The organism is Psychrobacter sp. 1044, from assembly GCF_904846525.1.
Classification (GTDB): Bacteria; Pseudomonadota; Gammaproteobacteria; order Pseudomonadales; family Moraxellaceae; genus Psychrobacter.
Genome location: NZ_CAJHAZ010000007.1, coordinates 1 through 57671, shown reverse-complemented (window position 1 = coordinate 57671; position 57671 = coordinate 1). Strand labels below are relative to the sequence as shown.

Here is a 57671-nt window from a genome sequence, read left to right as displayed (position 1 = left end):
GAATAATTAACCACCAATTTAGCAATAGTAGACCTGCTAAAAATATTAAGATGGCAGCGCCAAAGGTGCTATAACGCAGCAATAAGCCGACCAAATACGGAGAGTTGGTTTTAGGTTCAGGATTTAGATTGGTACGAGATTGGGGCATGGCTACACTCAACAGTAATACATAAATATTAAAAAGGTGACAATGATTTAAAGAGAGAATAGGGTAAAACCACCCTCTTATGACCATTATTGTTAGATACTGACAAAGCGCTCAGATTTATCGCCTACATCATACACATATGATATCACTGCATAGCAGTAATTGGGTAACAGAGTGCTACTGTTGATGTTGCTAGTGGCGTGATTTTAACAGACAACTTGTACCAAATTTTTCTGCTCATCGATCACTTTAAGCTGAATCTCAACGGGCAAAAATTGCTGAATGAGCCATGCTTGGGTTTCAGTGTGCTTACTAACGACACGCGCGGTAAACTCGCCACCGCCTGCTAACGCCACCGGTAAGAGTAATTGGTCTGTTAAGTACTCATCAACCAATGCATCGGTTTTAAAGAGATAACGTTTAACCAAACCTGCTAAGCGATTGCCCATCTTCTCCGCTGATGTGCGTTTTTCACCCAATAGCGTAAATATTTCGTGATGCAGACAATCGCCCCATTCATGAGTAACCTGTGCATAGCAAGTATTACCTTCACCGATACCGTTCAGCTTATTGGTTTTGGTGGTAATGAGCGTGTCATTCATTCCAGTTTCGAGCAGTTCTACTTTAGCGCTTGCAAGCTCACGTTTGCAGATATCGTATTCGAGATTTAGATTACTCGCGACTAGCTCTATACCGACCAACGCTCCGCGTTCAGTTAGCGTCAATGGTCGTGAGTCAGCACGGCGCATAAACGGTGTGATGACAGCACAAATCGAGCCGCCACCAATGGGCGCAAAGCCTGCTTGCACGCATTCGATACCCACGTGCATGCCTAATTTCGCTAATGCAGGGACGAACGCTTGCTGCAAAAAGTCCGTGGTTGGCGCGAGTGGATTGTGCGTGCTGCCTTTTATTGTTACGGTTGATACCGTTTGCGTGTTGGTATTGGCAAACAATAATGCTGGAAATAGTGTTTGTAGCACCAAACTGGTACTGCCAGCTGAGCCGATATCAAACGTATAATCGCCCGATTTCACTGTGCTTGGCGTAAAGGTGAACGCCATACTGCCCAAAACTGCACCTGTCACGGTGGCATTTGATATTTGCTGCGAGGCTTGTACACACATCAAGTGCTGACGCATCAATCCTGATTTGGCTCGCCCAGCGCGAATATTGGTAATCTCGATTGGTGTGCCTGTGAGCATGGATAGAGACAGTGCCGTGCGAATGATTTGCCCGCCACCTTCGCCTGTGCTGCCGTCGATTTTTAGCGGTTTGGTTTTTGTTTTAGTCATGAGTATTTATTATCTTTATTAGCAAATGAGTAAGGCTTCTGCGAGTTTCATTTTGGTTCTCTCTTATTTTTCATTTTCTAAGTATATTTTTTTTGTTCGAGAAATTTATTTTGAATTAAAATATCAGGGATATTGTTAAGAGCTTCCTTCTCGGCTTTGATTCTAACTGCAAAGACGAAGGAAAAAATAGCTGAACGCGTCAATTGCAAAACATGTTCTGCACTTTCAATAAATTCGGACTCAGAAATAAAAACTGGTTCTTCATAATATGTTGAGACTTCAGTGCTTTCAGGTTTTTCATTCTCATAAACAAATACGAAGCTATGTTCCAAAGCGTTTCGCCACTGTTTGTAGAAACTAAGCTCGCCTTCCAACTTATGGTTTAAATCATAAGCTATACTATATAAACCAATCAAACCTTCATTATCATAAGCTTCGAACTTTTGAAGTCTGTCTTCGTTTTCAAGTTCCCAGAAAGTATGAAAAGATGAATGTCTGACTTTACCTTTATTGTTTTTAGACTGTAAATCAAACAATAAGGCTACAGCATTACCTATCTTGTCTAAAATACCAAAGCAAACTCTAAAAGCAGTACGGAGCTTTTCGATGTTTGTTCCTAGTAGCTCGTTGTCATATAGCTCTGCATAGCAAGCATCATCCTCGATATCGTTGTCTCTTTTAGCAAATTTATATTCATATAACATTAATCTGGCAAGACCAAATTCAGATTTAAGCCTATTTAGTACCTTTTCCATTGGTAATATGAAATCCCCAGAAATTGCTCTAGTAGGCATTGGAATATGTAAGTTATCACTTGCACTTCCATAGCATTTACAATATAAACCGTGTTCACTAAGGCTGAGAAAATTATCTAAACACCATCTGCGAAATTCTGATAATGATTGGTATTCCTGCTTATCTAAATGGCTATCATCTTCTATAGCTATTCCCATATCCAAACAATCTTTTTCAATATCACTATCTATTTTCTTAGCTCTTACGAGATAGGATTTCGCCCAATCAGGAGGTATACATTTTGATTCGCTTGCTTTTCTGTAACCTAAAGCTATTTCTTTACCCTGCTGAACACTATGCATTTTAGTAATACTATTCAGTGAAATTAAACATTCGCTACGGTTTACCCAAGCTTGAGCGATATCCAAATTCATTGCAATAACTTGATCATATAAAGCTAAAGCCTCAGAAAATCTATATTGCTGTTTAAGATTATTTGCTAAATTCACTAAGTATTGCGGTTGAACATCTGTTCTTTCTACTCTACAAGTTAATATAGCCTTCAAAAATAGAGAGCTAACTTCTGAGAGCTGCTTTATTAGCTTTACATTATTATGGCCCTGCTTATCAGAGGGTCTCTGAATCAAATTGCTCTTCGCATTTCCCAAGTTATAGTAATAACTATTGCGAGTTAAACAGCTTTCAAAGCTATCAGATTCCATTATTTCTAAACCTACATAGCTAGCTTCATTTTTTGAAGCCATGTGGCCTATATCGACAAACAACATTCCTAGCTTATAAAGTAAGTAAGAATATTGAATATCATCTTTGTTCACCGTAGTACGTAAAGTTGTATGTATATCTAAACATAGCTCAAAACTTTTTGTAAAATTTCCTAGGTCAATCATTCTTGAAGCACTTTCTATCTGAAAATTTATTTTTTCAAAATCATTTTTATCGTGATATTCCATGGAATTATCTCCAGTTCCTTGAACTATATATATATATATATATGCTTGATCTAACCCTTAACACAAACCACCTGACGCAGTGTATGTACCACTTCTACCAAATCGCTTTGTGCTTGCATCACGTCATCAATATTTTTATAAGCCGCTGGAATTTCATCGATCACATCCGCGTCCTTTCGGCATTCTACGCCCTCGGTCTGCGCAATTTGATCGGCGACCGTAAATACCCTTTTTGCCTCAGTACGTGACATCACCCGACCTGCACCGTGCGAGCAAGAGCAAAACGATTCTTCGTTCCCTTTACCGCGTACGATGAATGATTTGGCACCCATCGACCCCGGAATGATTCCGTATTCACCAACGCGGGCACGTACCGCACCTTTGCGGGTTACAAATACTTCTTCGCCGTAATGTTGCTCTTTTTCTACATAGTTATGATGACAGTTCACTGCTTTTACGGCTGCATCAAACGGCTTGGGTATGATGTGGCGTAGTGCCTTGATGGCTTTTTCCATCATGATTTCACGGTTTTTAAAGGCAAAACGCTGCGCCCAACCAACCGCAAACCAATAATCATCAAAATGTTCTGTACCCTCGGCAAAGTAGGCTAAATCTTTATCTGGCAAATTGATAAACCACTTGCGCATGTCCTCACGTGCCAGCTCAATAAAGTAGCGACCGATGGCATTACCCACACCGCGTGAGCCTGAGTGCAGCATGATCCAAACTTGATTGGTCTCATCAAGGCACACCTCGACGAAATGGTTCCCCGTACCCAGAGTACCCAAATGATTAAGGTTATTGGTGTTTTTAAGTTTAGGATGCTTTTGGGTTATATAGTTAAAATCATCAACCAGTGTTCCCCAACCGTTCATTACGGTGTCGTCAGGGTTTGCCCATGCGCCGACATCACGGCGTGACCCGCGACCACGCGTTTTACTACGGCCATGTGGAATTGCTTTTTCAAGCTCCGTACGTAGACCAAGCAAACTGTCTGGCAAATCGTTCGCGGTTAGGGTGGTTTGTACTGCCATCATTCCGCAGCCAATATCGACGCCAACGGCAGCCGGAATAATCGCTTCTTTGGTTGGCAATACCGTACCGATAGTCGCGCCAATCCCAACGTGTACATCGGGCATCACCGCAAGCCATTTATATACAAACGGCATTTTTGATGCTTTGATCAATTGGTCGTGCGCTTTTGGATCAACAGGCACGCCCTTGGTCCAAAGTCTAATTGGCGTTCCACCGTCTTGAATAACGTTATGAGTAGTTGGTTGCATGTTGTATTCCTTAGCGTTGCAAAGTTTGTTTATTATGAAAGATGATTCTTACTTTATATAATGCTAAGGGCGTGCCAAGTTTTTAGAATATTTGATGTTTATTTATAAGTATCTGATATTATTAATTAATTTAAAAAATAAAAGTGGCTATCAATATGAGATATAATGAAAATAATTTCTAAAAATATGATATTTTATAAAAATATAGAAAGTTAACTATAAAAGGTCGTCGTATATGGATAAGAGATACCAAGTATTTGTGAGTTCTACATTTGCAGACTTACAAGATGAGAGAAGCAATGTTATTCAAACACTTATGGAAATGGACTGTATACCAGCTGGGATGGAGTTGTTTCCTGCTCTAGATGAAGAGCAGTTTGAATTCATAAAAAAGGTTATTGATGATAGTGATTACTACCTACTTATCGTAGGTGGTCGATACGGCAGTTTGTCTGAAAAAGGTATTAGCTATACAGAAATGGAGTATGACTACGCAATTAAACAAGGCATTAAGGTTGTTGCGTTAGTTCACGGTAGTCCTGAAAAATTAGCGGTTGAAAAAGTCGAAATGGATTCTGAAGCACGACAAAAACTACAAATTTTTAGAGAGAAGGTAACGACTAATCGTTTGGTAAAATTTTGGGATGATGCAAAAGAGTTATCTGGTTTAGTTGCGCTTAGTTTGCCCAAAACGATTAAAACTTATCCAGCTGTTGGATGGATAAGAGGAAATGAAGCAACTGATAATACTGATTTATTAAAGCAACTGAATAAACTTAGACAAGAAAAAGATGAGCTTGAAAAACAGGTTCAGGTTTTACAAGCAAATAATACTGAAATATTAGACTTAGCTCAAGGTGAGGATATTTTGACTATTAGTATTAGACATAACGTTAATAGAGGAGGTAAAAGAGAAAAAGTAAAGTTAGAGTACTATATTTCATGGAATGAAATACTAAAGTTTATTGTTCCTAAAGTTTTACAGCCTTATCCTGAAAGAGCTATTCATGCAAATTTCACAAGTTATATAGCTTCTAAATATCCGGATGATTTTGATATTGTTTCAATAGATATAATAGACTTTGAGAATATTAAAATTCAATTATTAGCTCTTGAATATATAAGATTATTAGGCGATCCGATGGATATATTCTGGGAGATTATGCCTAGTGCGCGAAAAAAAATAGTCAGGTCATTGGCTTTAAAAAGATATGAGAGTGACCTAACTAATGATGAATAAAACCGCCGTCATCGGCTTCCTCGGCACTACTTTAGACAATGGTTTTAATGATAAGCGTTGGCAAAGATGGCGTCCAACAGTGAGTCTAGGGTTGCATGATGAGCTGCTCGTTGATGAGCTGCATATCTTATATAGCAAGCGCGATAAGCGCCTGTTTAAAATAATTGTCGATGACGTGGCACAAGTTAGTCCGAACACTACCGTTATTGGTCATCATGTGGCTTTGACCAGTCCATGGGATTTTGCCGATGTTTATGCTGAGCTGTATGACTTTGCAGCAGGGTTTGATTTTCAGGACAGTACCGACTACTTGCTGCATCTGACCACAGGTACGCATGTGGCGCAGATTTGCTGGTTCTTGTTGGTAGAAGCAGGCTTTATACCAGCTGATTTGATTCAGACCTCGCCTTGCCCAAGACCTGACCAAGCCGATCCGCAAGGGCGCTATCAAGTGATCGATCTAGACGTCTCGCGCTACGATGGCTTGCGCGAGCGTTTTGAGGCAGAAAAGCAGCAACATTGGCAGACCTTGCAAGCCAACCTAGTCACCCAAAACGCCGCTTATCAAAAGCTCATCTCCGATATTGAAAAAGTCGCCACCCGATCAACCGCACCCATATTATTAATGGGCGCAACAGGGGCGGGCAAGTCGCAACTGGCAGGCCAAATCTACGCGCTCAAAAAAGCCAAAGCTAACAGTACACAAGGCAAAAACACGCTTGAACAATTCGTCGAGGTCAACTGCGCCACGCTACGTGGTGACACTGCCATGAGTGTGCTATTCGGTCATGTCAAAGGTGCATTTACGGGAGCTGCGACGAGCCGTGATGGCCTGCTAAAATCAGCCGATGGTGGATTATTATTCTTAGATGAAATCGGCGAATTAGGGCTTGATGAGCAAGCAATGCTATTGACCGCACTTGAGGAACAATGCTTTTACCCGCTCGGTAGTGATACGCCGATTAGCGTATCGTTTCAGCTAATGGCAGGCACCAATAAAGACTTGCGGCAAGCGGTCGCTAATGGCGAGTTTCGAGCGGATTTGTTTGCGCGTCTTAATACATGGACGTTCTTTTTGCCATCACTCAAAGACAGGTTAGAGGACTTACCTGCCAATATCGATTATGAGCTAGCGCGCTTGGGTAACGAGCAACAGCAGCACTATCGATTTACCCCAGAAGCAAGGCAGTTGTATGAATCTTTTGCGATGAGTGCGGATGCGACATGGCAAGGCAATTTTCGTGATTTGACTGCCAGTATGATTCGTCTGACTACACTTGCTGAGAGTAAAGTTATTCGCAATGATGATGTGCAAGCGGAGATTGAACGCTTAACGCATCTTTGGGCGTTACCTGATAGTTTGAATGGCTCTGATAGCTTAAATGGCGGTAATGGCAGGACTAAAAATAGCCCAAGCAATAATAGCCCCGATACTACTCTAGATAGTGAAACCATCGAGCAGGGTAGCCATAACGTTTTACGCCAATATCTTGATGAAGATATGCTGGCGACTATTGATCCGTTTGATGCAGTGCAACTGGCGTATGTGATTGAGGTGTGTATTAACCATAAAAATCAAGCGGCGGCTGGGCGCTATCTGTATGCCAACTCACGCGATAAGCTAAAAAGCCCGAACGATAGCGATAGATTGCGTAAGTATCTGCTGAAGTTTGGTTTGAAGTTTGATGAGCTAAAATAAAGCATCTTTCATAAGACAAAACCCATCGACTAAGCCAAGATGCTTGTACTATAGATTTATCATTTGTTCTCTTTTAAACCCCACCACCAATCCGCTCAGCCAACGCCTGCAATTTTGGCACAATCATCGCTGCATATTCTTCTGATTCCCAGTTGGCACTCGGCACACTGGCATTGAGCGAATAAGCATATTGCCCAGTCGCAACATCAAAGACTCCAACGGCCACTGCCAATATATCTGTAGAGAATTCACCATCTGATACCGTATAGCCATGCGCTTTATAATGCTCTGCTGCTTTAGATAGAGCAGACTGCGCATGCTTATAATCCTCTGTAGATAAATGCTCTTTTAAATTACTGTCAATGACAGCCTGTCTCGCTGGCGAGCTAGACGCATAAAAAGCGCGTCCAATAGCGGTGCGAGCGACGGGTACTGCTGAGCCAACTTGCAAATTGACCGATAGGCGAGCAGGGCTACGACAGCAAGCATGATAGCGCATTTCTCCTTCGACCTCGGTTGCCAAGTTTACTGATACCTGATTATTACTCGCAAACTGTCGCAGTAACGGCTCAGCTGCTGCGACCATATCGTGACGACTCCATGCAGTGGCGCTAAGTCGCACCGCACTACTGCCCAATTGATACTGTCCGTGTTCCGTAATGCGCAAAAATCCAAGTGTCATCAAGGTATGAATCAGACGCGTGATGGTCGCTTTTGGCAGTCCGGTCATTTGACATAACTGTTGATGACTCAGCTGCTCATGATGCTCAAATGCTGATAACAGAGTCAGTCCACGCCCCAATGCAGTGACGAATTGTCTGTCATTATCATCTTTACTCTTCTCAAGGATGCTATTCATTCGAGTCAGTAATGGTAGAGCTGCTGATATATTTTTTGTCATTTTATGCTCATTTTATTTGATAAAGGTTTACAGCGACCCGAAACTTTGGTTTAATGGATTTAAATTATGAAACTAAGTTTCGCACAGCGGAATTGGTAAGTCAATAACCTATTAAGTCAATTTACTCATTAATTACTACTCGTCGGTCAGGATGACTGATATCAAGGAGATCCACATGGCAACATCTACGCGTCCAAGTTTTGACTGGGAAGATCCTTTTTTATTGCGCGATCAGCTGACTGACGAAGAGCGTATGGTAACGGACAGCGCTCGCCAGTTTTTTCAAAAAGAGCTGATGCCTGGTATTGTTGAAGCCAATCGCAATGAGAATTTTGACCGTAATATCATGCGTCAAATGGGTGAAATGGGTTTGCTTGGCATGACCATTGAAGGTTATGGCTGCGCTGGATTATCACATGTTGCCTACGGTTTAGTTGCTAAGGAAATAGAAGCCGTTGACTCAGGCTACCGCTCAGCGATGAGTGTGCAATCAAGCTTGGTCATGCATCCTATTTGGGCGTACGGTACTGAGGAACAAAGAGAGAGATATTTGCCCAAGCTTGCAACTGGCGAATATGTTGGCTGTTTTGGTCTGACGGAGCCAGATTCAGGCTCAGATCCTGCGTCGATGTCGACACGAGCGCGTGCAGTTGACGGCGGTTATGAGCTGACGGGTAATAAGATGTGGATTACCAACAGTCCTATCGCTGATGTGTTTGTCGTTTGGGCAAAAGATGATGCTGGTGAGATTCGTGGTTTTATCTTAGATAAAGGTATAAAAGGGCTGTCCGCACCGAAAATTGAAGGCAAATTCTCATTACGTGCATCAGTCACGGGTGAGATTGTCATGGACAAAGTATTCGTCCCTGAAGCCAATGCTTTCCCAGATATCCGTGGTCTAAAAGGACCGTTTGGCTGCTTAAATAAAGCCCGTTACGGTATCGCATGGGGCGCGATGGGGGCAGCTGAATTCTGCTGGAAAGCAGCACGCCAGTACACGCTAGACCGTAAGCAATTTGGTCGTCCGTTAGCTGCGACGCAATTGGTACAGCTGAAACTTGCCAATATGCAAACAGAAATCGCTTTGGGTCTGCAAGCAGCGCTACGTGTTGGTCGTCTGATGGATGAAGACAATGCGGCGCCTGAGATGATCTCACTTATTAAGCGTAATAACTGTGGTAAAGCGCTAGATATCGCACGTGTTTCTCGTGATATGCATGGTGGTAATGGTATCTCTGATGAGTTCCACATTATTCGTCATGTTATGAACCTAGAGGCGGTGAACACCTATGAAGGGACGCACGATATTCATGCGCTCATCTTAGGACGTGCGCAGACTGGCATTCAAGCGTTTTATTAATTGTTGTTAATTAATAAGCATTAGCTAATAGATATTAGCTAGTTTCTACACCATAAACGTACGTTACTGTTTGGCTTTTTAATAAGCTGTTATAGACAGTAGCGTGCGTTTCTGATTTTTATACATCGTTGTTATGCATTGTTGTTATCCATCATTTATCCATCATTTATTTATCATTGTCTATTATTTAAAGCATTTAAAGCATTAAAAGATAAATGATGCATAGCAATTTTTTATCAAACAATAGGTTACATAATAAGGGAGTATTATGACTGACATGGCAAAAGGCGCATTACAAGGTATCAAAGTGCTCGACTTATCGAGAGTATTAGCCGGTCCTTCTTGCACTCAAATACTCGCCGATTTGGGTGCCGACGTTATCAAGGTTGAGCGTCCAGATATCGGTGATGAAACACGTCATTGGGCACCGCCAACATTCAGCGATGACACCTCCGCTTATTACGCCACCATTAACCGCAATAAAAAATCCCTCACCGTCGATATTAATACCCCTGCAGGGCAAACCATTATCAAGCAGCTTATCGCTAACAGCGATATTGTGGTTGAGAACTTTAAAGTTGGCGGTCTTAAGAAGTACGGCTTAGATTATGACAGTCTGAAACAAGACAATCCGCGCCTAATTTATGCCTCATTGACGGGTTTTGGTCAGACAGGACCAGATGCCAAGCGCCCCGGTTATGACTATATTATTCAAGGTCTATCAGGCTTGATGAGTATTACGGGTCCGAGCGATGGCGAACCGCATAAGGTTGGCGTGGCAGTTGTTGATTTGTTTGCAGGTTTACAGCTGACCATTGGTATTCAAGCAGCATTAATAGCTCGACAGCATACTGGAGTTGGGCAACATGTCGATGTGGCATTGCTTGATAGTGCGCTTGCCATGCTGGCTAATGTTGGTATGAATCATTTGGCATCAGGCAGGGTACCGCCAAGACTCGGTAACCAGCATCCTAATATCGTGCCTTATCAAGTGTTTGCTGGCGAGGGCGAGCAGCATTTTATTTTAGCTTGCGGCAATGACAGTCAGTTTGCCAAACTGTGCAATGTGCTTGCAGTTGATTGGCATATCGACAAGTGTTTTATGACCAATCCACAACGCGTTGCCAATCGTGAGCTACTGTGCGCTGAGCTGAGTAAGAAATTTGTCGAGCAACCACGTACTTATTGGTTGGAGGTGTTAGATCAAGCAGGTATCCCATGCGGAGCGATTCATAATGTCGCTGAAGCCTTGGCAATGCCGCAAGCGCTGGCACGTGAGATGGTGGTTGATTTTGCCACGCAAGGCAGTCCGGTAAGAGCACTTGGTAGTCCAATCAAACTATCTGCATCACCCGTCACTTATCGGTCACCGCCACCGAAGTTGAGCGAGCATACCGATAGTACGCTTGCTGATTTGGGCTATGACAGCGACATGATAGCCAAGCTTAAAGCCGATGGAATTGTTTAGTTAAGCATCAAAAAAAGCGCCATTGGAAAAAATGTTAAACAAAGGAATGTTGAGCATGAAAATATATAGCCATGAAAACCTAAGCCTGCACAGACCACTCCCTTATTTTTCTTATGGAAAGATGCATGAGCCGTTAGAGATACCAGAGCGTATGGTTGAGTTCTTAAAAGCACCAGCAGCGTTAGGGTTAGAGGTGACGACCGTTACCGATATTGGCATTGGGCCTATATTAGCGGTTCACGATTTTGGTTACGTTGAGTTTCTCAAACATGGCTATGATGACTGGATAGCAGTCGAGGAAGACTTGGGCGCGCAGGTACAGACGGGGATTTTTTTGCCGTATGACAATCCCGGTATCGGTATCATGGCAAAAGCAGCAAAGTATCAAGCGGATGATAGCGCGCCTATCAGCGAGCATTCTTGGACATCTATTTATTGGTCTGCGCAGACTGCACTCAATGCGGCTGAAGCATTGCTGAACGATGATTTGTCAGATACCGAGCGTGCCGAAAGTCATATACAGCTTTGCTTCTCACGGCCTCCTGGTCATCATGCTCGCAAAAGCGCCGCTGGCGGATTTTGCTATCTAAATAATGCAGCCATCATCGCTGAACATCTGCGGCAAAAATACGAAAAAATCGCCATCATAGACACCGACATGCACCACGGACAAGGTATTCAAGAGATATTTTATGATCGCAGCGATGTTCTTTATACCTCGGTTCACGGTGACCCCGTTAACTTCTATCCCGCCGTGACAGGGCATGCGTTTGAAAGAGGCGTGGGCGAGGGTGAAGGCTATAACATTAACTTCCCGATGCCACATGGCACCGATGAAGCTGGGTTTTTTGAGTATGTTGATAAATCTATCGAAGCGATGACGCTATTTGACCCTGATGTCATTGTGCATGTCTTAGGTTTTGATGTTTATGAGAACGACCCAGAAGCGAGATGTGCGGTGAGTACGAAAGGATTTAAGGTACTAGCACAAAAGATGAAAGCGCTAAATAAACCACTGATTGTTTTAGTCGAGGGCGGTTATTACTTGCAAAAGCTCAATGACAATTTGCAAGCATTTTTATCAGGGCTTATTTCAGAAGATTAACAGTTATCACCAAAATAACTGAAAGAGTTTGAAGTAAGCAAGAAACTAGCAGCGTTTTAACTTTATTTATTATCGATAAAACCCAAACGCTGCTCAATTTGCTGCGCCAATTCAATCAATACTGCGCTGACCTCAGCACGCTTGGACTCATATTCGCCTTGCAAAAAGCTAACCGCCATACCCGCAACGGCATTGCCTGACGCATTGCGAATATAAGTACCCAAACAATACATCCCTTCGCGAAGTTGCCCATCATCGAGTGAGATGCGACTGTTTTGAATGGCGGTCAACTCGGTGGACAAATCGCTAAAGTTATCAACACCGTGTTGGGTAATAGGTGCGGGGAAACCGGTAGCGTAGATAGATTTTATACTGTCCATAGAGAAGGTTGAAAGCATGGCTTTGCCCGTGGCAGAGAATACCGCTGGTACGCGAACGCCAGCGCGAAAGGTAAAGCCAAGCGGGGCAGGCGCTTCATGACAGGCTAAAAACACCACTTCACCTAAATCAAGCTTAGATAAGGTGACTGTATGCTGAAGAAGAATCGGATACTGGACAATAAGGTCTTTAAATAACTGGATGACGCCTTGCTGCTGCTCATACTTACCCGCCCAATACATCAAATAAGAGCCTAAATGAAAGCGGCTATCGCTGTCTTTATAGATGACATGCTTGGTCAAAAGACTTTGCAAAATATTGTGGGTTGAGCTACGTGGTAGATTGAGCTCTTTCGCAATATGAGCTGCCGTTAAAGGCTGTGAGCTATCAGTAATTAAATCTAAAATCTGAAAGGTTTTGTCCAAGGCAGGAACGGCAGTTGAGCTCATAAGGAACCTATAAAAGTCAGTAGAATTGAGACAATATAAAAATAACGCGATAAATTATCATTAAAATGAGAATAGGGGTTGCAAATGGCTGGCTATCATTCTTATAATGATGTCTCATATGTAGAATAGAAGTTCAGTATATTGAACACTTAGCAAGTTATCAATAATTATTTAAATCATAACCTTCTATTTATTGTTATTCACTTATCGCTATAAATCTGCGAATCCTATTTGCAAACCTCAATTGACAAGGAGCGTCACAATGTCACAACTGTCACAGTCTACGCTACAGCTATCGAACCCAGATCTACTTAAACAGCAGTGTTTCATCAAAGATGGCTGGCATGCCGCTAGTGATGACTCGACTATTGATGTGAGCAATCCTTTCAACGGCGATATCATCGGTACGGTACCAAGCCTAACGACCGACGATGTGAACGACACGGTTACCGCCTCTCATGAAGCCCAGATCCTTTGGGCAGCCAAAACCCCGAAAGAGCGTGCTGAGCTACTACAAAAGTGGGCAGACCTCATCGATGCCAATAAAGAAGACTTGGCTATCATTATGACCGCTGAGCAAGGCAAACCTCTAAACGAGTCGCGCGGTGAAGTGGGCTATGCCAATAGCTTTATCCGCTGGTTTGCCGAAGAAGGCAAGCGTGTTTATGGCGATGTTATCCCTGCCAATCAGTCACAACTGCGCCATGTGGTACTCAAGCAGCCCGTTGGTGTCTGTGCGGCGATCACGCCTTGGAATTTCCCAGCAGCGATGATTACCCGTAAAGCCGCACCAGCATTGGCAGCAGGCTGTACCATGATTATTAAACCTGCGACTGAAACGCCATTTTCTGCGTTAGCACTTGCTGCACTGGCTGAGCAAGCAGGTATTCCAGCAGGCGTTATCCAAGTAGTGACCGGCAAATCATCAACTATCGGCGATATCCTAACGGGCGATGCACGCATTCATAAGCTTTCATTCACAGGCTCTACCGAAGTCGGTCGTACCTTGATGGCTCAATGTGCGACAACCATCAAAAAACTGTCATTAGAGCTGGGCGGTAATGCGCCATTTATCGTCTTTGATGACGCTGATCTAGAAAAAGCGGCTGAAGGCTTAATTGCTTCTAAATATCGTAACGCTGGTCAAACTTGTGTTTGTGCCAACCGTGTCTATGTGCAAGACAGCATTAAAGATGAATTCTTAGATGTGTTTGTGAAAAAAGTCGCTGAACTAAATGTCGGTAACGGTATGGATGAAGGCGTGGATATTGGTCCTTTGATTAATCAAAAGGCGCTAGAAAAAGTGCAAGCGCTACTTAAAGATGCTTTAGACAAAGGCGCGACGCTTATCGCTGGCGGCAGCACCAATGACGCCTCAGAGCTTACTTACAATCCAACGGTCATTACCGATATCAGTGCTGAGATGGATATCGCGCACGAAGAAATCTTTGGCCCTATTGCCACTATCTTTACCTTTAAAGACGAAGCAGACGTTATTCGTCAAGCCAACGACACGATTTATGGCTTAGCGGCTTACTTCTATAGTGGCAGTTATGCGCGCTCATGGCGCGTTACCGAAGGTCTTGAGTACGGCATTATTGGTCATAATACTGGTCTGATTTCTACCGAGGTCGCCCCATTTGGCGGTGTCAAGCAGTCTGGCTTTGGCCGCGAAGGCTCAAAATACGGCATTGAAGAATATGTCGTGACCAAATACTGGTGCTCTGACGTCAGCTAACCGTTTAGCGACATACGCTCTCTTTTAAGGTTTTAATTGTCACACCGTATCGAACGGGATTCAGCACCATGAATCCCCTCTATAGCTAGCAATTAATAATTGTTAACTATTAGATAAACCATTCCTCAAAACCGCCATTCAATCATTGGCACTTATGTTAAAAATAAAGAAAAGGACATTCCCATGACGACTACCAATAAATCACTACTTGAGCGCCGTAAAGCTGTGTTACCAACAGGACTTGGCGTTGCCTATCCTATCTTTGCAGAAAAAGCCAAAAACTCAGAAGTTTGGGATGTTGAAGGCAATCGTTATATTGACTTCGTTGGTGGTATCTCAGTACTGAATACTGGTCACAGCCATCCAAAAATTACCCAGCGCGTGCATGAGCAACTTGACAAGTTTACCCATACTGCGGCACAAATGATCAACTACGAATGCTATGTGGATCTTGCTGAAAAACTTTGTGAAAAAGCACCTATCAGCGGTGAGAAAAAAGCCTTCTTTTTAACGACTGGTGCAGAAGCGGTCGAAAACTGTATTAAGATTGCTCGTGCGAAAACTGGTCGCCCAGGTATCATCTCTTTCGTTGGTGGTTGGCACGGTCGTACTTTAATGTGCATGAGTTTGACGGGTAAAGTGCTGCCGTACAAAAAGAACTTTGGTCCAATGCCAGGCCCTGTATTCCATGCGCTATTCCCAGCTGAAGAGTTGAATGTCACAGAAGCACAAGCGCTGCATAGCCTTGAGATGATTTTCCAAGCGGATATCGATCCTAGCGAAGTGGCGGCGATGATTATCGAGCCAGTACAAGGCGAGGGTGGTTTTCATCAAGTCACCCCATCATTTGCCAAATCTCTACGCGATATCTGCGACGAACATGGTATTGTCTTGATTTTTGATGAAGTGCAGTGTGGTTTTGCCCGTACGGGTACGTTGTTTGCCACCGAGCAGTTGGGCGTTGAGCCTGATTTAATGACCAGTGCCAAGAGCTTGGCGGGTGGTTATCCTATCTCTGCGGTTATCGGTCGCGCCGATATCATGGATGCACCGCAGGTAGGCGGTTTGGGCGGTACATACTCTGGTAATCCACTGGCTTGTGTGGCTGCACTCGCTGTCATGGAAGTCATCGAAGAAGAAAACCTACTTGAGCGCAGTATTGAGATTGGCGACAAAATCGAAGCTTTCTTAAAGGGCTTAAACTTAAGTAGTATCGGTCATATTCGCCATAAAGGCGCGATGCTCGCGTTTGAATTAATCGATAGTGATGGCAAGCCTGATGTGGAAGCGACGACTAACCTAAAAGCAAAATCATTTGAGCAAGGTTTATTATTAGCGTCTTGCGGTATGTATGGCAATGCCATTCGCGTGATGGTGCCATTGACGGTTGAAGATGAAGTGCTCCAAGAAGGTCTAGATATTATCAAAGGTATCCTAACTGCTTAATAAGTATTCAGTATTTATTTATAGTGAAATACATCACTTTTAATCAAGCCTCGATCTTGGTTAGAAGGTTATCTTTAATAGCACAGCAAGATTGCCCATATGGCACTCGCTTTGAGTACATTTTTTACAACGGCGCCTTGCAAGTCAAGACGCCGTTGCTGTTTGTACTATTTGAATAGTAAACAAGTAGTGCCGAACAGCTTCGATCAAAAGGTATATATGATAATTATGATGGGTACTATCCCACTAAACAAAAGATAGTGTGACCGTCAAGGGTTAACACGGATGACACACAGACAAGGAGCAGGTTATGTCTGAATTAAAAAAATCGTTAGGGACGCTAGATATTATCGCCTTAGCATTCGGTGCTATGGTTGGTTGGGGCTGGGTAGTCTTGGCTGGTGGTTGGATTTTATCTGCGGGGACGTGGGGCGCAATGCTGGCGTTCTTGATAGGCGGCTTGGCAGTGATACTTATTGGTGTGACTTATGCCGAGCTTGCCGCATCGATGCCGATTACGGGCGGCGAGCATACCTATACGCATAGAGCACTGGGGGTAAATGTCTCCTTTATCTGCTCATGGAGTATTCTATTTGGGTATTTTTCGGTGGTCGCGTTTGAGGCGGTTGCCTTGCCGACAGTCGTAGAGTATTTTATCCCCAATTACAATCAAGGATATCTCTGGACCATCGCTGGTTGGGATGTTTACGCCACTTGGGTGGGCGTTGGGATGCTGGGCTCAGTCATCGTCACTTGGCTAAACATCCGCGGTATGGAGGTCAGTGCGTGGTTCCAAAAGACGGCCGTATTGGGCATCTTATTTGTTGGTACGTTGCTGTTCATTGGCGCAGTCATGTTTAATCCTGAAGGCTCAAACTCAGTACAAGCGCCTGCATTTATCGGTGGTATTGGCGGTATGATGGCCGTTATTGTCATGGTGCCGTTTATGTTTGTCGGCTTTGACGTTATTCCGCAAGCGGCAGAAGAAATTGATCTGACTCGTCCTAATATTGGTAAATTTTTGATTTTATCGATTGTCGTTGCGGTAATGTGGTATGTGGGTATCGCTTGGAGTGTTGGCACGACCTTGCCACTCTTACAAGCCGAAAACTCAACGCTCGCCACTGCGGATGCGATGACCAATGCTTGGCATGGCAAGTGGGCAGGTATTTTATTAGTCATTGGCGGTGTGCTGGGTATTTTATCAAGCTGGAACGCCTTTTTGATTGGTGGTAGCCGACTACTCTATGCCATGTCAAAAGCACGTATGTTGCCCGCATTTTTGAGCAAGCTGCATCCAAAGTATAAGACGCCGTCGAATGCCATTTTATTGATCGGTGGTTTGGCGACACTAGCACCTTTGTTTGGTCGTAAAATGCTGGTGTGGATCGTAGATGCTGGTGGTTTTGGTATCGTTATTGCTTATACCTGTGTCGCTATCTCATTCTTAGTACTTCGCTACCGCGAGCCTGATATGGTACGCCCATTTAGAATACCAGCAGGTAAGCTCGTTGGCATAGTCACGATTGCGCTAAGTTTTGGAATACTCATGCTGTATATGCCAGGTATGCCATCCGCACTAACCCCTATCGAGTGGTGGATTTTCTTTGGTTGGACGGTCTTAGGCATTGCGTTATATGGCTATGCAAGGGTGAAGTATCCAGGTATTAGCGAGTCAATTATGGCAGAAGAACTACGTGAATTAAAAATCGTCAATCAATTATGGTTAAAAGACAATCCACCTAAGCAATAGTTTTTTCGATGGGTTATTTTTTAATAACATCAACTTTCAAAAAAAGCCTAACAGTCAATGTTAGGCTTTTTTTATTCTAAAAATGACTCTGTCGATTACGACTTATCACGAATCAATTTATAATTTAAAAACTCAGTGATACCAAGGGTGCCAAGCTCGCGACCAAAGCCTGAGCGTTTAACGCCGCCAAACGGGGTATTGGCTTCGCTACCAGAAGGCGCATTGATAGTGACCATACCGACTTCTAATTTGTCAGCAATCTCAGCGGCTAGCGCAGCATCTTGTGTTTGGATAGAAGCACCAAGTCCAAAGGGTACGTCGTTAGCGATTTTAATAGCATGCTCGATATCACAAGCCTTATAAACGACCGCCACAGGACCAAATAGCTCTTCACGGTAGACAGCCATGGACTCAGTTACATCTGTCAATACCGCAGGCTTAAACCACGCACCCGGCTTGTCTTTGATCATGCCACCTTCGACCAATACGGTCGCGCCTGCTTGAATGGCGCTATCGAGCTGTTCTTGCAAGTTAACTGCGGCTGCCTTTGAAGACATTGGACCAATGAAAGTACCTTCATCAAGTGGATCAGCGAGTGTCATGTTACTGACGGCATTAGTAAACCCTTCAACGAATTTATCATAAACAGATTCGACGACGATAAGGCGTTTGGCAGCATTACACGCTTGTCCTGTATTGCCAAAACGACCAGAAATAGCCCCTTTTATAGCTTGTTCGATATCCGCATCAGCTGCAACGATAAAGGCGTCTGAACCGCCAAGCTCTAGCACGACTTTTTTCAGCGCGCCGCCTGCTATTTTAGCAACTGCTTGCCCAGCTCGCTCAGAGCCTGTTAGCGAAACGCCTTGTACGCGGCTGTCTTCGATGATTGTTGCCGCTTGCTCATTGGTAGCAAACACATTGTTATAGACACCCTCAGGTAAGCCGGCATCTTTTAGGATATCAGCGATGGCTTCTGCAGTCTTAGGACATTGCGGCGCATGCTTTAGAATAACGGTATTACCTGCCATAAAGTTTGGCGCGACAAAACGTGCCACTTGATAGTGCGGGTAGTTCCACGGCATGATACCTAACAGAGCGCCCACAGGACGTTTTTCTACCGAAGCTGACCCTGAATCAACATCAATGGTACTAGGTGCTAGTAGCTGCTCAGCGTTGTCTGCATAATAGCGATAGATATCGGCAACTAGACCGATTTCACCTTTCGCTTGAGCAACGGGCTTGCCCATCTCATTGGCAACGACGCGGGCCAGCTCGTCTTGACGTTCAAGATAGATATCGGCAATTTTATGAAGTATGGTACTGCGCTCATCCAATGAAACCTGACGCCAGTCTTGATAAGCGGTATCGGCTTGTGCAATAGCGTTCTGGATGTCCTGCTCAGTTGCCGTAGGGTAGGTGGCTTCTACTTCGCCAGTGGCTGGGTTATTAACTTGATAATCGCTCATAGCTATGTCCTTTTTTAAAATATTATTGGGTTCAAAATCCATTTGGGTCTATATTTTTATGCGCGTGCTTTTAATTGATGATGTTAGTTAATGCTTTTAATTGATGATTTTGGCTGCTGCTGAGTAATACAGTGAATATTACCACCGCCAAAGACAATCTCCTTTGTACGTACTCCCACTACTTGATGCTGAGGAAATACTTTTTCAAGCTGCTCGATGGCTAATGAATCATTTTCATCATCATATTGCGGTACGATGATAGCCTCATTACAAATTAAAAAATTGGCATACGAAGCGATACAAACATCACCAGTCTGACGCGCCTTGGCATCATCAGACTGCTCAATATCATAGTTCTCAGGTAAAGTAATAGGTTGCTTGGTACAGCAAAGCTTATGGACTTTTAGGCGGCGACCTTTGGCATCGGTCATATTTGAGAGCTGCTCATAGGCTTTTTGTGTTGCTTTATAAAATGGATGCTCAGAATCATCAGTGTATAAACAAACCACTTCACCAGGGCGCGCAAAGCAGGCAATATCATCAATATGACCAGTGGTTTCGTCAGGATCGATACCGTCATCAATCCACAGTACTTTTTGCACATTGAGATAGGCTTTTAACTTGTCTTCAATTTGATCTTCGGTTAGGTGTGGGTTACGTCCAGGACTGAGCAAACACATACGTGTGGTCAGAACGGTGCCTTCACCATCGACATGAAATGCACCGCCTTCCATCACAAAGTCATCCGTTCGATAGCGTTTGATATCTAGATGGTCACATAAGCGTTCAGCCAGCTTATCATCGTCATCCCATGGCGAGTATAGTCCGTCATAGTCGCCGCCCCATGCATTGAATGTCCAATCACAAGCGCGTAGCTCGCCTTTATCATTGATTAAAAATGTCGGGACAGTATCACGCGCCCAAGCATCGTTGCTGGGCACGGATATGACGTCGATGTCAGCAGGTAGACTATCGCGGCATGATTGATAATTATCAGGATTGACCAGTACGCCAACCTCACAAAATCTGTTGATTGCCAATGCAACATCAGCATAAGATTTCTGAGCAGGAGCGGCTTGCTGTCGCCAGTTATCAGCACGGTAAGGCCATACCATCCATATTTTTTGTATCGGCTCAAATTCTGCTGGCATGTAAAAGCCGTCTTGTTGTGGTGTTGAGCCAGTGATTGATTGGTTCGGTAATAATGACATATAGAGCACCTTATTTGACGATAGCGCGAGTGAGCTTGCTTGTTAACAAACTTTATCCATGAGTCAGCAACGTGCCATACATCGATGGACGACGATCACGGAAAATGCCCCATTGCTGACGTTCGATAGCCAGTTGTTCTAAGTCAAAAGTCGTACTAAGTATCTGTTCTTTATCTTTAGATGCTTCTTGGATGATCTCACCGCGGCCATCAGTAATAAACGAGCTACCATAGAACGCCATGACGCTATCGTTTCCGTTTTGAGTAATTGTCTCAGTGCCAATACGATTGGCTGCTACGACTGGCATGAGATTAGCAGCAGCATGACCTTGCATACAGCGCAGCCAATGACCTTTTGAGTCGATGTCCAATATTGGCTCATCACCAATCGCAGTCGGATAAAACAGTATTTCTGCACCCATCAATGCCATGCTACGAGCGCATTCAGGGAACCATTGATCCCAGCAAATACCGACACCGATTTTGGCATACTTGGTTTGCCAAACCTTGAATCCAGTATCGCCAGGGGTAAAGTAGAATTTTTCGGCATAAGGAATGCCATCTGGTATATGCGTTTTACGATAAGTGCCGAGTATCTCGCCATCGGCATCAATCACGGTCACGCTATTAAAAAAGGTATTGCCTGATTTTTCATAAAAGCTAATCGGTAATACCACTTCTAAGTCTTTAGCCAACCGTTTGAAGTGATTGATGGCCGCATTATCCTCAACTGCGGTCGCAAGGGCAAAGTAATCAAAGTCATGAACTTGGCAGAAGTAAGGCGTCTCAAACAACTCTTGTAGCAAAATGATATTGGCACCCGCTTTGGCGGCTTTGGTGACCAAGTCAGTCGCAGTGGCAATATTTTGTTGTATATCCCAACCACATGCCATTTGAGTCGTAGCAACGGTAACATTTCGCATGATCTAAATCCTTGTCGTATTTATTAGTGACTACCACATAAAAGGGCTGTTTTTATTGATTAACGAACAATCTCTCATTGCCCGTTAGTCAATGATTACAATAATAGCGTTAAGATTGGCTTAAGCCATCATATAACCCAATCCTAAGAAGGTGACGACGGATAAACCCGCGCCGAGCATGGCATAGGGGAACTGGGTAAAAGCATGCTGCATGGGGGAGCAGCCAGCACCTTGCGCGGCAAGTAGCGATGAATCACTAAAGAAGCAAGCATGGCTACCAAATGATGATGCTGATAACAATGCGCCAATCATAAGGGGAGTGCTAACGCCTAGTGCAATAGAGATTGGAAAGACAATCGGCATAGCAAGGACATACAGCCCCCAGCTTGATGATGTGGCAAAAGTTAAGAAAGCCATGACGGCAAAGATGACGGCAGGGAAAATAATAATGGTCATATAAGGCGTGATAGCCTCAATCACATATGAGGTCATACCAAGCTCATCATTGATGGCTTTTAAGAAAAAACCGCCGATGACGGTTGAGAGCGGATAAAGCATGACTTTAAAGCCTTTAAAGATGGCTTCAACTTGCGTCTCAAAACTTAAAATGCCTTGCATCCAATAGACAACGACGGTCACAAAACAGGTCAATAATGCACCGCGTAATAGATCGATTTCGAAGTAGACCGTCGAGACAATTAACAAAATCATTGGGAAAGCGAAGTTTGCGATATTGGCTTTGAACGATAGTTTACGCTTGGCTTGGACGTTTGAGACCAGTTGCTCTTCGACAAAGGCTTCAGGAACAGGATTACCCGCTTTGGCGCGTGCCTCGGCTTTTTTCATCGGACCCCAGTCACCTAAAATGCCATACGCGACCAAGAATACAATCAAAAGTGCAAACCAAGCATATGCCATATAAGGAATCGCGCTGATATAAAGCCCAATACCTTCACCATCGCCAGCCACGCCGTTTTCTTCTAAAAGACCGGCAAAGTAGACCGCCCAAGTAGAAATAGGCACGATAATACACATCGGTGCGGCGGTTGAATCGACAATATAAGCAAGCTTCTCACGAGAAACGTTATAGACGTCAGTGAGTTTTTTGACGGAGGTTGATACGGCTAGACAGTTCAAATAGTCATCAATGAAAACCACCACGCCCAAAGCAAAGGTGGCCAACAATGACTGACGGCGCGACTTAATGATTTTTTGTAGCCATTCACTAAAGCCATCTAGACACCCACTAATCTCAAGCAGTTGAATGAGACCACCCATCAGACCGCAGACCAGAACAATCCAAATAATGGTCTCATTACCCAGCACCATCGACATGTTGTCTGCAAAAGGGGAGACCAAATCAAAAGGGTTGAGCATCACAAGGCCAGCGACACAGCCTGCGATCATGGATTCAAATGGTCGCCTAGAGACAATGGCAGTGACTAATACTAGTAATGTTGGTAGTAAAGATAAGGCGCCCCAAGATTGGTCTGGGGCACGGCTGGTAGATAGCCAAGCAAAAGCCAGATAGATGACGACGGCTACTATGACGGTGAGAAATACTCGCTTATTATGATACTGTCCTTCGACAGCATCATTGAGCTTCATGTTCATATTTACGCTCCCTGTAAAACCTCATTGTTTTTTTAAACAAGCTCTATTCTATGGTTGACGCGCGACAGACAGTAGCGAATCAACTGTCTATCGCGCCCTATCACAACAATCCGTTGCTATGATAGGTCACTGTAACGACCGCATTTAAAATAAAAACACCTTATTCAATGTTTATTATTCAAAGTTTTTATGCGTTTACATGCCAGTGGTATCTTTTAGCGCATACCACCATGAGCCCATGACAGAGTAAGGGACTCGCAGCGCTCGACCACCTGGGAACGGAATCCAAGGAATCTGTGCAAAAGCATCGAACTCTTTGGTTTTACCATTGATGGCATCGGCTAATATTTGTCCAAATAGATGCGATCCTGTCACGCCATGACCACTATAACCATGGGCGAAATATACTCGCTCATGTAGCTTGCCCATTTGTGGTACGCGAGAAAAAGACAACGCAAAGTTCCCACTCCACGCATAGTCAATTTTGACATCACGTAACTCTGGAAAAATCTTATTCATATTTGGTCTAATTTTAGCTGTGATGTCGGCGGGGTCTTGACCACCGTAGACTGTACCACCGCCGAATAACATGCGCTTGTCTGCTGAGAGGCGATAGTAATCCAAAATGTAGCGGACATCTTCGACACAAACATCGGTTGGCAGTAACTGGTCTGCTAAATCACCCAGCGGCTCGGTGGCGATAATTTGCGTCGATACCGGCATAACACGGTCAGTCAGTTTAGGGATCACTTTATTGAGATAGGCATTGCCGCATAGCACCGCTTGCTTACAAGTTACGGTGCCAAACTCGGTAATGACTTTGATAGCATCGTCAGCATACTCAATATCAACCACTAAGGTGTTTTCGTAAATAGTGCCGCCGCCTTGCTCAATGGCCGCTGCCTCACCTAGAGCAAGATTCAATGGATGGAAGTGTCCACCGGAGTGATCGATGACTCCGCCCACATAGGCATCTGATTTTATATGCTCTTGGATACCGCGCTTATCGAGCATTTCTCGATCATGCATACCATGGCTCTCCCATAGTGCATGCGTTTCTTGCAAGTCTTTTAGCTGTCCATTATTTAATGCCGCAAAGATATTTTTTTCTTTGAGATCACAGCTGATATCGTAGTCTCTAACAAAACGACGAATAATTTTGCCACCGCGGGTCACGAGCTGACCGACGAAGTCTGCATTTTCTTGACCATAAGACTTTTTGATTTTTTGTAGGCTCGCATTTAGACCATTGACAATTTGACCGCCATTACGCCCTGATGCGCCCCAACCAATTTGCGCGCCTTCCAGTACCACGACTTCATGGTCGGTTTCAATGAGATGCAGGGCCGTGGATAAACCGCTATAGCCGCCGCCAACCACACATATTTCCACTTGGATGTCATTCTTTAGTGTTGGTCTATCCGGCTTAGGATTACGACTGGCTGCATAATAGCTATCAGGATATTGTCCTTTGTCTGAATAATGCGGAATATTACGCGTATTATTCGACGATAAGTTTTGGTTCGTTGCTGCATTGCTATTTGAGTTATTTGACATATCAAACATCCTGTAAATAGGTGAGGTATTCAAGGTTGGTCACTTGCTGAGCAAAGCGTTTGGCTTCTTGCTTTTTGACCGCGATCAACAGCTCAATCATCTCGCTTGGGAACAGCGAATCAATCACATCACTGCTTTCAAATTTGCGGATGGCGGACAGCCAGTCTAATGGCAAGGTCTTAAGTTCGGCTTCGTCGTAAGTAATGCTATTAATGGGTTCTGGCGCTTCCAGCTTGTTCTCGATGCCATACAGCATACCTGCCAGTACCGCACTACAGACCAGATAAGGATTGGCGTCAGCGCCAGAGACACGGTGCTCGATACGGCGCGCTTTTGAGTCACCACCAGGGATACGTACTGCCGCCGTGCGGTTTTCATAACCCCATGACACATTGTTTGGCGCTAGCGTACCGGGTGTAAAGCGGCGATAAGAATTCACATGTGGGGCAAATAACAATGTGCAATCTGACATGGTCTTTAACAATCCAGCGACTGCATGGCGCAAGATATCTGAGCCTTCATCTGACCCATCATCAAAGACATTATTGCCGTTTTTATCTAATAAGCTGCAATGCACATGAAAACCATTACCCGACTGCAGACCAAAAGGCTTTGCCATGAATGTCGCGGTGAGTTTACGGCGAGCAGCGACGGCTTTGACGACCTGTTTGAACAAAATCGCATCGTCAGCGGCTTTTAGTGGATCGTCTACGTGTAATAAATTAATCTCAAACTGGCCACAGCCATTCTCTGCCAACGCGGCATCTGCTGGGATATCGAGCTTTTTGCACTGTGCATAAACTTCGTCTAAAAATTCATCGAATTGTAATAGATCATTGATACTCAAAATTGAGGTTTTATTCAGTCTTAGCCCGCTTTTGGGGCGGATAGGTGGTCTTGGGGTTTCGCCTTCAGTATAGTCAACCAAATAAAATTCCAGCTCAGTGGCCATCACTGGAGTCAAACCAAGCGCTTTGAATTTTTTGCTGATGTAATCCAAAACGTGTCTGGCATCACCGTAATAAGGCTCGTTATTTTCTGTATAAAGCCAAACGGGCAATAGCGATGAAGGCGCACTGGTATTGAGAAGTGGATAGGCGGCACGACCCGTAGGACGGGCAATGGCATCTATATCGCCATTACATTGAGAAGACTCGATGACATCAGCACCCCAAATATCAACGCCTAAGATAGATAAAGGCAATCGTATCGCACCGTTTTCTGCTTTTTCCATTTGATTGAAAGGGATGCGCTTACCACGAAGTAAGCCATTAATATCACCTGCCGCAACATAAACGTATTCTGTGTTGTTTGCAGATTCGACCATTCCATTGGTTGTCGTCATGTCTATTCTTCCTATGAATTTTTAGAATTACTGGGATTATTGTCAATACGGATACTGCTGGCGCATCGTCTTTTAGTGATATTTCTGACCAATACTTGGTAAAACAGCGATTGATTACCTCTTATTTAAACAGTCTTTATGTGTCTCTTTATGTTTCTCAAAACAGATTTTATTAATAATATGAATTCTTTAGATTTCGCTGTTCTTAGCCCTTAACATCGAGATATAAACGTCAACCCTTGTTTAATGTCTCGCTGATGACTTCCAATATATGTGTGAAAAATATAGTTGTCAATTTTTATTTAAAATTATCTTAAATTAATACATTTTTCCAATTTTATTATTAATATCGGCAATATTGAAATTTATAGTTTACATTTTATGGGGTGCTGTGTTAAATTTTAGCTAAATAAAGGATTGAGCAATATAGACGATGAGGTCTATTTGTTATAACTAGGGAAGACGGTATGAAAAATTCTAGACCTATTATTGCTATTGTTTCTTGTCATAAGATGGTTGATGGGCAGCCAGCACAAGCGGTGTATCAAAAATATATCGATGCCGTGAATTTTTATGGTGGCAATCCCATACTGCTGCCAAACACTGCTGCCGATAGCGAAAACTTTGAGGCGCTACTGAATATCGCAGATGGGATTTTGTTAACGGGCAGTTATAGTAACGTGGCACCAACGCGTTATGGCACGACGCATATCGAAGCGAAACAAGACTTGGGTCGTGATGAGCTGAGCTTTAAATTGTTGGATTATGCAGACAAGACTGGCACTCCGCTATTGGCGGTTTGCCGAGGTTTGCAAGAGATGAATGTGCATTTTGGTGGCACGCTACATCCTGATTGGCGGGAAGTAGAGGGGTTTTATGAGCCACATTTAGAGGACAATACTCAGCCACTTGAAGTGCAGTATCAGCCAGTTCATGACGTGATTATCCAACCTGCGGGTCGACTGGCGGCGTTTGGTGAAAAATGGCACGTTAACTCGCTACATAAACAAGCAATCAATAAAGTAGGCGCGCGTTTATTGGTTGAGGCTCTAGCGCCTGATGGTTTGGTCGAAGCTATCAGCTTGTTGCAACATCCATTTATGATTGGTGTACAATGGCATCCTGAGTTAAATTATGCACAAGACGACTTGTCCAAATTTCTATTCACGGAATTCATTCACTATGCCAGCAAAACCCAAACTGAATAGCACTACTGAAGGCAATGTAGACAATGCCAGCACTGACATTGATATTAATAGCAGCATTGACGCTGATGTCGCCAGCGATAAGGCGGCTGATATCGATAAAGATGACGACACCAGTGGTGATGATGAAGATGAGCTGACAGACTCTGAGACAGCGATGTCAACCGAAAATGACGAGTCGCCAGAAGAGGATATCGGTAAAAAGATCAATCAGCTGCGCCTCGCAAAGGGCTACTCGCAACGTAAGCTTGCGAAATTGTCGGGATTAACCAATACTTCTATCAGCTCCATTGAGCGCAATAAAGTCAGTCCAGCAGTGAATACGCTAAAGGCAATTTTGGCGGTATTGGGTTCTGATTTAACCACGTTTTTTAGTGATGAATGGAAGGAACCAAAGGCGAGAGTCGTGGTAACGCCAAAGGATTTGTTGGAGTTGAGCGAACCGAGTAGCAGAGTGTCGCTAAGACAGGTATATAACTGTAGTACCACCAAGAATTTGGGTTTTTTGATTGAGGTGTATCAACCGAACAGCTCAACGGAAGAAAAAATCGCCCACGAAGGTGAAGAGATTGGCACCGTTATTGAAGGCAAGATTCTTATCCGTATCGATGAGACGACGTATCTATTAAACCAAGGGGATAGCTACGTGATTGATACCATTCGCCCGCATACTTTTATCAACCCTACTGATGGCGTGACTCGCATTGTTAGTGCGCACACCCCGACGACTTATTAGGTGAGCATTTTAATAGCCATTTAAGTTGATGTTTAAATAGCCATAGTGATTTCCCGCGCGGCTTCTAAAAATAGAAGCCGCGTTTTTTTGTATGAAATAATTCATTGTGAAAACATGCCCCAGCAAGCTGTTAGATATTAGCCTAAGTAATAAAGTGGTAGGCTTACGGGTCTTTATGATTTTGAAGCGTTTCTGAGTCAGTAAGCGGATTTGATGGGTTCATCGCTTTAGGTTTTTCTTTGATAAGCTTTACTTTGGTTTGTTTATCGGCTGGTGCAAGCGCGACATAAGCAGACTCAGGCTTCTTACTAGTGGGTTTAGAGGATTTTTTTAGCGTCTTGTTAATTCTTTTAACAGCAGCGGCATCGCTTGCAGCTTGTTCCTCTGCGAGCGAGTCGTCGTATAAACCTTGATAGACAGCAAGGGTTTCTTCAATCATCTCACGCATGGTGAATTTATTGGTCATTTCAGGCCGTGTGATGCTTTCTAATTGATTTCTCACGGCTTTACATAGCGCATTGGCATTGTATTTTTTGACCAGCCCTTGAGGATATAGCGGTTGTAAAATCTCACTAAATGCGGCCTGATCCCAACCAATAACGGGCGTACCTAAATGAATCGCTTGTAAGGCGTTGATGCCGATTGATTCAGGCTCATTAGCAAGCGCCATGACGATATTGGCGGCTGAGAGCCATTCACGCATGTCATTACGTTTGCTACCTACATAAGTAATTCGATCAGCCAACCCTAATGTATTGGTGCGTTGGCGGAAATCTTCGTGCGCGACATCACCATCTCTATAATCATCATCCATGATAATGACGTGGATGTTAGGGAACTGCTCTTGCAAGTTGCCCAAAATATCAATCAGCCATTCCTGACCATATTCGTTGCCAATAATGGTTGGAAATACCAGCCATTTTTTATGCTCAAGCTCAGGATATTCAGCAAAAGTATGCCGTAACCAATAAACAGATGGATTATGACGATAAGGATAGCGGCGCGTATCGATACCACGGTAGATGCGTTTGATGACTTTAGGGTCTGCATCTTCTCGGCGCAGGCCTTTTTTTAGATAATTGGTCACACTATCGGAGACGGTAATGATGGTATCGACATCGAGTAAGGCTTGAGAGTACTTATTGATCGGATAAAAACCATACATGGTTGACACTAGCTTTGGTATCCGCTTGACGCGGGCGCGGCGCAATGCCAAATGCAGTATCCATGCAGGTGTGCGTGAGTGCACATGGATCACGTCAGGATCGTACTCTTCAATCAAACGCCGCAGCGCCGTGACTTGTAGTAACGATAGCCAAGACTTTTTATTCATATATAGCTGATGATAGTTATTGCCATCACGCTTGAGGCGTTTGACCAGATCATTATCTTCGTCGGCGCTAGAGACGATGATGGAGGTATGGCCATTTTTGACCAATGCGCGCCCAAGATGAAAAATACCGCGCTCGGATTCATCATGCTTTAAAGACGATAATAAGCGCATAACTTTCATAATGGCATTGGTGACCAGTTGATAATAACAAGTGGCTATTGTCAGTTAAAAGCCGCCAAAACTCAACCATCAAGATAAAAAGATAAGGTTATATGGTCGAGTTTCTAAGGGAGATACGCATAAAGGCTTGAATCGAAGGATAAAAGTCATTAGCGACGTTTCTGTAAATGCTCAGCATTGGGCAGTACTTGCTTTTCGCTTAAGTATTTCCAATAGCGCTGCGGCAAGTATTGCTTATGCAAACGGGGGTTTTTACGCTCTTTGATGTTGACGTTGGTAAAGTAACCTTGCCAAAATTTTTGATAGCGCTGCTCATCCTCGCTATGAATACTGGCAGGATTGCGCAGCACGGCATTATCTAGATTAGTGATGGTTTGTAGGGCAGCGGGGCATTTAGGCGTACTTTTGCTTTTATCATAATAAATGCCATAGCCACGGGATAAATCATAAATCGCCCAGTGTTGGTCTTGGTAGCGCTGCCGAAAATGCTCGCCAATCAGAGGCAATACATTAAAATCAGGCTCCACTCGCGCAAAATAGATATCGTCAGTGGTATGCTCAAAACGTACAAAGGCTTCCATACGATGTTTCTCACGACCGACCGATTTGACAGTTTGCACCAGCTCTAAGACATTGAGGTTACCCAAGTCTTCCATAATATGGCGGCTAGGATAATCGATGGCATATTTGACCACTTGAAATAGAGTCGTACCGATATTGTCTTTTTCGGATAAAAATCCCCAGAGAATATTGCGCATACCCGAGCGACCTAAGAGCTTATTCAGCTTTATCAGTACGCGTTCGGCATTGTCTTCATCGGTAGTAACGCTAGTCGCTTGTGCGATTAATGAAGGTACATAGCAGTCTTGAGCGATTAACTGTAGAGAATCATCGTTTTGCAATTTATTGGCATAGACATAAAATACCGCACTCAGCCAACCCTCAAAACTTGGTTCGTAAAGCACGATGCTGGGTGTTAAGTGACCGACAGTATAGTCGTGGCTTTGCAGCAGTTGTGACATCTACACTCCTATTTATAATAGTAATCACTGAAACAATGCTAATTACAACAGTGCTATTTAAAACAAAGCCATTTGCCCATTACGCTGGTCTTTATACTTGGTCTGCGTCTGTGCCAATACATATTGTCGGAAGTTATCACGCGTTAAATGCGCTAAATGTTCGTTTTTTCCGGTAGTTGCGATAAAGTATTTGGCGCGATTGACCGCCGCGCCCATTTTTTTGAGATGATAAAGCGTCAACTGATTAAACTTGCGCGCCTTTACTATCTTTTTAGCCGTCTTAGTACCAATGCCCGGGATACGCACAATCATCTTATAAGTGGCGGTTTGAATATTAACCGGAAAATGCTCACGGTGGCGGATTGCCCAAGCAAGCTTTGGGTCGCAGTCCAAATCCAAAAATGGCGAGTCTGGTTCAACGATTTCATGGGCACCAAAACCATAAAAACGCATCAGCCAGTCCGCTTGATAAAGGCGATTTTCACGTATCATTGGCACGGGCGTTCCAATAGCTGGTAAGCGGCTGTCGGACAACATCGGTACATAGCCAGAGTAGTAAACGCGCTTAAGATCGTACTGTTTATAAAAATGACTCGATAACTGAATTACTTGCAAGTCAGTCTCGTTACTCGCGCCAACAATCATTTGACTGGTTTGACCTGCTGGCACAAATTTCGGTGCTTTTTTATGGATTTTACGGCTCTCTTTGATCGTAATAATTTCAGTTTTAACCGTTTCCATCGGTGCTTTTAATTCATCATGTGATTTTTCTGGGGCGAGCAGTGCTAGACCTGATTTGGTCGGAATCTCAATATTAACGCTGAGACGATCGGCGTATAATCCCGCTTCTAACAGCAACTCTTTTGATGCACCCGGAATGGTCTTTAAATGGATATAGCCATTAAAGCGTTCACGTGTCCGCAATATCTTAGCGACCTCAACCAGTCGCTCCATCGTATAATCGCCACTTTTAAAAATACCTGAGCTAAGAAACAGCCCTTCGATATAGTTACGGCGATAAAACTGCATGGTTAAATCAACCACTTCCTCGACGCTAAAAGCAGCGCGCGGCGTGTCATTGCTTTTGCGTGAGGTGCAATAAGCGCAATCGTATATACAGTGATTGGTTAAGAGGATTTTTAACAAGCTGACGCAGCGACCATCTTCGGTATAGCTGTGGCAAATACCAGTAGCGGAGGCATCGCCAAGACTACCACCTTGGTTTTTGCGCGTACCAGCGGAGGAGGAGCAAGAAACATCATACTTAGCAGCGTCCGCTAAAATATTGAGCTTGCCTTGTAGTCGTTCGTAATTGATGGTTGCCATAAGCGGTACTGACCAATACATTAATGAATAACTATTTTAACAAATTTAGCCTTAAGTCATTGTATTTATGAGTGAAATAGTAATTTTATACGACAACTGTTGTCGTGCTATTTATGAGATTTTTAATTAAAGGAGCAGGGATTAGGTAATGTTTGAACCACTTCCTCTGAGAAGTGGTTTTTGATAATCAGACGTCCTTTTTTATCGAACTCAGCATCGTACTTGGGATAAATCGCAGATTCACTATTGCCATGAGTTGAAGGTAAAGCTACCTCTTTATCGGAGAAAAAATGACGGGCAACCCAGAGTTTTTGGTCATTGTTATACTCAACACTACACTGACTTTTTGTATCAAAGTCAAAGTATAGGTCAAAATTTTGTTTTTTATCCCCACGACCAAATAGTATATTAGTGCCGCACGGACTACCACAGCCGATATAGACATGATAAGTATCTTTATCGATTCTTTTGAGCGAAGTATGGTTCCAGCCGTAGCCACCCATGTCATCCATAAGCACGGTTTCTATTACTTCGCCATTATTTAAGGTTTCGCTTTTAAGGATATAACCATCATCGCAATATTCATGACCGTCTTTACTCATATATACAGTACAAATTTTCGACATATAAAAGCTAGCATCAAATTTTGGTTCGGCAGCTTCAGCCCAAGATATAGAACTCAAAATACAGCTATAAATGATAAAAATCAATGAATAGAGAGCAGTAAATTTATACATGCGAATAATGACCAGATATTTGTTTTAAGTTAATAGCACTATAGCAAAAGGTTGGTTGTTAAGAAATAAAGTACAGGCATAAAAAAGGTCTTGCTGACTAGGAAATTAGCCGGCAAGACCTTTTATTAATTTTAAGATTAATTAAATAACAATACTTTTCAAATCTAAACTTTCAAATTTAATTTTTACTGAACCTTCGCACGTATAACAACCGTTTGCGGTGCGTTAGCAGGAAGATCTACCAAGTTCCATTTGAGTCCAGAGTAATTTTCTGTGATGACTACAGTGTTGCCAACTTGTTGGATAGTCTGATAACTGTCGCCACCTGTTGTCGCAAGCGTGGGTAGTGGGCTATTCAATGATACCAATTGCACGCCATTTGGTAGTGACACCATGGCATTGATGTCAGTGACGGGTTGTGCCGTGGTATTGGTATAAGTGGTGTGGTATTCGATGATGTCGCCAGGTGCGATATGGTTCGCAGGGACAGCCACTTCGCGACCATCTTTGTTTTTTAATATTTTCATCACTTTGGTTTGTGCATTCACCACATCAGGCGTACTAAAGGTCGGGGTCAGTTGCAGAGCATCTAAAGACGTAGATACTATTTGCGTCGTTGCAGGTTGGTTCGTCACTATGGTTGTCGTTGGCGTATTGATGACTGGCAATTGGGTAGCCGTCGTCACAGGCAATACTTGTGTCACGCTAGTCGTCGGCACGGCTATGACATCAACGTTGCTTGTTTGATTGGTCATCTGGTTAGTCACAGGTACGCTCGTAACCGTGGTGCTGCCTTGGGTGACGACCGTACTGCTCGCACCATTACTGGCTACTTGGCGAACCGTATAGCGAGGAACGTTAGTTACTTGAGTCACCGCATAAGGCATGCCGTCTTGCATAGTGATGCCGTGTGGTGTCGCTGTAATGGTCGCGGTTTTACCGTCAGAATACTGCTCAACGACGGTAGTGCTACTACCAGCAGACGAAGTGATGGCGATCTCAGGCGCAGCATGTGCGGTAGATACCGTCAATAAAGCGCCTGCTAAGATTGTTGGAATAGCAGTGCTTATCACACTTTTTTTGACGAGGCTGTGCTGGGTAAACACCTTCTTATTTATAGTCAGTAACGCTGGCATATCGATGTGTATGGTCATAATAGATTCCTTTAAAATAACAGTAAATAAAGCCGCTAATGTAGTAGCAGAAAGCAAAGCGTAAAAAATAACGCTTAGAAAACAACACCTAGAAAACAACACCTAGAAAACAACACCTAGAAAAGAAAAACCCCCGTCAAATGAGCATGTAAACCATGTCAAATAACGAGGGTAAAGATACTAATGATAGCCAACGTTCGCTATCTCTCCATCATTATTTTAGTCAGTTGCTAAGCACTTATGTCTAATGCTTAGAATAAGACAGTTGTAATAGGCACAAGGCTCAGCATCTATACTCGAGCAATTATGCGCTAAAACAAACAGACTAAAAAAGCAGCGTTGTGTAAGTTCTGCTCTATTCATAATGAGGTTGTGTACTGCTTTCTACGCTCATTTGCTAGGCGAATTGCCAGCTGATTCACGTTAAAATACTGCTGTCATCAAAAGCTTTTTATTTATCAAAGAATTGCTATCAAAGGCTTTCTATTCAGATATTTCTCAAATCGGGAAAATTAATCGTAAATCACTTTCATGATTTCGTATTCGACCACGCCTTTTGGCGTTTCAATACGCGCTTCATCGCCTTCAGACTTACCAATCAAACCACGTGCGATCGGTGAATTGACTGAGATTTTACCCGCTTTAAAGTCTGCTTCGTCATCACCAACGATTTTGTATTGTTTTTCTTCTCCGGTGTCCATGTTTTCGATAACGACGCTCACGCCGAATATCACACGACCATCTTTTGGTAATGTTGCAGGATCAATCACTTGCGCGCCGCCAAGTTTGGCTTCGATATCACGGATACGCGCTTCACAAAAACCTTGCTGTTCGCGAGCTGCATGATATTCAGCATTTTCTTTTAAATCGCCATGTTCACGAGCTTCAGCGATAGAAGCAGTGATGCGTGGACGGTCGATACTTTTTAACTGTTTTAATTCGGCTTCTAGAGCCGCATGTCCTTGCGGAGTCATGGGATAACGTTGCATGTTTTTTCCTTAAACCAATAACACCACACCATCTCCTACTCTTAGTGAATAGTGAGATGGTGTCAGTGTTATTGCAATGAATATGTGAAGATATAAAAAGAATGAGGTTTAGACTGCGTAACAACTAAACACGCGCTTATCTGTGAGCATGGATACACTGACAAACAAGGCACTTTAACCTTACGTAATAAAAAGCATAGTCGCAGTTTAGCCACTATGCTTTTTAGGTCTATCTTTTTAAAACTTTATTTTTTTGAAGTACTGCTTTTTTAAGCCGTACGTTTTTTAAAGCACTACTGTTATATAAAAATCGATAACAAGTTTTGCATCCGCTGTTAAACGAGCGTTGCCGTTATGCTTAATCTACTGAAATTATGCTGCTAAGTCAATAGAGCTAAGCAATAGTCTTTGCTTGTTCGTGCAAATCTTGTAGCTTATAGACCTCAAACGGTAGGTCAATGGCATAAGATTTACAAACCGCGTCTGCCGCCCCTAAAGTCGTCACATAAAACACTTTACCTTGCAGGGCGCTACGGCGGATAGAGAATGAATCCTCTTGTGCTTGTTTGCCTTCAGTGGTATTGATAATAAGGTCGATTTTACCATTTTTCAAGGCATCGACGATGTGCGGGCGACCTTCGGTAACTTTATTGATTTGCTTGCACTCAATACCGGCGTCGCTCAATATTTTTTGCGTACCAGTGGTTGATACAATGTTAAAACCAAAGTCAACAAGCTGGCGAGCGATAGGGGCGATTTGTGCTTTGTCACTATCACGTACTGAGATAAAGACAGTTTTGGTTTCGCCTTCGGTCGGTAGACCTGGCAGACGCTCATTACTACCGATAATGGCTTTATAAAATGCTTCGCCAAAGGTTTTACCGACGCCCATCACTTCACCGGTTGATTTCATCTCAGGGCTCAAGATTGGATCAACGCCAGGGAACTTCGCAAACGGGAATACCGCTTCTTTGACCGCAAAAAATGCCGGAACGATTTCAGTGGTAAAGCCTTGGTCTTTTAATGAGGTGCCAGCCATACAGCGCGCCGCGATTTGCGCTAAAGAAGTACCAATACATTTAGAGACAAACGGCACGGTACGGGCAGCGCGAGGGTTCACTTCTAAGATATAAATCGTTTCACCTTTTACGGCAAACTGTACGTTCATTAAACCTACAACACCAAGCTCTTTTGCCATGGCGACCGTTTGCGCGCGCATCACATCGCACAGCTCATCAGACAATGAGTAAGGTGGCAATGAACACGCGGAGTCACCAGAGTGCACGCCAGCTTGTTCGATATGCTGCATGATACCGCCAATCACGACGTCAGTACCATCGCTAACGCAGTCGACATCGACTTCGATCGCATCGTCTAAGAAGCGATCTAGTAGGACGGGCGCTTCGTTCGATGCTTGAACCGCCGTACGCAAATAGTGTCTTAACTCGTCTTCGTTATAGACAATTTCCATCGCGCGACCACCAAGTACATATGATGGGCGTACTACCAACGGATAGCCAACGTCTTTTGCCTTGACCAAACCATCTTCTAAGCTCGTCGCTAAAGCATTGGTTGGTTGGATAAGGTTCAATTGCTGAATCATATGCTGGAAGCGTTCGCGGTCTTCTGCGCGGTCAATCGCATCTGGGCTAGTACCAATGATTTTTACGCCAGCAGCTTCAAGAGCGCGAGCAAGTTTCAATGGTGTTTGACCACCAAACTGTACAATCACACCATCAGGATTTTCGATACGGACGATTTCTAACACGTCCTCTAACGTGATTGGCTCAAAATATAAACGGTCAGAGGTGTCATAATCGGTCGAAACCGTTTCAGGGTTACAGTTGACCATGATGGTCTCGTAGCCGTCTTCGCGCATCGCAAGTGCTGCATGAACGCAGCAATAGTCAAACTCGATACCTTGACCGATACGGTTAGGACCGCCACCGATAACCATGATTTTCTTGTTATTCGTTGGATTGGCTTCACATTCGCTATCGTACGTTGAGTACATATAAGCGGTACTGGTAGCAAATTCTGCTGCGCAGGTATCGACGCGCTTATACACGGGATAAACGTTTAAGTCCCAACGCTTTTTACGTAGCTGCTTTTGTGAGACACCAAGGAGTTTTGCTAAACGCAAATCTGATAAACCTTTACGTTTAAAGCTGCGTAAGTTCTTCTCAGTTAAACCACCAAAACCTAACGCTTTGACTTGAGCTTCAGTTTTCACGATATCTTCGATTTGTACCAAGAACCATGGATCGATTTTGGTTAAGTTGAATACTTCATCGACGCTCATACCGATACGGAAAGCATCGGCAATATAATAAATGCGTTCAGGCGTTGGAATGGTTAAGCGATTGGTGATTTCGCTACGTGCCTTTTCAATGCTAACTTTCGATAAGTCAATTTGCTCATCAAAACCATCATTGCCAGTTTCCATACCACGTAATGCTTTTTGCATCGACTCTTGAAAGTTACGACCAATCGCCATGACTTCACCAACCGATTTCATTTGGGTTGATAAAACACTATCTGCTTGTGGGAATTTTTCAAAGTTAAAACGTGGGATTTTTGTGACCACATAATCAAGCGCAGGCTCAAAGCTGGCTGGCGTTTTGCCACCTGTAATGTCATTTTGCAATTCATCTAGCGTGTAACCAATGGCTAATTTCGCCGCGATTTTAGCAATCGGGAAACCAGTGGCTTTTGACGCCAATGCTGATGAGCGTGACACACGTGGATTCATCTCGATGACGACCATACGACCAGTATCAGGGTTAATACCGAACTGAACGTTTGAGCCGCCTGTTTCAACGCCGATTTCACGCAGTACTGCTAATGAAGCATTACGCATGATTTGGTATTCTTTGTCGGTCAAAGTCTGTGCTGGCGCAACGGTGATTGAGTCGCCGGTGTGCACGCCCATTGGGTCAAAGTTTTCAATCGCGCAGATGATGATGCAGTTGTCGTTTTTGTCACGAACCACTTCCATCTCATACTCTTTCCAACCGATTAATGATTCATCGATAAGGAGCTGATGGTTTGGTGATAAATCAAAGCCACGCTCACAAATCTCGATAAATTCATCACGGTTATACGCGATACCGCCGCCTGAGCCGCCCATGGTAAATGATGGACGAATGATACAGGGATAGCCCATTTTTTCTTGGGTTGCAAAAGCTTCTTCCATCGTCTCAGCGGTTTCAGCGCGTGGACATTCAAGACCGATACGCTTCATTGCTTTATCGAACAAGTTGCGATCTTCCGCCATCTCGATAGAGTCTTTGGTCGCGCCAATCAATTCGCAGTTATACTTGGTCAAGACGCCATGCTTGTCTAATTCTAAGGCACAGTTTAGCGCCGTCTGACCACCCATGGTTGGCAAGATCGCATCAGGGCGTTCTTTAGCAATGATTTGCTCAACGGTCTGCCAAGTAATTGGCTCAATATAAGTCGCGTCCGCCATGGTAGGGTCAGTCATGATGGTCGCAGGGTTTGAGTTGACCAAGATGACGCGATAGCCTTCTTCTTTTAGTGCTTTACAGGCCTGTGCACCCGAATAATCAAACTCACATGCTTGACCGATGACGATAGGACCTGCGCCTATGATAAGAATGCTTTTTATGTCGATACGTTTTGGCATAGTTAGGGCTACCTTCGTTAGTATGATATTTTAATTGATTTATATTCGGCTAAACTCGTATTTGAACAGTGCTATATTTTAATAAAACAACACTTTAATAAAACGATATTTTGCGTGGCGCAGCTTAAACCATCATGCGTGATCTAAGCTGTATAACGAATACTTACTGTTTGCTAATGACTGATACCTAAAAGCTGATTAACTGCTTAAGCTTTAGCCGCTGCCATCATCTCAGCAAACTTATCAAACAGTGGCGCGCAGTCATGCGGACCTGGGCTGGCTTCTGGGTGACCTTGGAAGCTAAAGACCGGCTTATTAGTTAGCTCGATACCTTGGTTGGTACCGTCAAATAGTGAGCGATGGGTCGATTTAACATTAGCAGGCAGCGTGTCTTCATCAACCGCAAAGCCATGATTTTGACTGGTAATCATAACTGTGCCAGTCGCTAAATCTTGAACTGGATGGTTGGCACCGTGATGACCGGTTTTCATTTTAATGGTGTTTGCACCGCTAGCTAGACCAATCAACTGATGACCTAAACAGATACCAAAGGTTGGCACATCAGTTTTTTCAATGATATGACGTACGGCATCGATAGCATAGTCGCAGGCTGCAGGGTCGCCAGGACCGTTTGATAAAAAGATACCATCTGGGTTCATCGCCAGCACATCTGCGATAGGCGTTTGTGCAGGAACGACGGTTACATGACAGCCGCGGTCAACCAGCATACGCAAGATATTGGTTTTGCTACCGAAGTCATAAGCGACGACATTGTATTTTGCTTCGATATGCGTACCTAGTTGCTTGAAAAACCCGCCTGTACCGCTATCATGACTGCCAATGGCATCACGGTTAAGTAGGGTATCTGATAAATCCCACGTACCTGCTGTCCATTCGAACGTCTCTTTAGTACAGCATTCTTTTGCCAAGTCCATGCCTTCGATACCAGCAAACTCTTGTGCCAATTTGATGGCTTGTTGCTCGTCAGCAGCGCTGATTGTCTCGCCGTCTGAGGCGGTCATAATACAGCCATTTTGTGCGCCTTTATCACGTAGTAGACGAGTCAATTGACGGGTATCAATCTCAGCGATTGCAACGGTATCGTTACGTGATAAATAATCGCTTAATGATTCTGAGTTACGGAAGTTTGAGGTAACCATCGTTGCATCACGGATGATAAGACCGTCTGCCCATACCTGATGACCATTGCCAGACTCAGTGTCCTCGCTATTGGTACCAGTATTGCCGATGTGCGGATAGGTGAGGGTCACTAGCTGGCGCGCATAACTTGGGTCGGTTAGGATTTCTTGATACCCTGTCATGGCTGTATTAAACACCACCTCACCGACACGATGACCAAGACTGCCGATACTCACACCGCGAAAAATCGTACCGTCTGCTAATGCCAAAATTGCTTGTATTTCTGCCGATGAATTCAAGGTTTGCCTCCGCTGTTATTAGTGAGTGCCATAATTTTTTATGATGAAATTTTGGATTGAACGCGGCTTTTTGTATCGCAAAAATTGCTATTAATGGATACTGAAAAACACCTAAACCCAAAATTTTCCCACAAAAAAGCGAGAAGACATTATTGATGGAAACTACAAAACCCACTAGATAGTGAATAGGTAACTTGCATCATGTCCGCTCGCTTAGGCACAGATTTTGCGCATTATATACAATATGCCCGCAGATAGCCAGCCGATTTTTAGATTGAAAAGTATGCCTTTAATTATTAGCCGTTAATAGCGCTGGATTTTCCCTTTTGGCTTTGCCACAATGGACAGCAAATCGAAATATCTGGTTTTCATGATTCGCTTTCATGACTAATTTTCATGACTAATTTTCATGATTGACCTATTTCATTACTATATATAACAAGGAGCCGTTATGATTTATCAATATTTAGACAAGGTGCCCGAATTCGCGGTACCTTTTAATGGTTGGGTCGCAGACTCAGCACGAGTGATAGGTGATGTCTATTTGGGTCATCAAGCTAACGTGTGGTTTGGGGCAGTGATTCGCGGGGATAATGAGCGCATTCATGTCGGCGATTATAGTAATGTGCAAGAAAACAGCGTCATTCATACTGATGCAGGTATTGAGGTCAAAATCGGCAACTATGTCACCATTGGTCATTTAGCGATGCTGCACGGCTGCGAAGTCGGTGATAACAGTTTGATTGGTATTGGCGCAGTGGTATTAAATAATGCCAAAATTGGTAAAAATTGCATTATTGGTGCTAAGGCATTGGTCACTGAAGGCAAAGAGATTCCAGACAACTCACTCGTCATGGGTGCGCCTGCAAAGGTGGTCAAAACCTTAACGGACGAGCAAGCAGCGATGTTGAAATTATCAGCGATGCATTATGCGGAGCGTTGTCAAAAATTTAAAACGGGCTTAACAGAAGTAGCCATGCCTGATTAAGCAGAAATTTATAAAGCATCCGCGAACTGTCTGGTATTGATCTATTGTTTTTATATACATCATGCAAACGTTTTTTACATAGGGAAGCTTTATACCATCAGCATCATGACCAGCCAAATAATGGCAAAAATGATGATGCCAATAATCAGTCCGCGAAAAATATCGTGGCGTATAGAATAGTCATTAAGGTAAGCGTTATGATTGGCTGTTTCGTTGATGTTGAGCGCATTGACGCTTTCAGCGCCAGCATTTTTACCAACGATAAAACCCATGATTGCGCCTATGACCAACATAAATGGGGTGAATAACCAAAAAACGTCGCCATTACCTATACCAGCTATTGAGCGAATAACCACGATAGCAAGATCGATCAGTAAACCGCCAACTCCGTACATCACACCATTTAAGAGCGCATACAGTATACGGTCGAAAGGTGATTGATAGCTTTTACCCAGCTGACGTTGTCTGATTTCTTTGATTGAACGGGCAGGGCGACGCGTTTTACTTGGCAAAACAGTTTTGATATCAGGCGCTTCCATGCGATTCTCTATTTTTATGATGAAGTAAGCAAAACAGATACTAGGGCGTATCACCATTTTTAGCACCATTTAGGCGCTTTCGTTCAGAGCGAGGACACGCCCTAACCACAAGTTATATAAATAAAGTTACCATAATTTTGTTTGGTAAACAGTAGTATTCACGAAAAATTTTTTCATATCATTATTTATCTATAAAGCGGAAGTTATTAAAAACCAGTTGTATTTCTGTCTTTCAACAAACAATAATAAGGTCTCATTATGCAGGCAACACAAGCACAACTTTCTCCAAAAGAGCTGGCACTTTTTGATTTAGACCATACTTTGCTCGACGTCGATAGCGACTATTTATGGGGCGAGTATATCGTCAAGCACGACCTCGTCGATGAAGCGCAATACCGCACGGCCAATCAAAAGTTTTACCAAGACTATATCGAAGGTACGCTTGATGCGACGGAATATAATGAATTTGTGGCGCAGTTTTTGAGGAGCTTGCCGATGGATAGATTGCATGAGCTACGAGAAGACTATATTAAAAGTGAAATTGAGCCGCACATACGCCCAAAAGCGATGGAAGTGCTCTGTCAGCATGTTGAAAAAGGTCATGAGGTGGTGATTATTTCTGCGACCAATGATTTTGTGGTTTCGGCTATCGCCAAGCGTTTTGGGATCGAAGGTGCCAATGTGCTATCAACGCCGCTTGAGATAAAAAATGAGCGCTATACGGGCAAACTTACCGACAAACCAAACTTTAAAGAGGGTAAGATTTACCATTTAAATAAATGGCTAGAGAAGCAGCAATCAGCGGGTGTTGAGTTTGATAAAACTTATGCTTATTCAGATTCCAAAAATGACATTCCACTGCTTGAGTGGGCGGATGTGGCTATTTGTGTGTCACCTGATGACGCGCTGCATGCGCATGCGTTAGCCCATCGCTGGGCGGTTGAGGATTGGTCGATTTAGGCTGTTTAACGTTATTTAATATAAAGCCAGTCATAATTAGCCAACTATTTATCGTCAATCTCATTTAAAATAGCGCCATATCAGTGAGATATTTATTTAAAAAGACAGGAAACCTTATGGAAATCAATCCGTATCAAGAACGAATCAAAGATTTATCAGAGCGTGGGCAGGACTTGCGGAGGTATCTTTGACTTCGATGGTAAGCAAGAACGCTTAGAAGAAGTCAATTTAGAGTTAGAAAACCCCGAGCTATGGAATGATCCAGAGCGTGCGACTAAAATTAATAAAGAAAAAAGCCAGCTTGATGGCGTCATCGATGTTGTGGTGTCGCTTGAGAGCACATTGGAAGATGCGTCTGCCATGCTTGAGCTGGCGGTAGAAGCAGAGGATGAATCCTTGCTGGCGGATGTGCAAGCAGAGCTCGACAATGCGGAGAAACGCGTTGCTGATTTAGAGTTCCGTCGCATGTTTAGCGGTGAGATGGATCCTAATAACTGCTACTTAGATATCCAGTCGGGTAGTGGTGGCACTGAGGCGCAGGATTGGGCAGAGATGCTGTTGCGTATGTATACACGCTGGGCGGAATCGCATGGCTTCAAAGTTGAAGTTATTGAAGTGTCTTCTGGTAGCGTGGCTGGTATTAAATCAGCAACGATTGAGATTAAAGGGGATTATGCTTTTGGTTGGTTACGTACCGAAATCGGCGTGCATCGCTTAGTCCGTAAATCGCCATTTGATAGCAATAACGGTCGTCATACCTCGTTTGCTGCCGTTTTTGTGTCGCCTGAAATTGATGATAATATCGAGATTGATATCAATCCAGCAGATTTGCGTATTGATACTTATCGTTCATCTGGCGCAGGTGGTCAGCATGTGAACACCACCGATTCTGCGGTACGTATCACCCACGAGCCAAGTGGCGTGGTGGTCACTTGTCAGAACGAACGTAGCCAACATGGGAACAAAGCGACGGCGATGAAGTTGCTGCGTGCCAAGCTTTATGAGCTTGAGATGCAAAAACGGATGGAATCTCAGCAAGCGGTCGAGGATGGCAAGTCAGACGTCGGTTGGGGCAGTCAAATTCGCTCTTATGTACTCGATGATTCACGTATCAAAGACTTGCGTACTGGCGTTGAAACCTTTAATACTGGTGCGGTACTCGATGGCGACCTCGATCAATTTATCGAAGCGAGCCTAAAAGCGGGACTGTAAAATAAAATAGTAACTAATATTTAATTAAGGAAAATTATGCCAAGCGTTAACAGTTATTTTGATAATAAAGTCACTTCTATTGCCTTTCAAACGGCGACCAAGCCTGCAACAGTTGGCGTGATGGAAATTGGCGAGTACGAATTTGGCACCAGCGAATTTGAAACCATGAGCGTGGTCAGTGGTGCATTGACGGTCAAATTGCCAGAAAGTGATGAGTGGCAAACCTTTAATGCAGGTGAGCAATTTACTGTTGAAGCCAATCAGAAGTTTCAAGTAAAAGTGGCAGTAGAAACGGCTTATTTATGTGTTTATGGTAAATAAGCATTTTTAGAGTAGTAGTCAACAGATTAACGCCAAGCGTTTAACGCTTGGCGTTTTTTTATGGTTGCATTTTGAGATAAATTTGAGTCATAAAGCATTGGACAACCATTATAAGTTCTTACGATATTGCACCATATCTGTTTGAGTGGCGATTGCGTCATAGAGTTTGCGCGCCGTGGTGTTGCCCTCTTGTGTCGTCCAATACACACGGTTGCAGTTTTTACTACGAGCGAACTCATATACCTTTTCAATTAGTGCGCGTCCCACGCCTTGCCCGCGCACAGACTCACTAACATAAAGATCCTCTAAGTAACAGCATTCAGTGATATTCCAAGTATTGGGGTGTAGCACCACATGGGTGATACCTACTAACTTGTCGTCCTGCCAAGCACCAAAACCATAAATCGGCACGTTACTATCGAGCAAACTGTGCCACGTGTTTTGGATGGTACTTGATGGCAAACTGGTCTCATAAAATTTTAGATAGTTTTGCCACAAAGGTAACCAAAATTCGTAATCGTCTTTAGATAATGCTGCTATCTTTATAGAAGTATTTTTCATTGTGCTTTATTCAAATTAAATTGTGATTGTTGTCAAATTATGGCTCAAAAGCTCATTATTTAGAACCCTTTTAAGCATGTTTTTTTACACATCGATTACACTTTGCTCGTGGCAAATAAACAGCAAAAACCATCGCAATTCATTATGCTAAAACGACTATTTTATCAATCGAGTATCTATTATGGCGACGCTAAATGACCAAACAACCACGCAAGACATACGCCATGATTATGAAAAACTCGCTCGCCTTGCTAATCTGCGCTATGTCAGTGATGATGAGCTTGGGTTTACGCGTATGCGTTGGGGGCGCGGGTTTACTTATAAAGATGCCACAGGCAAAACGGTCAAAGACAAAGCCTTGCGACAGCGTTTTAATGCGCTAGTGATACCACCGATGTGGTCAGAGGTTTGGATATGCCAAGATGATAAAGGGCACTTGCAATCGACGGGGCGCGATGACAAAGCACGAAAACAATACTTATATCACCCTGAGTGGGATCGCGTACGTGATCAAGCCAAGTTCGATGCCATGATAGGCTTCGCTAGAGCATTGCCGAATCTACGTGCACAAGTTGAAAAAGACTTGAAAGCTAAATCATTATCCCGTGAAAATGTCTTATCAGCAGTGGTCAAACTATTAGAAACAACCTTGATTCGTATCGGTAACAGCCGCTATGCCAAGCTCAATAAAAGCTATGGTTTGAGTACTCTACGCAGTAAGCACGTGAGCGAAACTGATAACGGACTGGCGTTTGATTTCGTCGGTAAGAGTGCCAAAGAGCATCATATAGAGTTGCAAGATGAGCGCTTGATTGACATTGTACAAGCCTGTTCTGAGCTACCTGGTTATCAGATTTTTAAATATTTAGATGACGATGGTCACAAGCAAGTCGTCGACAGTAGCGATATCAATGACTATCTACGCATGCATACTAGCGGTCATAGTCATAGTCATAGTCGTGACAGTGAGATGCATAGCGGTAACTTATATAGCGCAAAGGACTTTCGTACTTGGATGGCCAGTGTCCTTGCCGCCAGTTACCTGCATGATGAGCTACAGAGCGCTCAGGGCAAAGCAATATTAGCCAGTGAACCTGATAGTAAAGAGCGTCAGCAACTGGTGACTGATATGGTAAAAAGTGTCGCTGATGAGCTGGGCAATACGTCTGCTGTCTGCCGATCTTCTTATATTAATCCCATTATTATAGAGCACTTTTTGGCGGGGCAGTTCTTTGAACCTTATAAACAAGCGCGCCGTGGTCGTACTAAACAGCATCAAAGTTATGAAGAAAAGGCGCTGCTGGGATTTTTAAGTGGCTGCTGAGTGCTTTGAAATGAAGTTCCATCAAGAGTTTGTGATTGAATTATAAAAATGATACGTTATGTATTGAAATAAATATTAAAATGCGTTACTAATAGAGTCTATGCACATTGATATGTGCGAACAAGCAGAAAAAACAGTTGCTAGGATATGCCTGTTTTTCTGCTGACAATTCTCTTATTTCGTCCGTTACCTGCTATTGCTAAAGGATTAGCTTATGAACACCTCTTCTTCAGACCCATCAGTTGTAAATACCACTTCAAATCATACTGCACACCTGCCAATGAGCTACAGCGATTACTATCATAATTTTGATATGAACGCGCTATTGACAGAAATATTTGGCGAGCATTTAGACGATCGCTTGAATGCTTATATGGCGTGTTGCGGTCGTCATGTGCGTGATGGTCGCGGTGATAATATTGCACTGGTGCATGAAGATACGTCGGGCAATGTAACGCGCATGAGCTTTGCTGAGCTTGATAAGGCAAGCGCACAAGTCGCCAATTTATTGTTGTCTTATGGCGTACAAGTTGGTGACCAAGTAGCGACCATGTTACCTCGCACTCCTGAGCTGCTCACCATTGTACTCGCGACTTGGCGGATCGGCGCGGTTTATCAGCCGTTATTTACCGCCTTTGGCTATGATTCGATTAAGTATCGGATGGACAAAGCCAATACCAAAGTGGTTTTTACCAATCAAGAAAATCGTGGCAAGTTTGACGACTTAGCGAAGCAAACCAAAATGGTGCTGGTTGGCAGCAAAGTAGATGCGCAAAGCTGGGGTGATGATAGCTACGCTGAAAAGGTCGCAACGCAGTCGCAAACGGTAGACGCGGTTTCATTAGATACCGATGCACCCTTTCTGCAAATGTTTACCTCGGGTACGGTTGGCAAATCAAAAGGCGTTAGTGTGCCGCTAAGTGCGCTCTCAGCGTTTTATCTCTACATGCGCTATGCGATTGACTTGCGAGCGGATGATAATTACTGGAACATGGCTGATCCAGGCTGGGCATACGGTCTTTATTATGCGATTACAGGACCTTTGTTATTAGGGGTAACAACGTATTTTAATGAAGCTGGCTTTGATGCACAAAATACTCGTGATTTTATGGTACGTCATAAGATTAGTAATTTGGCGTCCTCACCGACAGCGTTTCGGATGATGAAATCGAGTGGCGTGTTTGAAAAATCTTACCATGACAATAATAATGACAATGAGGCTAAACTATCACTGCGCTGTGCCAATTCAGCAGGCGAGACCTTAAATACCGAAGTGGTCAATTGGGTTGAAACCTATTTAAACTGTAAAGTCTGCGATCAGTATGGGCAAACCGAGACTGGAATGACTTGCTGTGAGCACCATGCATTAGCACATGAATGTCCGGTTGGCTCGATGGGCATGGCGCTACCGGGGCACACATTGGTAGTGTTAGATGATGATATGAATATATTAGCTGATGGCGAACAAGGACAGCTTGCCGTAGTGGTCAGTCAATCGCCCGCATTTTATTTCCGTGGTTATAGCTGGAACGAAAAAGACGCTTTTGCTGATGATTACTATTTAACAGGCGACGTGGTTGAGCGCCACAGTGATGGCAGCTATTGGTTTTCAGGGCGTGATGACGACATTATCATTACCGCAGGTTACCGAGTTGGACCAACCGATGTTGAAAATACCGTGCTGGAGCATGAGGCAGTCGCAGAGTCAGCGGCAGTTGGAGTGCCAGACGAAGTGCGTGGTCATACCATTAAGTCGTATGTGGTACTAAAAGACGGTATCGAAGGCACAGACGAGATTGCCAAGGAGATTCAAGACTTGGTACGCAAGCGTCTATCAACGCATGCTTATCCACGTGAGGTTGAGTTTGTGAAAGAGTTGCCAAAAACCCCAAGTGGTAAAATTCAGCGCTTTTTGCTGCGCAGTTTGTCTGCGGCCTAATGAAGCAATGCACTCATATTGTCAGGTTAAGATAAAAATCGATGACTGATAAAAATAACAGTAAAAACATTAATAAAAGGAATAATTATGCACATTGAACAACAGAGCTTTTTGGTCACAGGCGGTGCATCAGGTTTGGGAGAGGCCGTGGTTCGCGCTATTGTCAAGCAAGGCGGTAACGTCGTCATCGCAGATCTGAATGAATCAGCTGGTCAAGCGTTGGTAGATGAGCTAGGTGACAATGCGCGTTTTACACGCTGTGATGTGACCAGTAGTGATGAGGTGAAAGCGGCTGTGGATACGGCTGAAAAACAATTTGGCGGTTTGCAAGGGTCTATCAACTGTGCGGGCATCGCTGTGGTGCAAAAGCTGCTGGATCGTGATAATAACCCAGCAGATCTCGATAATTTTAGTCGCGGCGTCAATATTAATCTTGTCGGTTCTTTTAATGTCGCGCGTTTGGTCGCAGCCAGTATTGCAAAGCGTGTAGCAAATGCCAATAACGCAGACAGCTCCGTAGAGAAAAACGCTGATAATGGCGTCATTATTAATACGGCTTCTATCGCAGCTTTTGATGGGCAAGTAGGACAAGCAAGCTATTCATCGTCAAAAGCAGGTGTCGTCGGTCTGACTTTACCGCTAGCACGTGAGCTGGCACGTCATGGTATTCGCGTGATGACTATCGCGCCGGGCGTCTTTGCCACACCGATGATGGAGACTATCCCTGAAAAAGCGCGCGAACAACTAGAGGCTAGCGTACCTTATCCTAAGCGTCTGGGTAATCCCAATGAGTTTGCCAAGTTGGTCATGCATATCATTGATAATGCCTATCTCAATGGAGAAGTCATTCGCTTAGATGGCGCGATTCGTATGGTGTAATGGCATTAACGAAGTTTTTATGTTCAAAAGACCCTAGTGTTATCCATGAAATTTTCACAAAAACTGGCATGGTGCTTTGGTAAGTTAATAGCGTGGTATGTTGCCATTTCACTCTCTAACGCTAAACGGAGTTATTAAAGCCTATGTCATTTTTTTCTCTACATTTTAGCAAAAAGCCGCGTCGATTGTTTGTCGTGATAGGACTGGGACTGACCACTATTATGAGCACCAGTGCGATAGGGTATGTCAAAACAGCCTCCTCGGATGCAAAAAGTACAGGCAATAATGGTCAGCCTATTTCTAGTACGGTGGTTATCGATAAAGTTTTTGTCGATAAATCCGACCGTATTTTGCAGCTATTGAGTGGTGATAAAGTCATTAAGTCCTATCGTATTGCGCTAGGGGATAGTCCGGTTGGTCATAAACAGCAGCAAGGCGATGAGCGTACACCCGTGGGGGCGTACATCTTAGATTATAAGAATGAGAACTCTATTGCCCATCGCTCCATCCATATAAGCTACCCCAATGCTGCGGACAAAGCTCGGGCACGATCACGCGGCGTCCATCCTGGTGGCGATATTATGATTCATGGGCAGATGAACGGCTTCGGTCATCTAGCGTGGATTAACCAACAACGTGATTGGACCGATGGTTGCATTGCGGTCACTGATAATGAGATGGATGAGATTATGGCGGCAGTTAAGGTTGGTACATCGATAGAAATTGTAGAGTGAGCGTTATGTTAATGCTTACTATCGTGTAGTACATTTCTAGCAGTTACAGCGTATTAAAATCTCTGCTATAGCTGTCTCTTGCTTGCCTTTCATTGTTGAGCAAGCCTCTCTTTTAGTTGTTTTTTTATTTATTCTCTTGAAATATTCTCTTAGTGTGCCTATTGATAGTTTGTGATAATATCATTGCTATGGGTAAGGTTTTTACCTATATAAAATCTTACTATTTTTCAGTATTTACTAATAAGTCATAGATATTGATTGACAACTTGCATAAGTAGGTTGAAATCTTGTATGTTATACCCTATATATATAACAACTAACGGTGATTGAGACACGATAAAACTAACGATAAGCGCTATGTTTTAAATGCGGCGCGTTCGGTATTTTATGTTGCATCCACTGACTGATAATACTAATTATAAAAGGACACAATTATGAGGTTCGAAAAATTTACCCAGAAACTACAATCAGCCATTCAAGAAGCACAGAGCCTAGCATTGGGGCGTGACCATACAGGTATTGACCCTGTGCATCTGCTTGCAGTATTGCTACAGGATGAGTCTAATTTATCTATCTGCCAACAAGCAGGCGCGTCTATCCCTGCGCTAAAGAATGGTGTGGCAAAGGCGCTCGACAATCAAGCAACGATTAGTGAGCCAACAGGTGATGTGAATTTAAACCCAAATTCGGTTAAAATTTTGAACTTGGCAGACCGTCAAGCGCAAAAAGAAGGCGATGATTTTATTGCCACTGAATGGGTGATGTTGGCGCTCGCTGAGCAAGGTGAAACCAAAAAGATATTTGAGAGTGCGGGCGTAACAGCGAGTAAATTAAAAACAGTCATTGAGCAATTGCGAGGTGATGATACCGTGAATAATCAAAATGCTGAAGATCAGCGTGATGCGCTGAATAAATATACGATTAACTTAACTGAGCAGGCGGAACTTGGTAAGCTTGACCCTGTGATTGGTCGCGATGAAGAGATTCGCCGTACCATTCAAGTACTGTCGCGTCGTACCAAAAATAACCCCGTACTGATTGGTGAGCCAGGTGTTGGTAAAACGGCTATCATTGAAGGTTTGGCACAAAAAATCATCAATGGTGACGTACCAGAAGGACTACGCCGCAAAGAAGTGTTGTCGTTAGATTTGGGCTCATTGATTGCGGGTGCAAAATTCCGTGGTGAGTTTGAAGAGCGACTCAAAGCGGTACTCAGCGACTTATCAAAGCAAGAAGGCAATGTCATCTTATTTATCGATGAGTTACATACTTTAGTAGGTGCTGGTAAAGCTGACGGTGCGATGGATGCCGGTAATATGCTAAAACCTGCGCTTGCGCGTGGTGAGCTACACTGTGTCGGTGCGACAACTCTCGATGAGTATCGCCAGTACATCGAAAAAGATGCGGCTCTTGAGCGTCGTTTTCAAAAGGTACTGGTCGATGAGCCAACGGTCGAAGACACCATTGCGATTTTGCGTGGTCTAAAAGAGCGTTATGAGCTGCATCACGGTGTTGATATCCAAGACAGCGCGATTATTGCTGCTGCGCGGATGAGCCATCGTTATATTACCGATCGCAAACTGCCAGATAAAGCGATTGACTTGATTGATGAAGCGGCCAGTCGTTTACGTATGGAGATGGACAGCAAGCCTGAAGCCTTAGGTAAGCTTGATAGTCGCTTGATTCAGTTGAAAATGCAGCGCGAAGTGCTCAAAAATGAAGAAGACGCTGGTGCGCAAGCCGAGCGTAAAGTGCTTGATGCACAAATTGAAGAGCTAGAAAAAGAGTACGCTGACCTTAATGAGATTTGGCAAGCAGAAAAAGCCTTGGTCAAAGGCAGTCAGCAGCTAAAAGACGAGCTGGATAAAGCGCGTATCGCTTATGACAAAGCCAGTCGTGAAGGTGATTACGAGACCATGAGTAAGCTGCAGTATGAAACGATTCCGCAGCTAGAGCGTCGCATTACTGAGTCTGACTTGGCAGAACAAAAAGAGCAGACAGGCGAAGGTAGTGGTGTAAAACTACTACGTAATAAAGTCACGGATAATGAAATTGCCGAAGTCGTAGCGGCAGCAACAGGTATTCCTGTGAGTAAAATGATGCAAGGCGAGCGTGACAAGATGATAGCGATGGAAGAAAAGCTCCATGAACGCGTCATCGGTCAAGATGAAGCAGTCGAAGCGGTAGCCAATGCGGTACGCCGTAGCCGTGCTGGTTTGTCTGATCCGAATCGCCCTTCAGGTTCGTTCTTGTTCTTAGGACCAACGGGTGTCGGGAAGACTGAATTGACCAAGTCACTGGCGAACTTCTTATTCGATAGTGAGGATGCGATTGTTCGTATCGACATGAGTGAGTATATGGAGAAGCACAGTGTCAGTCGTTTGGTGGGTGCGCCTCCAGGTTATGTGGGCTACGAAGAAGGTGGTGCATTAACCGAAGCGGTACGCCGTAAGCCTTATAGTGTGATTTTGTTTGATGAAGTTGAAAAAGCGCACCCTGATGTGTTCAATATCTTACTACAAGTATTGGACGATGGTCGCTTAACGGACTCACAGGGTCGCGTGGTGGACTTCAAAAACACGGTCATCATTATGACCAGTAACTTGGGTTCGCACAAAATCCAAGAGATGGTCGGTGAAAGTTACGAAGACATCAAAGCTGAGGTGATGGAATCAGTTGGGCAGCATTTCCGCCCAGAGTTTGTCAACCGTATCGACGAGATTGTGGTATTCCATCCGCTCGGTATGTCGCAGATGTCAGGTATTGCTGCGATTCAGTTGGATCGCTTGCGCCAGCGTTTGCATGAGCGTGAGATGGATATTGAGTTATCAGCTGATGCGATGAACAAACTGGTTGCGATTGGTTATGATCCTGTCTATGGCGCACGCCCACTAAAACGTGCGATCCAACAGGAAATTGAAAACCCATTGTCATTGAAGCTATTGGCTGGTGATTTTGGCGTAGGAGATATCATCAAAGTCGATGTCGGCGCAGATGATAAGTTGGTGTTTGAGAAACGTAGCATGAATTAATATCTAACCCTAACTGACCGTGGTTTAAAACCAACCTCTTACTTGCCTATTTTTTCTACAGGCGGGTAAGGGGTTTTTTTGTGCGCTATTATTATTTACGGTTTGAGTGCTTTGACTATGTTATAAATAAACTAAGCACTAAAAACTAAGCAATAGGAATAAGATATCAACAGTTACGGAGACGACAAAATGACGATCATCAGTATGCAGCACCTAAGCACGCCATTAATGTTACCGATAATGATCAGCGCACTGCTGTTTAGTGCTCCTGCTTGCTCCAATCAAACTGCCGTCAATACTCATGAAGACCTAACAGACTATAAAGAAGGGCAAGCCTCTGCTAATGAATCGCTAGCAAGTACCGAAAAACCTGCCTTTATCACCAAAAAAATAGCCACGTTTGATGAGCCTTGGGCAATGACAGCATTACCTACCGTTAATAATGAGCCCCCTAAATTACTTGTCACCCAAAAGACAGGCGAGTTATTCATTGTTGATACGGCAACAGGGGCTAAAACAACCATCATTGGTATACCTAAAGTGGCTTATGGTGGGCAAGGTGGTCTTGGCGATATCGTTCTTGCACCAAATTTTGCTACTTCTAATCATGTCTATATGAGCTACGTTGAAGCAGGGAATGACACTGATAGTAATAAGTTTGGTGCCAAAGTTATCAAAGCGACATTGATAGGATTGGATACAGCCACGCCACGTTTGCAGGATATTACGCCCATTTGGGAGCAAACACCGAAAGTAAAAGGGCAGGGGCATTATAGTCATCGCTTGCTTTTCTCGCCTGACGGAAAATATTTATATATCAGTTCAGGCGAGCGCCAAGAAAAAACACCAGCACAGGATATGAGCGTCAATTTGGGCAAAATTATTAGGTTAAATCTTGATGGCTCAGTGCCAGCAGACAATCCTTTTGTAGATAATAGCAATGACATTGCCGCACAGTTTTGGAGTATAGGACATCGTAATGTATTGGGTATGGCATTCGATGAAAAAGGTAGGCTTTGGGCGCATGAGATGGGACCACGGGGCGGTGATGAATTTAATCTCATTGAAAAAGGTCATAACTACGGCTGGCCAATCGTATCAAATGGGCGTAACTATACAGGTACGGATATTCCTGACCATGAGACGCGTCCTGAGTTTGCGCCGCCCAAAATTAGTTGGACGCCAGTGATATCGCCGTCCTCGATGAGTATTTATAACGCTGGACAATATAATGATTTCCCAGCGTGGCAAGGTAATGCGCTCATTAGTGGCTTATCATCTAAAGCACTGATAGTCGTCGATTTTGATGAAAATAGCCGCGCGACTGAGCGCTATCGTTATGATATGGGCGAGCGTATTCGTAGTGTGTTAAATGTAGATGGACAAGTTTGGGTGTTAGAAGATGGCGATAATAGTGGCTTATTACAATTGATTCCGCAGTAGTGATTAGTAGCCATTGCTCTTCAACTTTCCAAGCGTTTGCACTATTGTAGGTTAGGCTGCTAAATGGTTTTGGTCTATTTCTGTCAATAAGGAAAACGTAAATAGCTAATTAGATTTGATAGTTGAGAGGTATCTTGTTAAGGTATTCTTCCTAAAAAACTAAGGCTAACAAACAAATGGATCATGTAAAAGTTGGCAGGTTAGGCCCTTTTCCACGGGTAAGTAAACCTGTGTTTATTACTTCAGCGCTACTTATTATTGGATTTATTATCTTTGGTGCTTTCTTTACTGAAACCGCTGGTGTGTTATTTAGCTTTTTGCAGAATTTTATTACAGATAAGTTCGGCTGGATGTTTGTTATATTAATGAACGTTGCGCTGGTATTCTGTATTTATCTAGCAGCGAGCCGTTATGGTGACATCCGTTTAGGTCAACAAACAGAAAAACCGCAGTACAGTTTGTTTTCTTGGATAGGGATGTTGTTCTCTGCTGGTATCGGTATTGGACTGGTATATTGGGGGACGGCTGAGCCCTTGTATCACTTTATGGCACCACCACTCGGTGAGGCGGAAACAATAGAAGCCGCCAAGCAAGCCATGAGTATCTCATTTTTACATTGGGGACTACATGCTTGGGCGATTTATACCATTGTGGCATTGGCGCTGGCTTACTTCCACTTTCGCCGTGGACTGCCATTGTCGATTCGCTCGACGCTATACCCGTTATTAGGCGAGAAAATATATGGTCGCTGGGGTCATACGGTGGATATTCTAGCCGTGTTCGGCACGATGTTTGGTGTGGTAACTTCCTTAGGTCTAGGGGTTATGCAGATCAATTCAGGTCTTGAAAATTTATTCGGTATACCAAATTCTTTAACCGTACAGTTTATTATTATTGCCTTTGTGACCGCATTGGCATGTGGCTCATTGATGCTTGGTCTTGATAAAGGTATCAAGCGCCTAAGTGACATTAATATGGGTTTTACAGGTGTGCTCTTGGCCTTTATGGTCATCTTAGGACCAACCTTATTTATTTTTGATAGTTTTATAGAAAATATTGGTAATTATGTCGTTGCCATGATTCCGTTATCAACATGGGGCGAGGCTTATAGTAATACGGATTGGCAGAGTGGTTGGACGATATTCTATTGGGCGTGGTGGGTAAGTTGGGCACCGTTTGTCGGCGTATTTATCGCTCGCATCAGTCGCGGTCGTACCATTCGTGAGTTCGTATTGGGTGTCTTATTGATTCCAATGCTGATTTTGTTTTTCTGGTTCACCACTTTCGGTGGTGTCGCTATCCATATGGAGCTTTTAGCGGCGCTTGATCCTGCTATGGCCAGTCCAGGATTGGTAGAAGCGGTGCAAGCAGATACGGGTAGCGCTATTTTCAAGCTGGTTGAGTATTATCCATTCGCGAAACCAATTACCTTGCTCATCGTTATTATGATTGTTTTATGGTTCGTAACTTCATCGGATTCAGCAAGTTTCGTCATTGATATGTTGACGGCGGGCGGCGATACCAACCCACCTAAGATTCAACGTTTATTTTGGGCGACTATGGAAGGTTTGATTGCCGCTATATTGTTAGCAGCAGGCGGATTAGGCGCATTGCAAGCCGCCGCTATTGTGGCTGGACTGCCATTTGCTTTAGTGATATTTGTCATGATGTATGCGTTACTTCGTGGCTTAAGCCGAGATCGTTTGATACTGTATCGCGCTCAGCAGCACTTTATCACCGAAGAATCCGCAGATCATAACTCAGCCAATGAGTTTGCTGATGAGCACTTGTTAAAAGGACCGCCTAAAATCGTGAAAGGTGATTAGCAGATTATATATATCAGCTTTAATACTGTTTTTATGAAATGAATCAGGCAGTTAGCTTCTTCTTTTTTTACGTAAAAATACAATATAATAATTGTGATTTGAAATCCTAAGATGCATCGTTATCTTAGGATTTTTTTATTTGTTGACCAATAGCAAGGTTATAAAGTGTCTGATTCGATTTGATAGTTGTGCAGTATCTTGTTAAGGTGAGCCCCTTCAAAAATTGAGATGACTAAATGGATCATGTAAAAGTTGGCCGCTTAGGCCCTTTTCCGCGGGTAAGTAAACCTGTGTTTTTAACTTCAGCGTTATTAATTCTTGTGTTCATTATTTTTGGTGCTCTTTTTAATGAGCAAGCAGAATTGTTATTTGGTCATGCCAAAGCATTCGTGTCTTTGCGTTTTGGCTGGTTCTTTATTGTGGTGGTCAACTTAACGTTGGTGATGAGTATTTACATGATATTTAGTCGTTATGGCGATATCAGGCTTGGTCATCAAAATGAGAAACCAGAATACAATCTAGTATCTTGGATCGGCATGCTATTTTCAGCAGGTATCGGTATTGGCCTGCTCTATTGGGGTACGGCTGAACCTTTGTATCATTTTATGGCGCCGCCGCTAGGAGAAGCTGAAACAGTAGCTGCCGCCAAGCAAGCGATGAATATCTCGTTCTTGCACTATGGTTTGCATGTGTGGGCGCTCTATGGCATGGTCGCGTTGTCATTGGCTTATTTCCATTACCGAGTGGGCTTACCGCTGGCTATTCGTTCGACACTATATCCTATATTGGGCAAAAAGATCTATGGTGGCTGGGGTCATACGGTAGATACATTAGCGGTATTCGGTACGATGTTTGGAGTAGTGACCACTTTAGGTCTTGGGGTATTGCAAATTAACTCAGGTCTTGAGACGTTATTTGGCATACCCAATAATATTACAGTGCAAATTATTTTGATTGCCTTAATCACTATGTTGGCAGGTCTGTCTCTATTTATGGGGCTAGATAAAGGGATTAAGCGCTTAAGTGATACCAATATATTATTTACTGTGATATTGCTCAGTTTTGTGATTATTTTAGGCCCGACCCAGTTTATCTTTAATAGCTTTATAGAAAATATTGGCAATTATTTACATCAAATTGTGCCATTAGGTCTTTGGACAGAATCGTATGATGGTCAAGAAAACTGGCAGGCATCATGGACGATTTTCTATTGGGCATGGTGGATAAGCTGGTCGCCTTTCGTTGGTGTGTTTGTGGCTCGTATCTCTCGTGGTCGAACCATTCGTGAGTTTATCTTAGGGGTGTTATTAATTCCTATTACTATTTTGTTCTTATGGTTCACCGCTTTCGGTGGTTCAGCCGTTAATATGGAATTAATGGCAGCCGCTGATCCCAACCTCATCAGTCCTGGCTTGATTGAGGCTGTCCAAGCAGATACTGGCAGTGCCATCTTTAAGCTGATGGAATCTTATCCATTTACGTCAGCTTTGAACTTGCTTATCGTAGTGATGATTGTGCTTTGGTTTGTCACGTCATCGGATTCGGCCAGTTTTGTGATTGATATGTTGACCTCAGGTGGCGATGCCAATCCACCAAAAATTCAGCGCCTATTTTGGGCAGGTACAGAGGGTGTTATCGCTGCCGTACTATTAGCAGCAGGTGGCTTGAGTGCGCTACAAGCGGCTTCAATTGTGTCAGGTTTCCCTTTTGCGATTGTGATAGTCGTTATGATGTACTCATTATTACGCGGCTTGAGTCGAGATCGTTTGATACTGTATCGCAACCAGCAATGGTTTGTCACCGAAGAGTCAGCAGAGCATAATTCGGCCAATGAGTTTCGTGATGAAGATTTGCTGACAGGTCCACCTGATATTGAAAAACCTGAAGGTTAGATTTTATCGATCTAAAAGATCATAAAAAAGCACCCGCCTATGATTAAGCGGGTGCTTTTTTATATGATTTAATTGTCTTTTTTAGTTCTTAGATTAACAAATGAAGTGCAATTTCAAAGAGCAGGTGAAAAAGAAGCCTAGATGCGCTAGCATCAAAGCTACTA

At 43.6% G+C, this 57671-nt stretch carries 44 protein-coding genes (1 of these 44 running past the window's edge); 22 read left to right on the top strand and 22 right to left on the bottom strand.

Translation table 11 applies throughout. The features are described 5' to 3' along the window. The 4 genes from JMX82_RS06245 to JMX82_RS06230 all read right to left on the bottom strand — a co-directional run. Positions 1–148: the start of an FMN-binding glutamate synthase family protein gene (locus JMX82_RS06245; protein ID WP_201539901.1), read on the bottom strand. Its footprint begins 1655 nt before the window's first position; the window shows 148 of its 1803 coding nt (coding positions 1–148); its start codon is at positions 146–148; its stop codon lies beyond the left edge, outside the window. Positions 149–354: 206 nt separating this feature from the next. Next, positions 355–1443 carry an RNA 3'-terminal phosphate cyclase gene (gene rtcA / locus JMX82_RS06240; protein ID WP_201539900.1) on the bottom strand — a complete coding sequence of 363 codons (1089 nt, stop codon included), beginning with the start codon at positions 1441–1443 and terminating at the stop codon, positions 355–357. A gap of 77 nt (positions 1444–1520) precedes the next feature. Further along, positions 1521–3149: an LA2681 family HEPN domain-containing protein gene (locus tag JMX82_RS06235; protein ID WP_201539899.1), complete on the bottom strand. Its 1629-nt coding sequence runs from the start codon at positions 3147–3149 to the stop codon at positions 1521–1523. A gap of 50 nt (positions 3150–3199) precedes the next feature. Then, entirely contained in the window at positions 3200–4432 is a 1233-nt protein-coding gene (locus tag JMX82_RS06230) for an RtcB family protein (protein WP_201539898.1), read from the bottom strand. A gap of 235 nt (positions 4433–4667) precedes the next feature. Between JMX82_RS06230 and JMX82_RS06225 the strand changes: the two genes are divergently transcribed. Continuing rightward, entirely contained in the window at positions 4668–5672 is a 1005-nt protein-coding gene (locus tag JMX82_RS06225; protein ID WP_201539897.1) for a DUF4062 domain-containing protein, read from the top strand. Next, complete coding sequence (gene rtcR, locus JMX82_RS06220; protein ID WP_201539896.1) at positions 5662–7371, top strand: RNA repair transcriptional activator RtcR; 1710 nt, start codon at positions 5662–5664, stop codon at positions 7369–7371. The genes JMX82_RS06225 and rtcR overlap by 11 nt, the downstream gene beginning before the upstream one ends. Before the next feature lie 73 nt (positions 7372–7444). Here rtcR and JMX82_RS06215 read toward each other — a convergent pair whose 3' ends face one another. Then, complete coding sequence (locus tag JMX82_RS06215; RefSeq protein WP_201539895.1) at positions 7445–8272, bottom strand: IclR family transcriptional regulator; 828 nt, start codon at positions 8270–8272, stop codon at positions 7445–7447. Positions 8273–8447: 175 nt separating this feature from the next. On the opposite strand from JMX82_RS06215, the gene JMX82_RS06210 reads away from it, so the two are divergent. From JMX82_RS06210 to JMX82_RS06200, 3 genes are all read left to right on the top strand, one after another. Then, positions 8448–9632 carry an acyl-CoA dehydrogenase gene (locus JMX82_RS06210; protein ID WP_201539894.1) on the top strand — a complete coding sequence of 395 codons (1185 nt, stop codon included), beginning with the start codon at positions 8448–8450 and terminating at the stop codon, positions 9630–9632. Positions 9633–9900: 268 nt separating this feature from the next. Next, the gene (locus JMX82_RS06205; RefSeq protein WP_201539893.1) at positions 9901–11100 is read left to right on the top strand and encodes a CaiB/BaiF CoA transferase family protein; all 1200 of its coding nucleotides are present in this window, start codon (positions 9901–9903) and stop codon (positions 11098–11100) included. A 55-nt stretch (positions 11101–11155) separates the two neighbouring features. Continuing rightward, complete coding sequence (locus JMX82_RS06200; RefSeq protein ID WP_201539892.1) at positions 11156–12205, top strand: histone deacetylase family protein; 1050 nt, start codon at positions 11156–11158, stop codon at positions 12203–12205. Positions 12206–12267: 62 nt separating this feature from the next. On the opposite strand, the gene JMX82_RS06195 is transcribed toward JMX82_RS06200, so the two are convergent. Beyond that, positions 12268–13032 (bottom strand): IclR family transcriptional regulator, encoded by a 765-nt coding sequence (locus JMX82_RS06195; protein WP_055123914.1) that lies wholly within the window; start codon positions 13030–13032, stop codon positions 12268–12270. Between the two features lie 262 nt (positions 13033–13294). Here JMX82_RS06195 and JMX82_RS06190 point away from each other — a divergent pair, with 262 nt between their 5' ends. From JMX82_RS06190 to JMX82_RS06180, 3 genes are all read left to right on the top strand, one after another. Beyond that, a complete protein-coding gene (locus JMX82_RS06190; RefSeq protein ID WP_201539891.1) occupies positions 13295–14770 on the top strand; it encodes an NAD-dependent succinate-semialdehyde dehydrogenase in 1476 nt (491 codons plus the stop codon). A gap of 183 nt (positions 14771–14953) precedes the next feature. Continuing rightward, complete coding sequence (gene gabT, locus JMX82_RS06185) at positions 14954–16216, top strand: 4-aminobutyrate--2-oxoglutarate transaminase (RefSeq protein WP_193837042.1); 1263 nt, start codon at positions 14954–14956, stop codon at positions 16214–16216. Between the two features lie 310 nt (positions 16217–16526). Continuing rightward, positions 16527–17969, top strand: coding sequence for an APC family permease (locus tag JMX82_RS06180; protein ID WP_201539890.1), 1443 nt, complete (start codon positions 16527–16529; stop codon positions 17967–17969). A gap of 95 nt (positions 17970–18064) precedes the next feature. Here the strand turns inward: JMX82_RS06180 and JMX82_RS06175 are convergent, their stop codons facing one another. The 6 genes from JMX82_RS06175 to JMX82_RS06150 form a co-directional block, all read right to left on the bottom strand. After that, positions 18065–19438, bottom strand: a complete 1374-nt coding sequence (locus tag JMX82_RS06175) for an NAD-dependent succinate-semialdehyde dehydrogenase (protein WP_201539889.1) — start codon at positions 19436–19438, stop codon at positions 18065–18067. Positions 19439–19521: 83 nt separating this feature from the next. Next, positions 19522–20649, bottom strand: a complete 1128-nt coding sequence (gene aguA, locus JMX82_RS06170; protein WP_201539888.1) for an agmatine deiminase — start codon at positions 20647–20649, stop codon at positions 19522–19524. 52 nt (positions 20650–20701) lie between these two features. Then, positions 20702–21574: an N-carbamoylputrescine amidase gene (aguB, locus tag JMX82_RS06165; RefSeq protein ID WP_201539976.1), complete on the bottom strand. Its 873-nt coding sequence runs from the start codon at positions 21572–21574 to the stop codon at positions 20702–20704. Between the two features lie 117 nt (positions 21575–21691). Then, complete coding sequence (locus tag JMX82_RS06160; protein WP_201539887.1) at positions 21692–23185, bottom strand: Na+/H+ antiporter NhaC family protein; 1494 nt, start codon at positions 23183–23185, stop codon at positions 21692–21694. Positions 23186–23380: 195 nt separating this feature from the next. Continuing rightward, a complete protein-coding gene (locus JMX82_RS06155; protein ID WP_265089309.1) occupies positions 23381–24742 on the bottom strand; it encodes an NAD(P)/FAD-dependent oxidoreductase in 1362 nt (453 codons plus the stop codon). A 1-nt stretch (position 24743) separates the two neighbouring features. Further along, a complete protein-coding gene (locus JMX82_RS06150; RefSeq protein WP_201539886.1) occupies positions 24744–26087 on the bottom strand; it encodes a glutamine synthetase family protein in 1344 nt (447 codons plus the stop codon). 467 nt (positions 26088–26554) lie between these two features. On the opposite strand from JMX82_RS06150, the gene JMX82_RS06145 reads away from it, so the two are divergent. Together JMX82_RS06145 and JMX82_RS06140 are read left to right on the top strand one after the other, a co-directional pair. After that, positions 26555–27295 (top strand): gamma-glutamyl-gamma-aminobutyrate hydrolase family protein, encoded by a 741-nt coding sequence (locus tag JMX82_RS06145; RefSeq protein WP_201539885.1) that lies wholly within the window; start codon positions 26555–26557, stop codon positions 27293–27295. Further along, positions 27270–28028, top strand: a complete 759-nt coding sequence (locus JMX82_RS06140; protein ID WP_201539884.1) for a cupin domain-containing protein — start codon at positions 27270–27272, stop codon at positions 28026–28028. Before JMX82_RS06145 ends, JMX82_RS06140 begins: the two co-directional genes overlap by 26 nt. A gap of 163 nt (positions 28029–28191) precedes the next feature. Here JMX82_RS06140 and JMX82_RS06135 read toward each other — a convergent pair whose 3' ends face one another. From JMX82_RS06135 to carA, 8 genes are all read right to left on the bottom strand, one after another. After that, positions 28192–29541 (bottom strand): glycosyltransferase, encoded by a 1350-nt coding sequence (locus JMX82_RS06135; protein ID WP_227676403.1) that lies wholly within the window; start codon positions 29539–29541, stop codon positions 28192–28194. Between the two features lie 149 nt (positions 29542–29690). Next, positions 29691–30563: a TIGR03915 family putative DNA repair protein gene (locus JMX82_RS06130; protein ID WP_201539883.1), complete on the bottom strand. Its 873-nt coding sequence runs from the start codon at positions 30561–30563 to the stop codon at positions 29691–29693. Positions 30564–30620: 57 nt separating this feature from the next. Next, complete coding sequence (locus JMX82_RS06125; protein WP_201539882.1) at positions 30621–31889, bottom strand: putative DNA modification/repair radical SAM protein; 1269 nt, start codon at positions 31887–31889, stop codon at positions 30621–30623. 122 nt (positions 31890–32011) lie between these two features. Then, entirely contained in the window at positions 32012–32626 is a 615-nt protein-coding gene (locus JMX82_RS06120; protein WP_201539881.1) for a hypothetical protein, read from the bottom strand. A gap of 185 nt (positions 32627–32811) precedes the next feature. Then, positions 32812–33780: a hypothetical protein gene (locus JMX82_RS06115; RefSeq protein ID WP_227676399.1), complete on the bottom strand. Its 969-nt coding sequence runs from the start codon at positions 33778–33780 to the stop codon at positions 32812–32814. Between the two features lie 512 nt (positions 33781–34292). Continuing rightward, the gene (gene greA / locus JMX82_RS06110) at positions 34293–34769 is read right to left on the bottom strand and encodes a transcription elongation factor GreA (RefSeq protein ID WP_045445504.1); all 477 of its coding nucleotides are present in this window, start codon (positions 34767–34769) and stop codon (positions 34293–34295) included. A 394-nt stretch (positions 34770–35163) separates the two neighbouring features. Beyond that, positions 35164–38418, bottom strand: a complete 3255-nt coding sequence (carB, locus tag JMX82_RS06105; RefSeq protein WP_201539880.1) for a carbamoyl-phosphate synthase large subunit — start codon at positions 38416–38418, stop codon at positions 35164–35166. 206 nt (positions 38419–38624) lie between these two features. Beyond that, positions 38625–39857 (bottom strand): glutamine-hydrolyzing carbamoyl-phosphate synthase small subunit, encoded by a 1233-nt coding sequence (carA, locus tag JMX82_RS06100; protein WP_201539879.1) that lies wholly within the window; start codon positions 39855–39857, stop codon positions 38625–38627. Between the two features lie 451 nt (positions 39858–40308). On the opposite strand from carA, the gene JMX82_RS06095 reads away from it, so the two are divergent. After that, positions 40309–40845, top strand: coding sequence for a gamma carbonic anhydrase family protein (locus JMX82_RS06095; RefSeq protein ID WP_201539878.1), 537 nt, complete (start codon positions 40309–40311; stop codon positions 40843–40845). A gap of 89 nt (positions 40846–40934) precedes the next feature. Here JMX82_RS06095 and JMX82_RS06090 read toward each other — a convergent pair whose 3' ends face one another. Beyond that, entirely contained in the window at positions 40935–41441 is a 507-nt protein-coding gene (locus JMX82_RS06090) for a hypothetical protein (protein WP_201539877.1), read from the bottom strand. 201 nt (positions 41442–41642) lie between these two features. Between JMX82_RS06090 and JMX82_RS06085 the strand changes: the two genes are divergently transcribed. The 3 genes from JMX82_RS06085 (at position 41643) to JMX82_RS06075 (ending at position 43877) form a co-directional block, all read left to right on the top strand. After that, on the top strand, positions 41643–42344 hold the full coding sequence (locus tag JMX82_RS06085; protein WP_201539876.1) for an HAD family hydrolase: 702 nt from the start codon (positions 41643–41645) through the stop codon (positions 42342–42344). A gap of 116 nt (positions 42345–42460) precedes the next feature. Next, positions 42461–43556, top strand: a protein-coding gene (gene prfB, locus JMX82_RS06080; protein WP_157292386.1) for a peptide chain release factor 2 whose coding sequence is annotated in 2 segments (ribosomal slippage) — positions 42461–42532 and positions 42534–43556 — 1095 coding nt in all. Because the reading frame shifts where the segments join, the coding sequence is not laid out codon by codon here. Between the two features lie 36 nt (positions 43557–43592). Further along, on the top strand, positions 43593–43877 hold the full coding sequence (locus JMX82_RS06075) for a pyrimidine/purine nucleoside phosphorylase (protein ID WP_045445514.1): 285 nt from the start codon (positions 43593–43595) through the stop codon (positions 43875–43877). A gap of 108 nt (positions 43878–43985) precedes the next feature. Here the strand turns inward: JMX82_RS06075 and JMX82_RS06070 are convergent, their stop codons facing one another. Further along, the gene (locus tag JMX82_RS06070; RefSeq protein WP_201539875.1) at positions 43986–44438 is read right to left on the bottom strand and encodes a GNAT family N-acetyltransferase; all 453 of its coding nucleotides are present in this window, start codon (positions 44436–44438) and stop codon (positions 43986–43988) included. Positions 44439–44619: 181 nt separating this feature from the next. Between JMX82_RS06070 and JMX82_RS06065 the strand changes: the two genes are divergently transcribed. The 8 genes from JMX82_RS06065 (at position 44620) to JMX82_RS06030 (ending at position 57507) form a co-directional block, all read left to right on the top strand. Next, on the top strand, positions 44620–45762 hold the full coding sequence (locus JMX82_RS06065) for a DNA topoisomerase IB (protein ID WP_201539874.1): 1143 nt from the start codon (positions 44620–44622) through the stop codon (positions 45760–45762). Positions 45763–45976: 214 nt separating this feature from the next. Beyond that, positions 45977–47701, top strand: a complete 1725-nt coding sequence (locus tag JMX82_RS06060; protein ID WP_201539873.1) for an AMP-binding protein — start codon at positions 45977–45979, stop codon at positions 47699–47701. An 87-nt stretch (positions 47702–47788) separates the two neighbouring features. Then, entirely contained in the window at positions 47789–48580 is a 792-nt protein-coding gene (locus JMX82_RS06055) for an SDR family NAD(P)-dependent oxidoreductase (RefSeq protein WP_201539872.1), read from the top strand. A gap of 143 nt (positions 48581–48723) precedes the next feature. Next, a complete protein-coding gene (locus JMX82_RS06050; RefSeq protein ID WP_201539871.1) occupies positions 48724–49314 on the top strand; it encodes a L,D-transpeptidase family protein in 591 nt (196 codons plus the stop codon). 434 nt (positions 49315–49748) lie between these two features. Beyond that, positions 49749–52346 carry an ATP-dependent chaperone ClpB gene (gene clpB / locus JMX82_RS06045; RefSeq protein ID WP_201539870.1) on the top strand — a complete coding sequence of 866 codons (2598 nt, stop codon included), beginning with the start codon at positions 49749–49751 and terminating at the stop codon, positions 52344–52346. Between the two features lie 189 nt (positions 52347–52535). Then, positions 52536–53789: a PQQ-dependent sugar dehydrogenase gene (locus JMX82_RS06040; protein WP_201539869.1), complete on the top strand. Its 1254-nt coding sequence runs from the start codon at positions 52536–52538 to the stop codon at positions 53787–53789. 176 nt (positions 53790–53965) lie between these two features. Then, a complete protein-coding gene (locus JMX82_RS06035) occupies positions 53966–55615 on the top strand; it encodes a BCCT family transporter (RefSeq protein ID WP_201539868.1) in 1650 nt (549 codons plus the stop codon). A 236-nt stretch (positions 55616–55851) separates the two neighbouring features. Continuing rightward, entirely contained in the window at positions 55852–57507 is a 1656-nt protein-coding gene (locus JMX82_RS06030; protein ID WP_201539867.1) for a BCCT family transporter, read from the top strand. Positions 57508–57671: the final 164 nt, after the last annotated feature.

Excerpts from the sequence above, each read along its gene's own strand:
- rtcA (WP_201539900.1), bottom strand. The coding sequence starts at position 1,443 with ATGACTAAAACAAAAACCAAACCGCTAAAAATCGACGGCAGCACAGGC.
- JMX82_RS06235 (WP_201539899.1), bottom strand. The coding sequence starts at position 3,149 with ATGGAATATCACGATAAAAATGATTTTGAAAAAATAAATTTTCAGATA.
- JMX82_RS06230 (WP_201539898.1), bottom strand. The coding sequence starts at position 4,432 with ATGCAACCAACTACTCATAACGTTATTCAAGACGGTGGAACGCCAATT.
- JMX82_RS06225 (WP_201539897.1), top strand. The coding sequence starts at position 4,668 with ATGGATAAGAGATACCAAGTATTTGTGAGTTCTACATTTGCAGACTTA.
- rtcR (WP_201539896.1), top strand. The coding sequence starts at position 5,662 with ATGATGAATAAAACCGCCGTCATCGGCTTCCTCGGCACTACTTTAGAC.
- JMX82_RS06215 (WP_201539895.1), bottom strand. The coding sequence starts at position 8,272 with ATGACAAAAAATATATCAGCAGCTCTACCATTACTGACTCGAATGAAT.
- JMX82_RS06210 (WP_201539894.1), top strand. The coding sequence starts at position 8,448 with ATGGCAACATCTACGCGTCCAAGTTTTGACTGGGAAGATCCTTTTTTA.
- JMX82_RS06205 (WP_201539893.1), top strand. The coding sequence starts at position 9,901 with ATGACTGACATGGCAAAAGGCGCATTACAAGGTATCAAAGTGCTCGAC.
- JMX82_RS06200 (WP_201539892.1), top strand. The coding sequence starts at position 11,156 with ATGAAAATATATAGCCATGAAAACCTAAGCCTGCACAGACCACTCCCT.
- JMX82_RS06195 (WP_055123914.1), bottom strand. The coding sequence starts at position 13,032 with ATGAGCTCAACTGCCGTTCCTGCCTTGGACAAAACCTTTCAGATTTTA.
- JMX82_RS06190 (WP_201539891.1), top strand. The coding sequence starts at position 13,295 with ATGTCACAACTGTCACAGTCTACGCTACAGCTATCGAACCCAGATCTA.
- gabT (WP_193837042.1), top strand. The coding sequence starts at position 14,954 with ATGACGACTACCAATAAATCACTACTTGAGCGCCGTAAAGCTGTGTTA.
- JMX82_RS06180 (WP_201539890.1), top strand. The coding sequence starts at position 16,527 with ATGTCTGAATTAAAAAAATCGTTAGGGACGCTAGATATTATCGCCTTA.
- JMX82_RS06175 (WP_201539889.1), bottom strand. The coding sequence starts at position 19,438 with ATGAGCGATTATCAAGTTAATAACCCAGCCACTGGCGAAGTAGAAGCC.
- aguA (WP_201539888.1), bottom strand. The coding sequence starts at position 20,649 with ATGTCATTATTACCGAACCAATCAATCACTGGCTCAACACCACAACAA.
- JMX82_RS06160 (WP_201539887.1), bottom strand. The coding sequence starts at position 23,185 with ATGAACATGAAGCTCAATGATGCTGTCGAAGGACAGTATCATAATAAG.
- JMX82_RS06155 (WP_265089309.1), bottom strand. The coding sequence starts at position 24,742 with ATGTCAAATAACTCAAATAGCAATGCAGCAACGAACCAAAACTTATCG.
- JMX82_RS06150 (WP_201539886.1), bottom strand. The coding sequence starts at position 26,087 with ATGACGACAACCAATGGAATGGTCGAATCTGCAAACAACACAGAATAC.
- JMX82_RS06145 (WP_201539885.1), top strand. The coding sequence starts at position 26,555 with ATGAAAAATTCTAGACCTATTATTGCTATTGTTTCTTGTCATAAGATG.
- JMX82_RS06140 (WP_201539884.1), top strand. The coding sequence starts at position 27,270 with ATGCCAGCAAAACCCAAACTGAATAGCACTACTGAAGGCAATGTAGAC.
- JMX82_RS06135 (WP_227676403.1), bottom strand. The coding sequence starts at position 29,541 with ATGAAAGTTATGCGCTTATTATCGTCTTTAAAGCATGATGAATCCGAG.
- JMX82_RS06130 (WP_201539883.1), bottom strand. The coding sequence starts at position 30,563 with ATGTCACAACTGCTGCAAAGCCACGACTATACTGTCGGTCACTTAACA.
- JMX82_RS06125 (WP_201539882.1), bottom strand. The coding sequence starts at position 31,889 with ATGGCAACCATCAATTACGAACGACTACAAGGCAAGCTCAATATTTTA.
- JMX82_RS06120 (WP_201539881.1), bottom strand. The coding sequence starts at position 32,626 with ATGTATAAATTTACTGCTCTCTATTCATTGATTTTTATCATTTATAGC.
- JMX82_RS06115 (WP_227676399.1), bottom strand. The coding sequence starts at position 33,780 with ATGACCATACACATCGATATGCCAGCGTTACTGACTATAAATAAGAAG.
- greA (WP_045445504.1), bottom strand. The coding sequence starts at position 34,769 with ATGCAACGTTATCCCATGACTCCGCAAGGACATGCGGCTCTAGAAGCC.
- carB (WP_201539880.1), bottom strand. The coding sequence starts at position 38,418 with ATGCCAAAACGTATCGACATAAAAAGCATTCTTATCATAGGCGCAGGT.
- JMX82_RS06095 (WP_201539878.1), top strand. The coding sequence starts at position 40,309 with ATGATTTATCAATATTTAGACAAGGTGCCCGAATTCGCGGTACCTTTT.
- JMX82_RS06090 (WP_201539877.1), bottom strand. The coding sequence starts at position 41,441 with ATGGTGATACGCCCTAGTATCTGTTTTGCTTACTTCATCATAAAAATA.
- JMX82_RS06085 (WP_201539876.1), top strand. The coding sequence starts at position 41,643 with ATGCAGGCAACACAAGCACAACTTTCTCCAAAAGAGCTGGCACTTTTT.
- JMX82_RS06075 (WP_045445514.1), top strand. The coding sequence starts at position 43,593 with ATGCCAAGCGTTAACAGTTATTTTGATAATAAAGTCACTTCTATTGCC.
- JMX82_RS06070 (WP_201539875.1), bottom strand. The coding sequence starts at position 44,438 with ATGAAAAATACTTCTATAAAGATAGCAGCATTATCTAAAGACGATTAC.
- JMX82_RS06065 (WP_201539874.1), top strand. The coding sequence starts at position 44,620 with ATGGCGACGCTAAATGACCAAACAACCACGCAAGACATACGCCATGAT.
- JMX82_RS06060 (WP_201539873.1), top strand. The coding sequence starts at position 45,977 with ATGAACACCTCTTCTTCAGACCCATCAGTTGTAAATACCACTTCAAAT.
- JMX82_RS06055 (WP_201539872.1), top strand. The coding sequence starts at position 47,789 with ATGCACATTGAACAACAGAGCTTTTTGGTCACAGGCGGTGCATCAGGT.
- JMX82_RS06050 (WP_201539871.1), top strand. The coding sequence starts at position 48,724 with ATGTCATTTTTTTCTCTACATTTTAGCAAAAAGCCGCGTCGATTGTTT.
- clpB (WP_201539870.1), top strand. The coding sequence starts at position 49,749 with ATGAGGTTCGAAAAATTTACCCAGAAACTACAATCAGCCATTCAAGAA.
- JMX82_RS06040 (WP_201539869.1), top strand. The coding sequence starts at position 52,536 with ATGACGATCATCAGTATGCAGCACCTAAGCACGCCATTAATGTTACCG.
- JMX82_RS06035 (WP_201539868.1), top strand. The coding sequence starts at position 53,966 with ATGGATCATGTAAAAGTTGGCAGGTTAGGCCCTTTTCCACGGGTAAGT.
- JMX82_RS06030 (WP_201539867.1), top strand. The coding sequence starts at position 55,852 with ATGGATCATGTAAAAGTTGGCCGCTTAGGCCCTTTTCCGCGGGTAAGT.